Annotated in this window: 54 protein-coding genes, 1 other RNA gene and 1 riboswitch (1 of these 56 running past the window's edge); of the genes, 23 read left to right on the plus strand and 32 right to left on the minus strand. The window is 64.2% G+C overall.

Going from position 1 to position 57,201, the window contains the following annotated elements; translation table 11 throughout:
* Positions 1-979, plus strand: a 979-nt coding sequence (locus tag ACR65J_RS12920) for a PLP-dependent cysteine synthase family protein (protein ID WP_440169455.1), incomplete at its 5' end; no start/stop codon positions are given.
* Here the strand turns inward: ACR65J_RS12920 and ACR65J_RS12925 are convergent.
* Positions 976-1,632 carry an MBL fold metallo-hydrolase gene (locus ACR65J_RS12925; protein WP_440169457.1) on the minus strand — a complete coding sequence of 219 codons (657 nt, stop codon included), beginning with the start codon at positions 1,630-1,632 and terminating at the stop codon, positions 976-978. The genes ACR65J_RS12920 and ACR65J_RS12925 overlap by 4 nt on opposite strands.
* Before the next feature lie 91 nt (positions 1,633-1,723).
* Here ACR65J_RS12925 and ACR65J_RS12930 point away from each other — a divergent pair, with 91 nt between their 5' ends.
* A complete protein-coding gene (locus ACR65J_RS12930; protein ID WP_440169610.1) occupies positions 1,724-2,185 on the plus strand; it encodes a Fur family transcriptional regulator in 462 nt (153 codons plus the stop codon).
* On the opposite strand, the gene ACR65J_RS12935 is transcribed toward ACR65J_RS12930, so the two are convergent.
* From ACR65J_RS12935 to ACR65J_RS12955, 5 genes are all read right to left on the minus strand, one after another.
* Positions 2,163-3,047: a metal ABC transporter permease gene (locus tag ACR65J_RS12935; RefSeq protein WP_440169463.1), complete on the minus strand. Its 885-nt coding sequence runs from the start codon at positions 3,045-3,047 to the stop codon at positions 2,163-2,165. The two genes, ACR65J_RS12930 and ACR65J_RS12935, sit on opposite strands and share 23 nt — an antisense overlap.
* Positions 3,047-3,862 carry a metal ABC transporter ATP-binding protein gene (locus tag ACR65J_RS12940; protein ID WP_440169466.1) on the minus strand — a complete coding sequence of 272 codons (816 nt, stop codon included), beginning with the start codon at positions 3,860-3,862 and terminating at the stop codon, positions 3,047-3,049. The genes ACR65J_RS12935 and ACR65J_RS12940 overlap by 1 nt, the downstream gene beginning before the upstream one ends.
* On the minus strand, positions 3,859-4,845 hold the full coding sequence (locus ACR65J_RS12945; protein ID WP_440169469.1) for a metal ABC transporter solute-binding protein, Zn/Mn family: 987 nt from the start codon (positions 4,843-4,845) through the stop codon (positions 3,859-3,861). Before ACR65J_RS12945 ends, ACR65J_RS12940 begins: the two co-directional genes overlap by 4 nt.
* A 145-nt stretch (positions 4,846-4,990) precedes the next feature.
* Positions 4,991-6,061, minus strand: a complete 1,071-nt coding sequence (locus tag ACR65J_RS12950) for a hemolysin family protein (protein WP_440169471.1) — start codon at positions 6,059-6,061, stop codon at positions 4,991-4,993.
* Positions 6,058-7,392: a hemolysin family protein gene (locus ACR65J_RS12955; RefSeq protein WP_440169474.1), complete on the minus strand. Its 1,335-nt coding sequence runs from the start codon at positions 7,390-7,392 to the stop codon at positions 6,058-6,060. The genes ACR65J_RS12950 and ACR65J_RS12955 overlap by 4 nt, the downstream gene beginning before the upstream one ends.
* A 542-nt stretch (positions 7,393-7,934) precedes the next feature.
* Between ACR65J_RS12955 and ACR65J_RS12960 the strand changes: the two genes are divergently transcribed.
* The 5 genes from ACR65J_RS12960 to ACR65J_RS12980 all read left to right on the plus strand — a co-directional run bounded on the left by ACR65J_RS12960 (position 7,935) and on the right by ACR65J_RS12980 (position 14,229).
* Entirely contained in the window at positions 7,935-11,747 is a 3,813-nt protein-coding gene (locus ACR65J_RS12960) for a multifunctional oxoglutarate decarboxylase/oxoglutarate dehydrogenase thiamine pyrophosphate-binding subunit/dihydrolipoyllysine-residue succinyltransferase subunit (protein ID WP_440169477.1), read from the plus strand.
* Positions 11,748-11,903: 156 nt separating this feature from the next.
* Positions 11,904-12,503, plus strand: coding sequence for a GDSL-type esterase/lipase family protein (locus ACR65J_RS12965; RefSeq protein WP_141160025.1), 600 nt, complete (start codon positions 11,904-11,906; stop codon positions 12,501-12,503).
* 86 nt (positions 12,504-12,589) lie between these two features.
* Positions 12,590-13,423, plus strand: coding sequence for a DUF4097 family beta strand repeat-containing protein (locus ACR65J_RS12970; protein WP_440169479.1), 834 nt, complete (start codon positions 12,590-12,592; stop codon positions 13,421-13,423).
* Positions 13,423-14,037, plus strand: a complete 615-nt coding sequence (locus tag ACR65J_RS12975; protein ID WP_440169482.1) for a PadR family transcriptional regulator — start codon at positions 13,423-13,425, stop codon at positions 14,035-14,037. Before ACR65J_RS12970 ends, ACR65J_RS12975 begins: the two co-directional genes overlap by 1 nt.
* Positions 14,038-14,154: 117 nt before the next feature.
* Entirely contained in the window at positions 14,155-14,229 is a 75-nt protein-coding gene (locus ACR65J_RS12980) for a 50S ribosomal protein bL37 (protein ID WP_369299106.1), read from the plus strand.
* A gap of 105 nt (positions 14,230-14,334) precedes the next feature.
* Here ACR65J_RS12980 and rsrA read toward each other — a convergent pair whose 3' ends face one another.
* Together rsrA and ACR65J_RS12990 are read right to left on the minus strand one after the other, a co-directional pair.
* Positions 14,335-14,595: a mycothiol system anti-sigma-R factor gene (gene rsrA, locus ACR65J_RS12985; protein WP_056334975.1), complete on the minus strand. Its 261-nt coding sequence runs from the start codon at positions 14,593-14,595 to the stop codon at positions 14,335-14,337.
* Positions 14,592-15,401, minus strand: a complete 810-nt coding sequence (locus tag ACR65J_RS12990; RefSeq protein WP_440169613.1) for a sigma-70 family RNA polymerase sigma factor — start codon at positions 15,399-15,401, stop codon at positions 14,592-14,594. Before ACR65J_RS12990 ends, rsrA begins: the two co-directional genes overlap by 4 nt.
* 237 nt (positions 15,402-15,638) lie before the next feature.
* Between ACR65J_RS12990 and ACR65J_RS12995 the strand changes: the two genes are divergently transcribed.
* From ACR65J_RS12995 to ACR65J_RS13030, 8 genes are all read left to right on the plus strand, one after another.
* A complete protein-coding gene (locus ACR65J_RS12995) occupies positions 15,639-16,187 on the plus strand; it encodes a DoxX family protein (protein WP_440169484.1) in 549 nt (182 codons plus the stop codon).
* A gap of 6 nt (positions 16,188-16,193) precedes the next feature.
* Entirely contained in the window at positions 16,194-17,579 is a 1,386-nt protein-coding gene (gene aroA / locus ACR65J_RS13000; protein WP_440169487.1) for a 3-phosphoshikimate 1-carboxyvinyltransferase, read from the plus strand.
* Positions 17,563-18,678, plus strand: coding sequence for a ribosome small subunit-dependent GTPase A (rsgA, locus tag ACR65J_RS13005; protein ID WP_440169490.1), 1,116 nt, complete (start codon positions 17,563-17,565; stop codon positions 18,676-18,678). Before aroA ends, rsgA begins: the two co-directional genes overlap by 17 nt.
* Positions 18,679-18,722: 44 nt before the next feature.
* Positions 18,723-19,535 (plus strand): histidinol-phosphatase, encoded by an 813-nt coding sequence (hisN, locus tag ACR65J_RS13010; protein WP_188571124.1) that lies wholly within the window; start codon positions 18,723-18,725, stop codon positions 19,533-19,535.
* Positions 19,536-19,687: 152 nt separating this feature from the next.
* Positions 19,688-19,801: riboswitch (SAM riboswitch) on the plus strand.
* A 35-nt stretch (positions 19,802-19,836) separates the two neighbouring features.
* Positions 19,837-21,255, plus strand: coding sequence for an aminotransferase class V-fold PLP-dependent enzyme (locus tag ACR65J_RS13015; RefSeq protein WP_440169495.1), 1,419 nt, complete (start codon positions 19,837-19,839; stop codon positions 21,253-21,255).
* Between the two features lie 87 nt (positions 21,256-21,342).
* Entirely contained in the window at positions 21,343-22,101 is a 759-nt protein-coding gene (locus ACR65J_RS13020) for a class I SAM-dependent methyltransferase (protein ID WP_440169498.1), read from the plus strand.
* 73 nt (positions 22,102-22,174) lie between these two features.
* Positions 22,175-22,885, plus strand: a complete 711-nt coding sequence (locus ACR65J_RS13025) for a metal-dependent transcriptional regulator (RefSeq protein WP_440169500.1) — start codon at positions 22,175-22,177, stop codon at positions 22,883-22,885.
* Positions 22,886-22,933: 48 nt separating this feature from the next.
* On the plus strand, positions 22,934-23,311 hold the full coding sequence (locus ACR65J_RS13030) for a hypothetical protein (protein ID WP_440169502.1): 378 nt from the start codon (positions 22,934-22,936) through the stop codon (positions 23,309-23,311).
* Between the two features lie 56 nt (positions 23,312-23,367).
* Here the strand turns inward: ACR65J_RS13030 and ACR65J_RS13035 are convergent, their stop codons facing one another.
* A complete protein-coding gene (locus tag ACR65J_RS13035; protein ID WP_440169504.1) occupies positions 23,368-24,351 on the minus strand; it encodes a S1C family serine protease in 984 nt (327 codons plus the stop codon).
* Between the two features lie 154 nt (positions 24,352-24,505).
* Here ACR65J_RS13035 and ACR65J_RS13040 point away from each other — a divergent pair, with 154 nt between their 5' ends.
* Positions 24,506-24,970 carry a pyridoxamine 5'-phosphate oxidase family protein gene (locus tag ACR65J_RS13040; RefSeq protein WP_440169506.1) on the plus strand — a complete coding sequence of 155 codons (465 nt, stop codon included), beginning with the start codon at positions 24,506-24,508 and terminating at the stop codon, positions 24,968-24,970.
* 33 nt (positions 24,971-25,003) lie between these two features.
* Here the strand turns inward: ACR65J_RS13040 and ACR65J_RS13045 are convergent, their stop codons facing one another.
* Both ACR65J_RS13045 and ACR65J_RS13050 read right to left on the minus strand, forming a co-directional pair.
* Positions 25,004-26,059, minus strand: coding sequence for a zinc-dependent alcohol dehydrogenase family protein (locus tag ACR65J_RS13045; protein WP_440169508.1), 1,056 nt, complete (start codon positions 26,057-26,059; stop codon positions 25,004-25,006).
* Positions 26,060-26,069: 10 nt separating this feature from the next.
* On the minus strand, positions 26,070-26,927 hold the full coding sequence (locus ACR65J_RS13050; protein WP_440169510.1) for a hypothetical protein: 858 nt from the start codon (positions 26,925-26,927) through the stop codon (positions 26,070-26,072).
* Positions 26,928-27,073: 146 nt separating this feature from the next.
* Here ACR65J_RS13050 and ACR65J_RS13055 point away from each other — a divergent pair, with 146 nt between their 5' ends.
* Together ACR65J_RS13055 and ACR65J_RS13060 are read left to right on the plus strand one after the other, a co-directional pair.
* Complete coding sequence (locus ACR65J_RS13055) at positions 27,074-27,544, plus strand: pyridoxamine 5'-phosphate oxidase family protein (protein ID WP_440169512.1); 471 nt, start codon at positions 27,074-27,076, stop codon at positions 27,542-27,544.
* A 36-nt stretch (positions 27,545-27,580) separates the two neighbouring features.
* Positions 27,581-28,600 (plus strand): zinc-dependent alcohol dehydrogenase family protein, encoded by a 1,020-nt coding sequence (locus ACR65J_RS13060; RefSeq protein WP_440169515.1) that lies wholly within the window; start codon positions 27,581-27,583, stop codon positions 28,598-28,600.
* Positions 28,601-28,659: 59 nt separating this feature from the next.
* On the opposite strand, the gene ACR65J_RS13065 is transcribed toward ACR65J_RS13060, so the two are convergent.
* From ACR65J_RS13065 to ACR65J_RS13140, 16 genes are all read right to left on the minus strand, one after another.
* Positions 28,660-29,685, minus strand: a complete 1,026-nt coding sequence (locus ACR65J_RS13065; protein ID WP_440169518.1) for an ATP-dependent 6-phosphofructokinase — start codon at positions 29,683-29,685, stop codon at positions 28,660-28,662.
* Positions 29,682-32,867, minus strand: coding sequence for an HAD-IA family hydrolase (locus ACR65J_RS13070; RefSeq protein ID WP_440169521.1), 3,186 nt, complete (start codon positions 32,865-32,867; stop codon positions 29,682-29,684). Before ACR65J_RS13070 ends, ACR65J_RS13065 begins: the two co-directional genes overlap by 4 nt.
* A 57-nt stretch (positions 32,868-32,924) precedes the next feature.
* On the minus strand, positions 32,925-33,389 hold the full coding sequence (locus ACR65J_RS13075; protein ID WP_440169523.1) for a pyridoxamine 5'-phosphate oxidase family protein: 465 nt from the start codon (positions 33,387-33,389) through the stop codon (positions 32,925-32,927).
* A gap of 143 nt (positions 33,390-33,532) precedes the next feature.
* Positions 33,533-33,901: a transfer-messenger RNA gene (ssrA, locus tag ACR65J_RS13080) on the minus strand.
* A 73-nt stretch (positions 33,902-33,974) separates the two neighbouring features.
* The gene (smpB, locus tag ACR65J_RS13085; protein WP_043453530.1) at positions 33,975-34,448 is read right to left on the minus strand and encodes an SsrA-binding protein SmpB; all 474 of its coding nucleotides are present in this window, start codon (positions 34,446-34,448) and stop codon (positions 33,975-33,977) included.
* A gap of 81 nt (positions 34,449-34,529) precedes the next feature.
* The gene (locus tag ACR65J_RS13090) at positions 34,530-35,960 is read right to left on the minus strand and encodes a peptidoglycan DD-metalloendopeptidase family protein (RefSeq protein WP_440169526.1); all 1,431 of its coding nucleotides are present in this window, start codon (positions 35,958-35,960) and stop codon (positions 34,530-34,532) included.
* A 27-nt stretch (positions 35,961-35,987) separates the two neighbouring features.
* Positions 35,988-36,902: a permease-like cell division protein FtsX gene (ftsX, locus tag ACR65J_RS13095; RefSeq protein WP_224026502.1), complete on the minus strand. Its 915-nt coding sequence runs from the start codon at positions 36,900-36,902 to the stop codon at positions 35,988-35,990.
* Entirely contained in the window at positions 36,899-37,687 is a 789-nt protein-coding gene (gene ftsE / locus ACR65J_RS13100; RefSeq protein ID WP_440169529.1) for a cell division ATP-binding protein FtsE, read from the minus strand. The genes ftsX and ftsE overlap by 4 nt, the downstream gene beginning before the upstream one ends.
* A 188-nt stretch (positions 37,688-37,875) precedes the next feature.
* Complete coding sequence (prfB, locus tag ACR65J_RS13105; RefSeq protein WP_440169531.1) at positions 37,876-38,991, minus strand: peptide chain release factor 2; 1,116 nt, start codon at positions 38,989-38,991, stop codon at positions 37,876-37,878.
* Between the two features lie 47 nt (positions 38,992-39,038).
* The gene (locus ACR65J_RS13110) at positions 39,039-39,485 is read right to left on the minus strand and encodes a pilus assembly protein TadG-related protein (RefSeq protein WP_440169535.1); all 447 of its coding nucleotides are present in this window, start codon (positions 39,483-39,485) and stop codon (positions 39,039-39,041) included.
* Complete coding sequence (locus ACR65J_RS13115) at positions 39,482-39,892, minus strand: hypothetical protein (RefSeq protein WP_440169538.1); 411 nt, start codon at positions 39,890-39,892, stop codon at positions 39,482-39,484. Before ACR65J_RS13115 ends, ACR65J_RS13110 begins: the two co-directional genes overlap by 4 nt.
* 214 nt (positions 39,893-40,106) lie before the next feature.
* Positions 40,107-40,523, minus strand: coding sequence for a TadE family protein (locus ACR65J_RS13120; protein ID WP_440169540.1), 417 nt, complete (start codon positions 40,521-40,523; stop codon positions 40,107-40,109).
* A 3-nt stretch (positions 40,524-40,526) separates the two neighbouring features.
* On the minus strand, positions 40,527-40,823 hold the full coding sequence (locus ACR65J_RS13125; protein WP_440169616.1) for a hypothetical protein: 297 nt from the start codon (positions 40,821-40,823) through the stop codon (positions 40,527-40,529).
* A 76-nt stretch (positions 40,824-40,899) separates the two neighbouring features.
* Positions 40,900-41,838 (minus strand): type II secretion system F family protein, encoded by a 939-nt coding sequence (locus ACR65J_RS13130; RefSeq protein ID WP_440169546.1) that lies wholly within the window; start codon positions 41,836-41,838, stop codon positions 40,900-40,902.
* The gene (locus ACR65J_RS13135; RefSeq protein WP_440169549.1) at positions 41,838-42,695 is read right to left on the minus strand and encodes a type II secretion system F family protein; all 858 of its coding nucleotides are present in this window, start codon (positions 42,693-42,695) and stop codon (positions 41,838-41,840) included. Before ACR65J_RS13135 ends, ACR65J_RS13130 begins: the two co-directional genes overlap by 1 nt.
* Positions 42,692-43,915 carry a TadA family conjugal transfer-associated ATPase gene (locus tag ACR65J_RS13140; RefSeq protein WP_440169552.1) on the minus strand — a complete coding sequence of 408 codons (1,224 nt, stop codon included), beginning with the start codon at positions 43,913-43,915 and terminating at the stop codon, positions 42,692-42,694. The genes ACR65J_RS13135 and ACR65J_RS13140 overlap by 4 nt, the downstream gene beginning before the upstream one ends.
* 623 nt (positions 43,916-44,538) lie before the next feature.
* Between ACR65J_RS13140 and ACR65J_RS13145 the strand changes: the two genes are divergently transcribed.
* Positions 44,539-46,833, plus strand: a complete 2,295-nt coding sequence (locus ACR65J_RS13145; protein WP_440169554.1) for an FG-GAP-like repeat-containing protein — start codon at positions 44,539-44,541, stop codon at positions 46,831-46,833.
* Between the two features lie 798 nt (positions 46,834-47,631).
* On the opposite strand, the gene ACR65J_RS13150 is transcribed toward ACR65J_RS13145, so the two are convergent.
* Positions 47,632-48,078 carry a GtrA family protein gene (locus tag ACR65J_RS13150; protein WP_440169556.1) on the minus strand — a complete coding sequence of 149 codons (447 nt, stop codon included), beginning with the start codon at positions 48,076-48,078 and terminating at the stop codon, positions 47,632-47,634.
* A gap of 297 nt (positions 48,079-48,375) precedes the next feature.
* Here ACR65J_RS13150 and ACR65J_RS13155 point away from each other — a divergent pair, with 297 nt between their 5' ends.
* Together ACR65J_RS13155 and ACR65J_RS13160 are read left to right on the plus strand one after the other, a co-directional pair.
* Complete coding sequence (locus tag ACR65J_RS13155) at positions 48,376-50,304, plus strand: DUF7657 domain-containing protein (protein ID WP_440169619.1); 1,929 nt, start codon at positions 48,376-48,378, stop codon at positions 50,302-50,304.
* 177 nt (positions 50,305-50,481) lie between these two features.
* A complete protein-coding gene (locus ACR65J_RS13160) occupies positions 50,482-51,738 on the plus strand; it encodes a hypothetical protein (RefSeq protein WP_440169559.1) in 1,257 nt (418 codons plus the stop codon).
* Between the two features lie 50 nt (positions 51,739-51,788).
* Here ACR65J_RS13160 and ACR65J_RS13165 read toward each other — a convergent pair whose 3' ends face one another.
* The 4 genes from ACR65J_RS13165 to ACR65J_RS13180 are packed head-to-tail and all read right to left on the minus strand — an operon-like array spanning position 51,789 to position 55,995.
* Positions 51,789-52,778 (minus strand): glycosyltransferase, encoded by a 990-nt coding sequence (locus ACR65J_RS13165; protein WP_440169561.1) that lies wholly within the window; start codon positions 52,776-52,778, stop codon positions 51,789-51,791.
* 10 nt (positions 52,779-52,788) lie between these two features.
* A complete protein-coding gene (locus tag ACR65J_RS13170) occupies positions 52,789-54,210 on the minus strand; it encodes a sugar nucleotide-binding protein (protein WP_440169563.1) in 1,422 nt (473 codons plus the stop codon).
* A gap of 3 nt (positions 54,211-54,213) precedes the next feature.
* Positions 54,214-55,212 carry a dTDP-glucose 4,6-dehydratase gene (gene rfbB / locus ACR65J_RS13175; protein ID WP_440169566.1) on the minus strand — a complete coding sequence of 333 codons (999 nt, stop codon included), beginning with the start codon at positions 55,210-55,212 and terminating at the stop codon, positions 54,214-54,216.
* 21 nt (positions 55,213-55,233) lie between these two features.
* Positions 55,234-55,995 (minus strand): glycosyltransferase, encoded by a 762-nt coding sequence (locus ACR65J_RS13180; RefSeq protein ID WP_498794977.1) that lies wholly within the window; start codon positions 55,993-55,995, stop codon positions 55,234-55,236.
* 255 nt (positions 55,996-56,250) lie between these two features.
* Here ACR65J_RS13180 and ACR65J_RS13185 point away from each other — a divergent pair, with 255 nt between their 5' ends.
* Complete coding sequence (locus ACR65J_RS13185) at positions 56,251-57,003, plus strand: glycosyltransferase family 2 protein (protein WP_440169571.1); 753 nt, start codon at positions 56,251-56,253, stop codon at positions 57,001-57,003.
* Positions 57,003-57,201, plus strand: partial view of a DUF2304 domain-containing protein gene (locus tag ACR65J_RS13190; protein WP_440169622.1) — the 5' portion only. The gene runs 191 nt beyond the window's last position; 199 of the gene's 390 nt are visible here — the first part of the coding sequence; its start codon is at positions 57,003-57,005; its stop codon lies beyond the right edge, outside the window. The genes ACR65J_RS13185 and ACR65J_RS13190 overlap by 1 nt, the downstream gene beginning before the upstream one ends.

Here is a 57,201-nt window from a genome sequence, read left to right on the forward strand (position 1 = left end):
CCTGCCGGAGCATTGGGGCATCCAGCTGTACCTCAAGGACGAGTCCACCCACCGGTCCGGCAGCCTCAAGCACCGGCTGGCCAGGTCGCTGTTCCTGTTCGGCTTGGTGAACGGCTGGATCCGGGAGGACACCACCATCGTCGAGGCCTCCAGCGGAAGCACGGCAGTTTCGGAGGCGTACTTCGCCCAGCTGCTGGGGCTGCCCTTCGTCGCCGTCATGGCACGCACCACTAGTCCGGAGAAGATAGCGCTGATCGAACAGTTCGGCGGCTCCTGCCTGCTGGTGGAAAACGCCTCTGACGTCTACGCGGCGGCAGAAGAGGTCGCTGCCACCTGCAACGGGCATTACATGGACCAGTTCACCTTTGCTGAGCGGGCCACGGACTGGCGGGGCAACAACAACATCGCCGAATCGATCTTCGGCCAGCTCAGACTGGAGCCGCACCCGGTGCCGGACTGGATCGTGGTGGGCGCCGGCACCGGCGGAACCAGCGCCACGATTGGCCGGTACCTGCGGTATCACAGCCATCCCACCAGGCTGCTGGTGGTGGACCCGGAAAACTCCGCGTTCTACCCCGGCTGGCTGGGGGAATCAGCCGGCCAGCCCACCGGCCTGCCCTCGCGGATCGAAGGCATTGGCCGGGCGCGGATGGAGCCAAGTTTCATTCCCACGGTGATCGACAGGATGGTCCAGGTACCGGACGCGGCGTCCATTGCCGCGATGCGGCACCTGAACTCCTTCGCGGGCCTGCACGCAGGCCCGTCCACCGGCACCAACCTGTGGGGCGTCTGGCAGACAATTGCCGGCATGCTGGCGGAGGGCCGCCGTGGCAGCGTCGTGTCCTTGATGTGCGACGGCGGCGAGCGCTATGCGGGCAACTACTGGAACCAGGACTGGCTGGCCGGCCAGGGACTGGACCCGGCGCCGTACGAAGCGGTGATTGCGCGCTTCCTGGACACTGGGGATTGGACCGGCTAGACCTCCACCGACTCGCGCGGTGCCAGGTGCCGGTATTCAGTGCCGTACTTGGCCCCAATCCGCTTGACGTGCCCTTCAACGATGCCCAGGCCGTTGTCGTTGAGCAGCCCGTCGTGTATCTGGAACGCACGCGGCGCCCGCACCCCGATCACAAAGTCCACCACCTCGGCGGACTTGCTCCACGGGGCGTGCAGCGGAACCAGGAGTGTCCGGACCGTGATGCCGTCCGGGATGATGAACGAGTCTCCCGGGTGGTACACGTTCTGGTCCACCAGGTAGCCGATGTTGGCCACCACGGGAATCTGGGGGTGGATCAGGGCATGCTGGCCGCCGAAGCTGCGGATGTCGAAGCCGGCCGCCTGGAAGGAGGACCCAGGGTCCACGGTGTGGATGCGGTCCGCGGCACCGGGAGCATCCTGGCGCAGCTGCTGTGCCACGCCCGCGGGAGCGTGGAGTTCAAGGTGCTGGTTCCCGTGGAGGGCGTCCACCACGGCCTTGGTGTCCAGGTGGTCTGCGTGTTCGTGCGTCACCAGTACGGCCTGGGCCCCTGACAGCGCCTCCGCCGATTCGGAAAAGTTGCCGGGGTCGAGGACCAGGACCCCGCCCTCCTTCTCGAGCCGGACACAGGCGTGGGTGTATTTGGTCAGCTTCATAACGGCCAGCCTAGGGTCCGTTCCGGAACGCTGTCCACGAAGATCCGGCTGGTAATCTTGATGTTTGCCCCCCACGGAAGCGAGTTCGTCCATGCCGATCGGCGTCAAGGCTGATTCCGCCGCCCCGTCCCCGGCAGGAGGCGGCAAGGAACAGCGCGTTACCAAGCAGCGCAAAGCCGTCAGCGCTGCCCTGGACCGCCTGGACGACTTCGTCAGCACACAGGAGCTCTACCGGATCCTGCAGAACCAGGGCGTATCCGTTTCGCTTGCCACCGCTTACCGGATCCTGCAGTCGCTGGCCGATGAGGGCCTGGTTGACGTGCTCCGCAACGGCGACGGCGAGGCGGTGTACCGGCGCTGCGCGGTGACCTCCCACCACCACCACCTGCTGTGCCGGAACTGCGGCAAGGCCGTTGAGGTGGAAGCCCCTGCCGTGGAGACGTGGGCCGTGCGCACGGCCGCGGAGCATGGGTTCACGGAAGTGGACCACACGGTGGAAATTTTCGGGCTGTGCCCGGACTGCACGGCCCTTAAGGCTGCCGGGAAGCTGTAAGGACCCGCCCGTTGAGGCCACGGGCCTCCCGTACCGAGCCGATGGTACGGCACACCACGTAGATCAGGAACGACAACGTGGTGACATAGGGACTGATGGGGATCCGCCCGCCCAGGGCCAGCAGGATTCCGCCCACCGTGGCCGTCACGGCGAAGACCACGCTGAGGACCACCGCCGCCACCGGCGAGGAGGTAACCCGCAGCGCCGCGGCCGCAGGAGTGATGAGCAGGGCAAGGACCAGCAGGGCGCCCACCACCTGGATGGACAGGGCCACGCTGACCCCCAGGACAATCATGAACACGATGCCCAGGCTGCGGACAGGTACTCCCCGCGCCTCGGCGAGTTCGGGGTCGACGCTGGCGAAGTTGAGCGGCCGCCAGACGGCCAGCAGCACGAGCATCACGACGACGGCAGTCCCGGCCAGTGCCTGGAGCTGGACCGTGTCCACGGAAACGATCTGCCCGGTCAGCAGCCCGAACTTGTTCGCGGCGCGGCCTTGGTAGAGCGACAGGAACAGGATGCCGAGTCCCAGCCCGAACGGCATGATGACCCCGATAATCGAGTTCTTGTCCCGTGCGCGCACCCCCATCAGGCCCAGCAGCAGTGCGGCCGCCACCGATCCAACCAGCGAGCCGAAGACCACATCCGTCCCGACCAGCAGCGCAAAAGCGGCCCCTGCAAACGACAGCTCGGAAATGCCGTGCACAGCGAAGGCAAGGTCGCGCTTCATGACGAAAGTGCCCACCAGGCCGCCGAGGAGCCCCAGGATAGCGCCGGCCCAGATGGAGTTCTGGACCAGGACCAGCAGTTCGCCGTAGTTGTCGAAATTGAAAATGGCACCCAGGATGCTGTCCGCGTCCATTACGCCACCTCCCCTGCCATCGTGTCCGCCACGGTGTGATGGTGCGTGGTGGCGTCGGGCAGGCCGACCACCACGAGCCGGCCATTGGCGCGGATCACCTCCACATGGCTGCCGTATAGGTCGGACAGCACTTCGGTGGTCATGACCTCGTCCGGTGCCCCGACCCGGAAACGTCCCCCGGCCAGGTAGAGGACACGGTCCACGTACTCGATGATCGGATTGATCTCATGGGTCACAAAGACGACGGCACTGTTGTGCTCACGGCTTTGCTTGCTGATCAGGGCGCTCACTGCCTGCTGGTGGTGCAAATCCAGCGACAACAGCGGTTCGTCACAGAGCAGGACCTGCGGATCAGTCGCCAGGGCCTGTGCCACCCGCAGCCGCTGCTGCTCGCCGCCGGAGAGCTGCCCAACCGGGACGTTGGCGTAATCGGAGGCACCAACCAGCTCCAGGAGCTGGTCCACCTTCCGGTTTGTCCTGGCCGGCGAGAGCCGGATTCCCCAGCGGTGGCCGTCCACTCCAAGTCCCACCAGGTCGCGGGCCCGCATGGGGGTATCCGGCGCAAAGGATTTCTGCTGGGGGATGTAGCCGATCAGGCTGCTGCCGCGTTCCACGGGCCGTCCGCCAATGGAGGCTTCTCCCGCCTCCAGCTTCTGCAGGCCCAGCAGCACTTTCAGGAAGCTGGTCTTGCCACTGCCGTTGGGACCCAGCACGGCAAAGAACTCGCCGGGCCTGATGTCCAGGTCAAGGCCCTCCCAGAGCGTGCGCTGGCCGAACCTGAGGCACGCCCCGTTGAGGCTAACGACGGATTTCACCTGTTTGTCTCCAGAACCTTGCTGATGTTGTTCACATTGTCCGTCATCCACTGCAGGTAGGTCTTGCCTTCGGGCAGGGTCTCGGTGAAGTCCACCACGGGCACTCCGGCGCTCTCAGCCGCCTTCTTCAGCGCTTCGGTCTGGGGACCCTCTGTCTGGGCGTTGTAGGCGAGCAGGCGGACGGCTTTGGACCCGACCAGGTCCGTGGCCTCCTTCAGGACGGCGGGTGGAACGTCAGTGCCCTCTTCGATGGCCGCGGTGTACTGCTCAGGCGTCGCATTGGTGAGTCCGGCATCTTCGAGCATGTACAGGGGCACGGGCTCCGTTACGGCCACGCGGCCACCGCCCCCGGAGGCTCTCATGGCGTCCAGCTGGCCGTGCAGGGATGACAGGGAGGACTTGAAGGACTGGGCATTTGCGGAGAACGTGGGGGCAGAGCCGGGGTCCAGGGCGGCAAGCTTGTCCGCTATGCCGTCAGCCATCCGCTCCATGGCGGGCAGGCTGTACCAGACGTGTTCGTTGAGCCCGCCGTGGTCGTGGCCGGCGTGCCCGTCTGTCGTCTCCGGTGTGGTCGATGGCCCGGCGGAGGCAGTTTCTTCCGGATGGGCAAGGCCGGAAACTTCGACGGCAGTCAGCACGGACGCGCTGTCGAGCTTGCTGCTCTCCACCAGGGTGTGGAGGAAGTCGTCGTATCCGCCACCGTTCTCGATGACGAGCCGGGCCTTGGATACCGCCAGCCGGTCCTGGGCTGTGGCCTCGTAGGAGTGCGGATCCTGCCCGGCGCTGTTGATGATGGCAGTCACCTTGACCTTGTCCCCGCCGATCGTGCGGGCGATGTCACCGTAGACGTTTGTGGAGGCTACGACGTTGATCCCCTGCGCCTGCTCCGAGGTTTGCGACGGCTGGGGGCTGCAGGCACTGAGCAGGAGGCCGAGCCCCGCGAGGGCGGCAAGGAAAGAGCTGGCAGCGGCTGGACGGCGCACGGAAAACCTCAGTTCACACAGGATGGGGAGGACAACAGTGCCCAGCCTATACCTAAATGCGAATGATTCCTATTTAGGTGGGTGAGCTGCTTCGTCAGGCCCATCCCTGGCGCGCCCCTGCGCAGAGGCAGGGGCGTCCGGGGTCTCAGCTGCCGTTCGGCTGGCCCAGCCGGCGGATTCCGGTGGCCTGCGTTGCGTCCCTGATTTCCCCGACGAGCTGTTCGATGACGTCCTCCAGGAAGAGCACCCCCCGCGTATTGCCGTCCGGGCCAATCACGCGCGCAAGGTGGGACCCGGTGCGCTGCATGACGGACATGGCCTTTTCGATCTCGTCACCCAGCGCCAGGTTTGCCAGCGACCGGACCCGGCTTTCGGCGATGGGCAGCTCATAAGCGGACTCCGGTATGGACAGCACGTCCTTTACATGGAGGTAGCCGTAGAGCATGTCCTCGTCGTCGAGCATGGGGAACCGGGAGAAGCCAGTACGGCTGACGGCTTTCTCGAACTCCACGGGCGTGGTGGATGCCCCCAGCATGACCAGGTTTCCGAGCGGGACCATGATGTCCTCCGCCGTGTGCTCCGAGAACTCAAGCGCTCCGGTGATGAGCCCGGCGTCGTCATCCACCAGCCCGTGGCGGGTGGACTCCTGGACGATCGACTGCACCTCTTCCAAGGTGAAGGAGGACGTCACCTCGTCCTTGGGCTCGATCCGCATCAGCTTGAGGATGTGGTTGGCCGACCAGTTGAGGACGGAGATCACGGGATGGACCAGCCGCGAGATGAACAGCAGCGGCGGGGCCAGGAACAGTGCCGCCTTGTCAGCCACGGACACCGAAATGTTCTTGGGCACCATCTCGCCGAACGTCACGTGCAGGAAGGTCACCAGCATCAGGGCCACAGCGAAGGCTGCCACGTCGGCCACTTCCGCCGGCAGGCCCACCGTCTCGATGGGGACCGCGAGCAGGTGGTGGATTGCCGGCTCCGCCACCAGCAGGATCAACAGCGAACAGACCGTGATGCCCAACTGTGCGCACGCCAGCATCAGGGAGACGTTTTCCATGGCACGAAGGGTGGTCTGCGCGCGCTTTGAACCGGCGTCGGCCAGGGGTTCAATCTGGCTTCGGCGCGCGGACATGATGGCGAACTCAGCGGCCACAAAGAAGGCGTTGCCCAGCAGGAGGACACCCAGCCACGCTATTCCGGCCCAGTCACTCATGGCTTGCTCCTGTGATTGGTGTCCTGCGCAGCCGGTTCCGCCGCGGGGTGGAAGCAGATCCGGTCGATCCTGCGGCCATCCATCCTGGTGACACTGAGGGTGCCGCCATTTACCGGCACCCTGTCCCCCACGGCGGCGATCCTGCCCAGCTTGCTCATGACGTAGCCGCCCACGGTTTCGTAGGCTGCTTCGTCCGGAACGCTCAGGCCAGGGATTTGCTCGGACAACTCATCGGGCCGGAGCAGACCCGGGAAATACCAGTCGCCGGAGGCACTTTGCAGGAGTCCCGGACGGACCTTGTCATGCTCGTCCGCCACCTCGCCGACAATTTCCTCCACCAGGTCTTCCAGGGTGGCGATGCCGGCGGTCCCACCGTATTCATCCAGCACGACGGCCAGCTGCAGGTTTCCCTCGCGGAGCTCGGCCAGGAGGGCATCCAGGTGGATGGTCTCGGGCACGCGCAGAACTTCGGTCATGATGGCACCCGCTTCGAGGTTCTGCCGGCGTTCCCACGGAACGGCAACGGCCTTTTTAACGTGCACCAGGCCGCGGATGTCATCGGCTGAATCGCCGATGACAGGGAAGCGGGAGTAGCCGGTCCTGCGCGCCGCATCCACGACGTCGGAGACCGGCTGGTCGGCGTCGATCGTCTCCAGCCGGATGCGGGGCGTCATGACGTCGGCCGCTGTCCGCGTGGAGAAGTTGAGGGTGCGGGCGATGAAGTTGGCGGTCCCGGCGTCAAGCGTTCCCATCGCAGCGGACCTCCGGACCAGCGAGGCAAGCTCCGCCGGCGTCCGCGCCCCGGAAATCTCCTCCTTGGCTTCCAGCCCGAAAACGTGCAGGACCTTGTTGGAGAACCCGTTGAGGACCAGGATTGCCGGTTTGAAGATGGTGGTGAAGACGAGCTGCGGCCCGGCCAGCGCCCGGCCCACGGGAAACGCCAGCGCGATGGCCATGTTTTTGGGCACCAACTCACCCAGGAGCATGGACAGCAGTGTTGCCACCACCATCGCCAGGATCAGGGAAACAGACTCCACCGCCACGTCGGGAAGGCCGACGGCGCCCAGCGGCGCCTTGAGCAGGCGGCCCACCGAGGGTTCCATGACATAACCAGTGAGCAAAGTGGTCAAGGTGATGCCGAGCTGGCAGCTGGACAGCTGGGTTGACAGTGACTTGAGGCAGGTGAGCAAAGGCACCGCCCCGGTGTCGCCGTCGTCGATGGCGCGCTGGACTGTTGCCTGGTCCAGGGCGATGAGGGAGAACTCGACGGCCACGAAGAAACCTGTGCCGGCGATGAGCAGCAAGCCTGCTGCAAGAAGGAGCCACTCCATTCAGCATCCCGCCTGGCGTGCGAACTTTTCCGCAATCATGAAAAGCGGCGGAGTGGAAAAGCTGTTTCGTCCCGGCGGAGGATGATCGGCGGATACCGCCTGGTCCGTGCGGGTTGCGGCAAGCTGGGCCGTTGGCTGGTGATGGGCGCGTTGTCGGGGTTTGCCGGCTCTGGGGGCGGACTGCGCGGCGCTGCTCTTCGAGCTCCGCTGACAGCGCCCAGGCCGGCACCTAGATTTACTGTCCATAAGAATTTCAGTCTACAGGAGCAGCCCTGTCCCGGACGCTCGGGAGGGCGGCCACAGGCAGCCCGTTTGCCTTCCGGCGGGCCGCCTGCGCGGTGGGTCCCCAGGCCCCGGCGGCCGCCATATTCAGGCGATGGTTCGTCACTTCATGATTTGAGTCACCCTTATTGGCAGTTAACACAGGATGCTCACTAGACTTGCAAAGGTCCGGGTTCAGCGGACAGAGACTGGTTCGAACGTAGTGCTGAAGCACCGGGGGGCCAAAGAGAAATCAAACTCATGGAAGAGGCGTATTTCAAGTGCCAGAGCAGCCAAGCCACCGTCTACCAGAGGAATTTGGCGGAAACGAGTGGCTCGTTGACGAACTGTACGAGCAGTACCAGCAGGACAAGAACGCCGTGGACGCCAAGTGGTGGCCCCTGTTCGAATCCTTCGACTCGGGCAACGGTTCTTCTTCCAATGGAAATTCCGCGCATGCCGCCAACCCACCCACGCGGGAACTTCCCGTTGTAAAGCAGGCTCCCGCCGCACCGGCACCGTCGCCGGCTGCTGCCCCCGCTGCCCCCGCTGCACCGGCAGCCGCTGCCCCGGCCGCACCCGCAGCCCCTGCACCCGTCAAGAAGGCCCCTGCCACCGAAGCGCGCGACGGCGGCAAGAAGACCGAGGCCGGCACCGGTTCGCAGCCCATCCCGGCCCAGCTGCCCAAGAACGTCAAGGCGCCCACTGCACCCGAGGAAGACGTCGTCTCCGTCCTCCGCGGACCGGCAAAAGCCATCGCCACCAATATGGTCACCAGCCTCCAGGTGCCCACCGCCACCAGCGTCCGTGCCATTCCGGCCAAGCTGCTCATCGACAACCGCGTGGTCATCAACTCAAACCTGGCCCGCGCGCGCGGCGGCAAGGTTTCCTTCACGCACCTCATCGGCTACGCCGTGATCCGCGCTCTCTCCCAGTTCCCGTCCATGAACGTGTACTACGACGAGGTGGACGGCAAGCCTGTTGCGGTCCAGCCGGCGCACGTCAACTTCGGCATCGCCATCGACATGCCCAAGCCCGACGGCACCCGCCTGCTCATGGTCCCGAACATCAAGAAGGCGGAGACCCTCAACTTTGCCGAGTTCTGGCACACCTACGAGGACCTGATCAAGCGGGCCCGCAACGGCAAGCTCACCGCCGAAGACCACCAGGGCACCACAGTGTCCCTGACCAACCCCGGCGGCATCGGCACCGTGCACTCGGTACCGCGCCTCTCCAAGGGCCAGGCGGCCATCATCGGCGTCGGCGCCCTTGACTACCCCGCAGAGTTCCAGGGCGCCAGCGAAAAGATCATCGCCCAGAACGCCATCAGCAAGGTCCTGACCCTCACCTCGACGTACGACCACCGCGTCATCCAGGGTGCCGGCAGCGGCGAATTCCTGAAGCTGGTGCACCAGCTGCTGCTTGGCGCGCAGAATTTCTACGACGAGATCTTCGAAGCCCTGCGCATTCCGTACGAGCCCGTCCGCTGGAGCCCCGACCTGCAGGTTGATCCGGCCGACGAGATCAACAAGGTGGCCCGGATCCAGCAGCTGATCCACTCCTTCCGCGTGCGCGGCCACCTCATGGCGGACACCGATCCGCTGGAATACGTCCAGCGCAAGCACCCGGACCTGGACGTCCTCACCTATGGTCTGACCCTCTGGGACCTGGACCGCGAATGGCCCACCGGCGGGTTCGGCGGCAAGCCGATGCTGAAGTTCCGCGACATCCTGGGCGTCCTGCGCGATGCCTACTGCCGCACCACGGGCATCGAGTACATGCACATCCAGGAGCCTGCCGAGCGTAAGTGGTTCCAGGACCAGCTGGAGCACGCCTACTCCAAGCCCAGCCGCGAGGAACAGCTGCGGATCGTCTCCAAGCTGAACGCAGCCGAGGCCTTCGAGACCTTCCTGCAGACCAAGTTCGTGGGCCAGAAGCGCTTCTCCCTGGAAGGCGGCGAGTCCCTGATCCCGCTGCTGGACGCCATCATGTCCGATGCCGCGGACGACGGCCTGGACGAGGTCGCCATCGGGATGGCCCACCGCGGCCGCCTCAACGTCCTGACGAACATCGCCGGCAAGACCTACGCCCAGGTGTTCCGCGAATTCGAGGGAACCCAGGATCCGCGCTCCGTGCAGGGTTCCGGCGACGTCAAGTACCACCTGGGCACCGAAGGCACCTTCACCTCGGACAACGGCAAGGAGACCAAGGTCTACCTCGCTGCGAACCCGTCGCACCTGGAAGCCGTGGACTCCGTCCTCGAAGGCATCGTCCGGGCCAAGCAGGACCGGCTGGACCAGGGCGAATCGTTCCCCGTCCTGCCCATCATGGTCCACGGCGACGCCGCCTTCGCGGGCCAGGGCGTTGTGGCTGAAACGCTCAACCTGTCCCAGCTCCGGGGCTACCGCACGGGTGGAACCATCCACATCGTGGTCAACAACCAGGTGGGGTTCACCACCGCCCCGTCCTCGTCGCGGTCGTCCACGTACTCCACGGACGTTGCCAAGATGATCCAGGCGCCGGTGTTCCACGTGAACGGTGACGACCCGGAGGCTGTTGTCCGCATCGGCCAGCTCGCCTACGAATTCCGGCAGCGCTTCCACAAGGACGTCGTCATCGACATGGTGTGCTACCGCCGCCGGGGCCACAACGAGGGCGACGACCCCTCGATGACCCAGCCGCTGATGTACAACCTGATCGAAGCCAAGCGGTCCGTCCGCAAGCTGTACACCGAGTCCCTCATCGGCCGCGGCGACATCACCGAGGAAGAAGCCGAGCAGCTGCTCCGCGACTACCAGGAACGGCTGGAGCGGGTCTTCGCCGAGACGCACGCCGCCCAGACCTCGCCTATTCCGATCGTGACCGCTGATTCAGCAGCCGTCTCCGACATCGAACGGCCCAAGGCCCAGCAGTCCGATTCCAGCGTCAGCGCACCGGCTTCCACGGCCATCAGTGCCGAGACCCTGGCCCGGATCGGCAAGGCGCACGTCGAGATCCCCGACGGCTTCACGGTCCACCCCAAGCTGAAGCAGCTGCTTGAAAAGCGCGAGCAGATGTCCCGCGAAGGCGGCATCGACTGGGGCTTCGGCGAGATCGCGGCCTTCGGCTCCCTGATCATGGAAGGCGTCCCCGTGCGCCTTGCCGGCCAGGACTCGCGCCGTGGCACCTTCGTGCAGCGCCACGCGGTCTTCCACGACCGTGCCAACGGCAAGGAATGGCTGCCCCTGGGCAACCTTTCGGATGACCAGGCCAAGCTGTGGATCTACGACTCGCTGCTGTCCGAATACGCCGCCATGGGCTTCGAGTACGGCTACTCCGTGGAACGCCCGGACGCCCTGGTCCTGTGGGAAGCCCAGTTCGGTGACTTCGTCAACGGTGCGCAGACCATCATCGACGAGTTCATTTCGTCCGCGGAGCAGAAGTGGGGCCAGCGCTCCTCCCTGGTCCTGATGCTCCCGCACGGTTACGAGGGACAGGGCCCGGACCACTCCTCCGCGAGGATCGAGCGGTTCCTGCAGCTGTGTGCAGAGGACAACATGATCGTGGCCAACCCCACCACGGCAGCCTCGCATTTCCACCTGTTGCGCCGCCAGGCGTACAGCCGCCCGCGAAAGCCGCTGATCATCTTCACGCCCAAGCAGCTCCTGCGCCTGAAGGCAGCCGCGTCGTCCGTCGAGGACTTCACCAACGGCACCTTCCGCCCTGTCATCGGTGACCACGAGCAGCTGCCGGCCACCGCCGTCGAGCGCGTGCTCCTGGTCTCCGGCCGCCTGTACTACGATCTCCTGTCCACCCGGCAGAAGACCGGCGACAAGACCACAGCGATCATCCGCGTGGAGCAGCTCTACCCGCTGCCGCATGCGGAGATCGAAGCGGAGCTTGCCAAGTACCCCAACGCCGACGTGGTCTGGGCCCAGGACGAGCCTGCCAACCAGGGGCCCTGGCCGTTCATCGGCCTGCACCTCCCGGAGGCCCTTGACCGCCGGGTCCGCCTGGTGTCCCGGCCGGCATCGGCCTCCACGGCGGCCGGTTCCATGAAGCGGCACGCCGCGGAACAGGATGTCCTCCTGAAGCAGGCATTTGCACGGAAGTAAGCAGTAAGGCTGCCCGGCCGGAGTCGAAATACCAGACTCCGGCCGGGCAGTTCTGTTTAATGGATGGACAGCGCCTCCCCTAGCCTCCGCAGCCGCGGCGGCAACGATGGCAGCGGCCGTACCGAAGTAAACCCGTACCGAAGTAAAGAGGAACGCGTGGAAGACAGGAAGCTGCGGATCGCGGCTGTAGGAGATGAACTGCTGGCCGGACTGGGCGACCCCCGGGCGCTGGGCTGGCTGGGCCGCGTGCTGGCCCGCACTCCCCAGGATGGCATGCTGCTGGAAAGCTATGCCCTCCCCTGCCCGCAGGAAGGTACCGAAGGTTTGGCTGCGCGCTGGCTGGATGAGGCCGGCAGGCGCTTCAGCCCCCAGGCAGAGAACCGGCTGGTCATCGGACTCTCGGGGCGTGACATCGAGTTCGGCCTGTCCACCGCAAGGAGCCGGCTGAACCTGGCCAACATCCTGGACTCAGCTTCCCAAAACCGGATCGAGGTGTTCGTCGTGGGGCCACCCCCCACGCTTGACCCGGCCCAGAACCGCCGGCTGGACGAACTGAACACTGCCTTCGCGGATGTGACCACCCGGCGCAAGCACCTCTACGTCGACACCTTCTCTCCCCTGCTCAACCACGAACAGTGGCGCCAGGACCTTGCCGCGAACGGGGGAACTCCCGGCCAGGCAGGCTACGGCCTCATGGCTTGGCTGGTGCTGCACCGCGGCTGGTTCCAGTGGCTGGGCATGGACGCTCCCCAGTAGCCCCTTCACGCGATATATCTTGACCCCTGCCACCCGGCAGCGATACTTTGGGGAGCACACGCGATATATCGTCTTTTGGAGGGATCATGACCGGAGAACACTGGACTGTCGCAAGCGCGCAAACGATCGACGTCGACGCCGTGACGTCCGTGAAGCTGGGCATGGTCAGGGGCACGTTCCACATCATCGAGCACGACGAACCCGTGGTGCGGCTGGAGTTCTCCGAGGTGCTTGGGGACCCCGTGGCAGTGTCCCTGAACACCGGCAGGCTGGAAGTCCGGCACCAACTGCACGGCGCCCAGGGCTGGTTCAAGAACCTCATGGAAACCGTTAATCACAACAGCGACAATTCCGCCGTCATCACTGTCGCTGTTCCCCGTGGAGTCGGGGTGGAAGCGGGCACTGTGAGCGGCGACGGCCTCGTTTCGGGCATCTCCGCCCACGTGCGGCTCAACACCGTGTCGGGTTCCGTCACGGCGGACAGCACCGCCGGTGAACTGCAGGTCAATACGGTCAGCGGCAGAGTTGCTGTCAGGAACCACAGGGGCGTCCTCACCGCCAAAAGCATCTCCGGGGAGGTCACGGCTTCCGGCCACTTCACCCATGTGCGCACCAATACGGTCAGCGGGCACCTCAGCTTCGACCTGTTCGATTACACGCAGGATTTTGGCTCCAACTCCGTGTCGGGAGACCTCACCATCAGCCTGCCAGCGGACGTGGGCGTTGACATCGTGGCCAAGTCCGCGGGCGGAGCGGTGATCCTGGATGGCAGGCAATGCCTCCTCACCAACGGCAAAGTGGAGACTATCGCAGGCCCTGATGGACAATTGATGCTTGTCCGGGCCAACTCGGTGTCCGGCAAAACCTCCATCTTCCATGCTCCTGCAGCCGTAGACTCCCATGGGGAAGCGGCACGCTGATGCCTCCCGTCTTCGCACACGGTGCGCTGCGGCTCTATCTCCTTTCCCTGCTGGAAAGCGGCCCCAAGCACGGTTACGAGCTCATCAAGGCGCTCAAGGACCGGTTCGGCGGGACCTATTCGCCGAGCGCCGGAACCATCTACCCGCGCCTGGGCAAGCTCGAAGAGGACGGCCTGGTGGCTACCGAACCGGCGGGACGCCGGACCAACTACCGCATCACCGCCGCCGGCCTTGCTGAACTGAACCGCCGCCGGGAGGATCTGGCAGGCGTTGAGCATGACATCGCAGCATCTGTCCAGCGGCTTTCGGGCACCCTCAGGGAGGACATCCGCAACAGCATGCGGGGTCTCCGCAGCGACCTTGCTGCAGCAGCGGAGGCTGCCCGCGCCGCGGCTGCGCCGGGCACCGCCCTGCCGGGAAGCAGCCAGCCGCAACAGCGAAGAGGCCAGGCGCTCAAGGACGCGGAGCTGTTGCTGCAGGATTTCCGCGACGAGCTTCGCGCCGATCTGCGGCGCCAGGCCATGCACCAGCCCATCAGTCCCATGCTGCTGGAGACCGTCAGGACAGCCCTGGACCAGGCCCGTGCCACCATCCGCAGTACGCTCCGGCCGTAGCATCCCGCCCAGGCAGCCCCGCCGCAGGTCATCCGCCGTTTCCGGTTCGCGGGGCGCCGGATCATGTGGGAGACTGGAGGGCAGCTCTTTTGAGTACCAACAGTAAGGAGGCCAGCTATGAGCAAGCGTGCACGCAAGCGTCGTGACCGTAAGCGTGGCGGCGCGAACCACGGGAAGCGCCCCAACACCTAGGCAAATGCCAGGGACTACGGTTCAAGCGAAGGACCCCGCACGCCAATCGGCTTGCGGGGTCCTTTGCTGTCTGTGGCCCCGAGGGGTCGCACGAGCGGCCTGTGCCTACGCCTCCACGGGACGGATCGCGTGGATCCGGTCCAGGATCGCGTTCTTCAGGTTGTCCGGCGCAGACTCCGTGCAGGAGCGTTTGACCATGTTGCGGATGACGCATTCCAAGTCATATTGCTCCGTGCATTCGGGGCAGTCATCAAGGTGGTTCTTGATTTCGGTAATGTCCTCGCGGGTCAGTGCCCCGTCAAGGTACTCGTAGATGCGTTGCATCCGGGTATCGTCGCAGTCGCCCAATCCCTGGCAGTCGCTCATTTCCTGTTCTCCTGTGCTTTGCTTCCTGCCGCATCCGACGCATCCGCGGCCGTTTTGAATCCCCGCTCGGCGGCGTATTCCGCGAGCATGTCCCGCAACATACGCCGGCCGCGGTGGAGCCGGGACATCACCGTGCCGATGGGCGTGTTCATGATGTCTGAGATTTCCTTGTAGGCGAAGCCCTCCACGTCCGCGAAGTAGACCGCCAGGCGGAACTCTTCCGGAATATCCTGGAGCGCCCGCTTGACGTCGGAATCCGGAAGGTGGTCAAGGGCTTCTGCCTCCGCCGACCGCAGTCCGCTCGACGTGTGCGACTCGGCCCGGGCCAACTGCCAATCCTCGATGCTGTCCGAATTGGACTGCAGCGGCTCCCGCTGCCGCTTGCGGTACAGGTTGATGTACGTGTTGGTCAGGATCCGGTAGAGCCACGCTTTGAGGTTTGTCCCCGGCTTGTACTGGTGGAAGGCCGAAAAAGCCTTGGTGTAGGCCTCCTGGACCAGGTCCTCCGCGTCCGACGGGTTCCGTGCCATGCGCATCGCCGCGGAGTACAGCTGGTCGACATACTGCATGGCGTCCCGCTCGAACCGCTGGCGGCGTTGCTCCGCGCTCTCGGTGGCCACGTCCAGGGCGCTGTCCTCAGTGTCCGCTGCCGGGGCCAACGAACCGGCAGCAGCCTGTCCCGCGGGCAGGGGTGCGCCTGCCCTGCCGTTTACTTCGCCGGCGGAAGCCTCATACATGGCCGCAACGGCCGGATCCAGGGTGCTCATTGCCTTCAAGTCTACTGTCAGGCTCCCGGTCGGGGGCATGCCGTACTCCGGCGGCACGGCGGCCAGCTTGTCCACTGCCACCGGTCCCGCCGGCCTGGTTCCGTCCAACACCTTCCGCAAGGCCCAACTCCGCTCTGTATCGGGTGAATGATCGCCGGGCCCCTTCTCGCGGACCCGACAGCCATAACCGCCTCCCGCGGGCAAATATTCCCTAAAAGTGCAAGACTAGGACCGACTCCGCCGCTCGCCGCGGCTCGTCCATCCAGGAGGAAATCCATGTCCTTTGTCCGCACGCTCGCCAGGCCCATGCTCGCCTCCAGTTTCATTCTTGCCGGACTGGATAAGCTCAAGAATTCCGACGACACCGCACAGCAGCTCTCCCCCCTGCTGCGCAAGGCTGCGGCATCGCTTCCTTTCCAGACGAATGAGAAGACCCTGGCCCGTGTCATCGGCGGGACCCAGGTGGGCGCCGGCGTCCTGTTCGGGCTTGGCAAGTTTTCCAGGCTGTCTGCCGGCCTGCTCACCGTGGTTTCCCTCCTGAACACCTTCGTTGAGTGGCGCAGCGCGGACATCAGCAGCAAGGAAGGGCGCGAAAGCCGCAGGAACCAGCTGCTCAAGAACCTCTCCCTGAGTGGCGGCGCCCTGCTCGCATCCGTGGACACCGCAGGCAAGCCCGGCCTGGCATGGCGCGCCGAACACCTCGCCGCCGACGCGCGCCGGAACGCTTCGCACCTGGCCGCCGACGCCCGCCGGACCACCACGAAGAAGTTGAACAAGGCGGACAAGGCCGTGCGCCGCGCCGTCGAACACGCCGCGGGAGCCTAAGCACGAATGACCGCAGCAGCTGCCACCCGGGACGCATCCGGAACACCCGTCCAGCACTGGGCCGCACCTTTTGCGTCCCGGCCCGTCGACGCCACCGTGACGGTGCCCGGATCGAAGTCCCTGACCAACAGGTACCTGGTCCTCGCGGCCCTCGCCGACGGCCCGTCCCGGCTCCGGGCTCCCCTGCACTCCAGGGACTCCGCACTCATGGTCGAAGCGCTCAGGCAGCTCGGCGCCACCATCACCGAAGTGCCGGGAGACGGCGCCTTCGGGCCTGACCTGGAGGTCGTTCCACTCCCCTCGGCAGCGGCGCCGTCCGCCACCAGGATCGACTGCGGACTCGCCGGCACCGTGATGCGGTTCGTCCCGCCCCTCGCGGCGCTCCGCAGCGGAGCCAGCGTGTTCGACGGCGACCCGCACGCCAGGAAGCGTCCCATGGGGACCATCATCGAGGCCCTCAAAGCCTTGGGCGTCGCCGTTTCCGCTGAGGACGGCAGCGCGCCGTCGTCGCTCCCGTTCGTAGTGGAAGGCACCGGCGCGGTCCGGGGCGGCCACCTGGTCATCGACGCCAGCGCCTCTTCGCAGTTCGTCTCCGCCCTCCTGCTGGTGGGAGCGAGGTTCGACGAGGGCCTGCACCTTGAGCACGTGGGAAAGCCGGTGCCGAGCCTGGACCACATCAATATGACGGTGTCGGTCCTGCGTGGTGCCGGTGTATCCGTGGACGACTCCGTTCCCAACCACTGGGTGGTGGCACCGGGACCCATCCGCGCCTTCGACCAAAGGATTGAACAGGACCTCTCCAACGCCGGGCCCTTCCTGGCGGCGGCCCTGGCGTCACGGGGAACGGTCCGCATCCCCAACTGGCCCACGGAAACGCAGCAGGTGGGGGACCTCTGGCGCGGCATCCTGGCCCGGATGGGAGCCACCGTCACCCTGGCTGACGGCGTCCTGACCGTCACCGGCGGCCCGGAAATCACGGGCGGCGACTTCGCTGACACCAGTGAGCTGGCTCCTACCGTCGCGGCCCTGTGCGCCCTTGCCACTGGACCTTCCCGACTCACGGGGATTGCCCACCTCAGGGGACATGAGACCGACCGGCTGGCGGCCCTGGTCGCGGAAATCAACCGGCTCGGCGGCGACGCCGAGGAAACCAGCGACGGCCTGGTGATCCGGCCCGCCAGGCTGCACGCCGGCGTCGTCCACAGCTACGCCGACCACCGCATGGCCACTGCCGGGGCAATCCTGGGCCTCGCGGTGGACGGCGTCCAGGTGGAGGACATCGCCACCACCGCCAAGACCATGCCCGACTTTCCGCAGCTGTGGGCAAACATGCTGGCCCAGGATGCCGGCGTGGCGGCGCAGGAAAGGCGCGGCAGTGGCGCGGAGCACTGACTCCTGGGACGAATCAGACGTCCGGATCCGCCCCAGCAAGAAGGGCTCCCGGCCCCGTACCAAGGACAGGCCCAGCCATGATGACGCCGTCACCGGACGGATCATCACGGTGGACCGCGGCCGGTACACGGCAGTGGTGGGCGAAGACTCGGACAACGAGCGCGTTGTCATCGCAGCGCGGGCCCGCGAACTGCGCCGCTCGCCGGTGGTTGCCGGCGACTTCGTCTCGCTCGTGGGGGACGTGTCCGGGGAGCCGGACACGCTTGCCCGACTGGTAAAGATCCAGGACCGCCACACCCTGCTGCGCCGCAGCGCCGACGACACCGACCCAGTCGAGCGGGCCGTGGTGGCCAACGCCGACCAACTCGTGATTGTGGTGGCAGCCGCCAACCCGGAGCCGCGCACCGGATTCATTGACCGCGCCCTGGTGGCTGCCTACGACGCCGGGATCGAGCCGATCCTGCTGGTCACCAAGGCCGACGTCAAGGACCCGGCGGAATTGCTGTCCAACTACACCCACCTGGACTTCCCGGTGATCATCAGCCGGACCGCCGATGCAAAGGCGTCCGGGATCGATGCACGGTCCGACGACGGCCTCTCGGCGCGGCTGGACAGCGCGGCGGTGGCCGACCTCCGCGCCCACCTCGACGGCAAGGTCACCGTGATGCTGGGCCACTCGGGCGTGGGCAAGTCCACCATGGTGAACGCGCTGACCGGCGCCGAGCGGGCCACGGGTGGAGTGAACGCGGTCACCGGGCGTGGCCGCCACACCTCGTCGTCGGCCCTGGCCCTGCGCCTGGCGGACGCCCCGGCGGGCAGCTGGATCATTGATACCCCCGGCATCCGTTCCTTTGGCCTGGCGCACGTGGACCCGGACCGGATCCTGCGCTCCTTCCCGGACCTCTCCCCCGGCATCGAAAACTGTGAGCGGGGCTGCAAGCACACTGCAACGGCAGTGGACTGCGGCCTCGATGACTGGGTGGCTGGCGGACACGCGGGTCCCACCGGAGCGGCACGGCTGGCGTCCCTGAGGCGGCTGCTCGGCACGGACCCACGCATGGAGGCACAGGAAACCAAGGAGCTCGGCACCGTCAACTGACGCGTTCTCCCGGCAGAAGCGTCCGCAGACGGTAGTTTGGAACCATGATCCAACCCGCTTCGAGCTACAACGATGACCTGCGCCTGGCCCATGTCCTGGCCGACTCCGTGGATGACCAGACCATGAGCCGCTTCAAGGCCCTGGACCTCCACGTTGAGACCAAGCCGGACCTGACGCCCGTCACCGACGCCGACAAGGCAGCCGAGGAAGCCATCCGCGGCCAGCTCTCCCGCTCCCGGCCCCGCGATGCCGTCCTGGGCGAGGAATTCGGCAGCACCGGCCACGGCTCGCGGCGCTGGATCATCGATCCCATCGACGGGACCAAGAACTTTGTCCGCGGCGTCCCGGTCTGGGCCACGCTGATTGCCCTGGTGGATGAAGGCGAGCCCGTGGTGGGCGTGGTCAGCGCCCCGGCCCTCGGCAAGCGCTGGTGGGCAGCGAAGGGCATGGGTGCGTACATGGGCAGGTCCCTCGCAGCCGCCACCAGGCTCCGCGTCTCCAATGTGTCCAGCCTCTCCGACGCCTCCCTGTCCTACTCCAGCTTGGGAGGCTGGAAGGAACGCGGGAACCTTGACGAGTTCCTCGGCCTGACCGAGGACGTCTGGCGGACGCGGGCCTACGGTGATTTTTGGTCGTACTGCATGGTCGCCGAGGGCTCCGTGGACATCGCCTGCGAACCGGAGCTCAACCTCTACGATATGGCTGCACTGGTGCCGATCGTGGTGGAGGCAGGCGGCCGGTTCACCTCCCTCGAAGGCGAGGACGGACCCTTCGGCGGAAACGCGCTGGCCACGAACTCGATCCTGCACTCAGAGGTGCTGCACCGCCTCAACCCGTATTTGGACGATCTGCTGTAACTGCCACAGTTTCCCCACTTCAGCGAACATTGCGACGCCGGACACCTCCAGGAGGGGGTGTCCGGCGTCGTTTATTCGATGCAGCGTAACAAAGGCCTTAACAATTGCCGCGGCTTTAGTCCTGGCCGCCCCATGTCCTACGCTTTTAGGCAGGTCACGAGTGCCAGCGCAAAACCCCGGTTTGCTGGCCGGCAACCCTCCATTCGCGGCGGGGTGCCCCGGGTGACGACCAGGCCGGTCCGGAGTGGATGCGGCAAGCGCGGATTCCCTATGCGGGGTCCTGTATTCAAGTGAGGTCTCTGTGACAACTGCCACCGTCTCCCCCCAGCCTGCCATTGCCGACGCCGGTATCACCGAAGAACGCCACCGCATTGCCGGCCGCCCCCTTGCTGCCGTCACCGGCGCCGAGATCCAGGCACCGCTGATCTCCGGCGGCCATGTGCGGTACGCGAACCTTGACTATGGCGCTTCCGCTCCGGCCCTCTCCGTGGTTTCCGCCTACCTGAACGAGATCCTGCCCTACTACGCGAGCGTCCACCGTGGGGCCGGCTACGCATCCCAGATCAGCACCTCCGTATACGAAAATGCACGCAGCATTGTCCGGGACTTCGTGGGCGGACGCCCCGACGATTCGGTCATCTTCACCCGCAACACCACGGATTCCCTGAACCTCCTGGCCGGCTGCCTGCCCGCCACCGACGGCCGGCACGACGGCGACGTCCTCTACCTGGACATCGAACACCACGCCAACCTGCTGCCATGGCAGGGCGTTCCGCACCGCAGCATCGTTGCGGCCGACACCATTACCGGCACCCTGGACGCCGTTCGCGCCGAACTGGAGCAGGGCGGAGTCAGCCTGCTGGCGGTCACTGGCGCCTCCAACGTCACCGGCGAAATTCTCCCGATCCGGGCGCTGGCCGCGCTGGCCCATCAGCACGGTGCACGGATCGTGGTGGACGCGGCCCAGCTTGCGCCGCACCGCCGGGTGGACATCAGCGCGGACGACGTCGACTACCTCGCCTTTTCCGGCCACAAGCTGTATGCGCCGTTCGGCGCGGGCGTGCTGGTGGGACGGCCCGACTGGCTGGACACCGGTGTCCCGCACCTCGCCGGTGGCGGGGCGGTCAAGGAGGCAAGGCTCGACGGCGTCAGTTGGGCCACCGGTCCGGCCCGCCACGAGGGGGGCTCGCCGAACGTCCTCGGCGCCGCCACCCTGGCCCGCGCCACCCAGGTCATCGCCGAACTCGACCAGGACCGGTGGCACGCCCACGAATCCGCCATCCGTTCCTTCCTGGTGGAGGGGCTGCAGCGCATCGACGGCGTCACCGTCCACCAGATCTTCAAGGACACCAACCCGGAAACGGACACCATCGGCGTGGTCAACTTCTCTGTGGAGGGCTACGACGCAGGGCTGGTAGCCGCCTACCTCTCCGCAGAGCACGGGGTGGGCCTGCGCGACGGACGGTTCTGCGCCCACCCCCTGCTGAAGCGCCTGGGCCTGCCGTCCGGCTCCCTCCGCGCAAGTTTCGGCGTGGGCTCACGGCTGGAGGACGCCGAACGCCTCCTCGCCGGCATCCAGACGCTGCGCAGCAGCGGACTGGGCTGGGACTACGTGGTGGACGCGGGCCGCTGGGTGCCCGCCAACGACTTCCGCACCTACCCCCACTGGGCACCCAACACCCCCGGAACTGCCGGCGCAGCCCCCTGCACGGACGACTAGGCCCGGACACACGCCCACCCTGCTGATCCCTTCCGTGCGGTAGATTCGAAAGACATCCACATCGGCAGCATCAGAAGGAGGCCACGCGTGGTTCGGGGTGGCCCCAGGCTTGATCACGGCCGGCGCAGGGAACTCGGGCAGAGCTTCCAGGACGGCGGCCGGCACTACCAGCGGGTCCGCCCCGACTACCCTGCGGAGTCCGCCAGGTGGCTGGTGCCCGCCGGAGCCCGTGACGCCCTGGACGTGGGTGCCGGTACGGGAAAGTTCACCGCGTTGCTGCTGGCGCTGGGACTGGACGTCACCGCCGTCGATCCTTCTGCCGACATGCTCGCCCAGCTGAAGGACCATTGCCCCGCCGCCACGGCTGTGCCGGGGACTGCCGAGGCGACAGGCCTTCCCGGCTCGGCCTTCGACGTCGTCACCGTTGCACAGGCGTGGCACTGGTGCGACCCCCACGCCGCAAGCACCGAGCTGGCCCGCGTCCTGCGCCCGCACGGAACTCTCGGCCTTGTCTGGAACCAGCTGGACACCTCCGTCCCCTGGGTGCACCGGCTCTCCCGGATCATGCACGCCGGCGATGTGTACCGGCCAGGCCATAAGCCCGTCGTCGGAGCCGAATTCCACGTGCTTGAAGGGCATGTCACCCACTGGCAGGACAGGGTGACCACCGGGGATCTGATGGAGCTCACCAAGTCGCGGAGCTATTATTTGCGGGCCGGCGAGGCGACGCGGGCGAAAGTCCTGGCCAACCTGGACTGGTACCTGCATGAACACCTGGCCTATGCCCCGGACCAGGAGCTTGACCTTCCCTACCTCACCTTGGCCTGGCGCGCCGTCAAGGCATGACACCTGCCGTCTCCGACTGTGTGAAGGAAGGAACGCGCGCTGCCTCACCGGCCTAACCGGTAGGCTTGAACATGTGAAGACCAGCGCGCCCTCCTCCTCAATCGAGGACTACGTCAAGGTCATCTATTCATTCACCGAATGGCAGGACAAGCCCATCACGTCCTCCCAGCTGGCACAGCGGCTGGGAGTGGCCAATTCTTCAGTGTCGGAAATGGTCCGCAAGCTGAAGGACCAGGGCCTGGTGGACCACAAGCCCTACAGCGCCGTCACGCTGACCGAGGCCGGCCTGCGCCTGGCCCTGTCAATGGTCCGGCGGCACCGGCTCATCGAGACCTACCTCGTCCAGCGGCTCGGCTACAGCTGGGACGAGGTCCACGATGAAGCTGAACAGCTGGAGCACGCCGTGTCGGATACGTTCATCGAACGCGTTGCCGCCAAGCTCGGGGACCCCAAGCGGGACCCGCACGGCGACCCCATCCCTACCGCGGACGGCCAGGTCCTGATGCCGCGCGCCCACCTGCTCGCCGCGCTGGACCAGGGACACAGCGGCAAAATCACCCGGATCAGTGACGACAATCCTGAGCTCCTGCGGTACCTCGCCGCCCAGGACATCGACCTCGACGCGGACGTCGAGGTGCTGGGACGGAGGCCGTTTGGTGGTGCCCTGATGGTGCGGATTGCCGGTTCCGGCGGCACCCGAGACTACGACCTGGCAGATGAAATCGCCTCAGCGTTGTGGGTCTCCAGCGACACCCCGCACCGGGGCTGCGTCCTGGAGAGCTAAGCCAGGTCCCGGCCGCCGATTTGGCCGCCTCCCGTATGGTGGAAGGTGATGATCAGCAGACGCGACGCAGCAATTACCCTTGATGTTCCCCTGGAGATGGCACAGCGCCACGGCCTGCCGAAGTGGATGTCCGAGGCCGACCTCCGCAGCATCCTGGACAATCCCCCGCCCTGGCTGGTCCAGTCGCGTGCCAACCGGACCGGCAAGCGGCCCGTCTGGGTACACCTTGAGTGCGCCGTCTGCGGGTATGAGGACGCGGCCCGGCCCAAGAAGTGGTGGCCGGACTTCACCTACGTGGTGTGCGGGCACCACGCCCCTTCCGACGTTCCCGCCGTGCGTCCCGGCTTCGTCCGCAGCGAGTACGACGGCGTGGGGACGCGTTTCGTGGGCATCGCTGACGTGGAAGCGCCTCCGGCCAGCCCGTAGCCCTCCCATACTTCGCCTTCGGTACGTGCCGGCCCCGGTGCGGCCGCCGTCGAACGTCAGCCAGTGCCGTTGGCCGTCATTTCCTCGGGAACGGCCGTCAGGTGGAGCTCGGCGCCGTCGCGCAGCACGGCCAGGTCGAGGGGCTGGCCGATGGCATCGGCGAACAGCAGGCGCTGCAGGCTTTCGGCGTTGCTGACGGGACGGCTGCCGGCGGTGACGATGACGTCCCCTGCCGCCAGGCCCGCCTTGTCCGCCGGAGAACCTGGCAGCACCTCTACGACACGGAGCCCTTCGCGCAGCCCTGTACGGATCACAGCGCTCGAACCGAGCTGCATCGGAGTGCTCACCAGGCCAAGGTAGGCGCGGCGCACCCTTCCATCCGACAGCAGCGCCGAGATGATCCTCCGGGTGGTCGCGTTGATGGGGATGGCCAGCCCCAGTCCGGCACCGGCCACTGCGGTATTGATGCCCACGATCCTGGCGTGGGTGTCCGCCAGCGCACCGCCGGAGTTTCCGGGGTTCAGGGCAGCGTCTGTCTGGATCACGTCCTCGATGACCCGCCGGTTGCCGCCGGACCAAACCGGAATGGCCCTGCCCAGGCCGCTGACCACCCCTGCGGTCACGGAGCCGGCCAGTCCCAGCGGGTTTCCGACTGCGATCACCAGTTGGCCCACCCGGAGGGATTCCGCCGCGCCGAACTCCGCGGGGCGGACCCTGGGCCGCGAACCTTTCACCACTGCAAGGTCGGACAAGGGGTCCGCGCCCACCAGTTCCAGCTCCATCCTGCTGCCGTCGCCGAAGACCGCGAAGCCTTGCCGGGTGCCGGCCACCACGTGGGAGTTTGTGAGCAGGTAGCCGTCCTCCGTGAAGAGGACTGCGGAGCCTGCGCCCACCCTGACCCGTCCATTGCGCCGCTGCGCCGTCATTTCAATGGCTGCCACGTGGGGTGTGACTGCCGCCGCTACCCGCATCACCGTCTGCGAGTACGAGTCCAGGACGTCGTCTGTGTCCGCTGGCATGGGTTCCTGCGCCTGTTCCATGGCGCACCTCCGGATGTAGTTCCGCTCTCGGGTGCCCTCAGGGGGCCTTACGGAAGTCAACGATGAAGGGCCGGAATCCAGTCCCGCGCCGGCTACGCCTTGGGTGAACGCGGCACCCGTGCGTGGCTGTTGTCCAGGCTTTAGGATCGGTAGCATGACTGATTCCCCCGCCGGTTCCCAAACCGAACTGTTGAATCCTGACGAATGCTGGCGGTATCTTCGGTCCTCCTACATCGGCCGGCTGGCGGTCATCAATGGTGACGTTCCCGAGATTTTCCCCGTGAATTTCTCCGTTGCCGGGGAAACGCTGGTGTTTCGCACCGCGCCGGGCACCAAGCTGCGCGCCCTGCTCAGCGGCGCAGTTGCGGCGCTTGAGGTTGATGGGCTCAACCCGTACGCCACTGAGGTTTGGAGCGTGGTGGCCAAGGGCAGGCCGGAACCGTTCGATGAAACCCGGATGGCCCTTCCGGAGGGCGATGCCGACCGGGAGCCCTGGGAGCCGGGTATCAAGGACCATTTGGTCGTCATCGCCCCCACGGACATCACCGGACGCCGTTTCGCCGTCAGGTCACGCACGCGGTGGTGGCCGCCGGTCGATTTCTCCGCGGACTGGCTGTAGGTCCTGGCGGCCCTCCGCTGTTCCAGCCAGGCGTCACGACGTGAGGATCACCTTGAGCGCCTTGGTCTCGGCGGCCCGGGAGAAGGTGTCGTAGGCGTCGAGGAACTGATCAAAGCCGAAGTGGTGCGTGGCGAATTTCTCTGCCCTGATCTTTCCCTGGGCCACGAGCTTGAGCAGCATGGGCGTCGTGTTGGTGTTCACCAGGCCCATGCTGATGTTAATGTTCTGGATCCAAAGATCTTCCAGGTGCAGTTCCACTGGTTTTCCATGCACCCCCACGTTGGCCACGGATCCGCCGGGCCGCACGATCTCCGTGCACATGGCGAACGTGGCGGGGACGCCCACTGCCTCGATGGCGACGTCGACGCCGCGGCCGCCGGTCAAGGCCAGGACCTGTTCCTTCCAGTCGCCGCTGCCCGAGAGGACAGTGTCCGTGGCGCCGAACTCCTTTGCCTTCTGGAGGCGGTTGGCGTCCAGGTCGATGGCAACCACCGTCGCCGCACCGTAGAGCCCGGCGGTGGTGATCGCGGCCAGTCCCACGGGCCCGGCGCCCACCACCGCCACGCTGTCACCTGGCTTCACCCGGCCGTACTGGACGCCGATTTCAAACCCGGTGGGAAGGATATCGGACAGCATCACCGCTTGTTCATCGCTGACACCCGCGGGCAGCAGGTGCAGCGAGTTCTCGGCGTAGGGAACGCGGACGTACTCCGCTTGGGTCCCGTCGATCAGATGGCCAAAGATCCATCCGGTGCCTTCCTGCCCCTCCCCGCCCAGGCAGTGTGAGTAGAGCCCGGTCCTGCAGTTCGCGCAGTGGCCGCAGGACTTGATGCAGGAGATGATGACCCGGTCATTGACCTTCAGGCCAGTGACGGATGGGCCGGTTTCGACGACGGTGCCCACGCCTTCGTGGCCCAGTATGCGCCCCTTTTCGACGGCGGGAACGTCACCTTTGAGGATGTGCAGGTCCGTGCCGCAGATGGTGGTGGTGTCGACTTTGACAATGGCGTCGCCGGGTTGCTGGATCCGGGGGTCCGGGACGTCGGTCCAGGACTTCTCCCCGGGTCCGCCATAGACGAGTGCTTTCATGGGATTCTCCTTAGGATGAAGGCCGGTTTGGCGTGAACCTGGGATAGGGCGAAGGTGCAGCAGTTGGGCTTTCCGGTGCTGGCCGTTCTGTCCGAAGTTGGGCCAGATGCAGGATCAAAAGCACAAGGAAGAGCCCCGAAAGTGCCAGGGCCGGGAGGAGGGCTGCCTGGCTGGGCACGGTGCCGAAAAGGGGTTTGACCAGTTCACCCACCGCCAGCGAGAAGATGAGGGTGAAGCCCAGGACGTACAAGGCCGGCAGGAGCAACAAGCCTGTGCGGTGGTTCCGGTACGTCAGGAAGGACAGCATCAAGAACCCGGGCATGATGAAGCAAAGGTCCAGGATAAAGATTGAGTAGAGGGAATCGATTTGCTCGCCGGTCCGCATCAGGGGCAGGAGCATCACGATCCAGAGTGGATAGAAGATCAGTGGCTGCAGGACCGCCCCGGACGCCGACGCAATCCGCATCGCCCGGGGCAGTGACACCGTTCGGAGCGCGGGATCAAGGGTGGATCCAGCCGTAACCATTGCCCAAAAGGACAGGGCAAAGACCGCCATGTACAGCAGGTACAGGCCGTTGTATGTCCGCTCAATGACGTAGATCCCGTACGCGTAAAACAGGTAGCCAAGGAGTCCAAGGGCGACGATCTGGTATTTGGGCCTGTCGGGTCTTGCAGCGTATGACAGGTACAGCAATCCAAGCCCGGCCGCCACCGAAAGCAGGTCCTGGGAGTAAGCGCCCGGGATAAGTTCGCTGCTGACCACTGCATCATAGATTCCCGGCCGCAAAACTCCGGTCCCAGCTGCTGACAGCGCCAGCAGTCCTGTAACAGCCCAGAGCAGGCGGTTGAGGAACAGATGCTTCAGCATGGCCACCTTCCCACAAGCGATCAGTATTCCGGGTCTCCTCCACACAGTCCCATTGCGCCTGCAGGGCCCCCAGTGCCATAGGTCCTTCCCTCCGCCGGGCCTTTATGCCCTTTCCGGGCGCCGGAGAGTTGCCTACGCTGTGGCCTATGACTGACAACACGAACATACCTGTGCCGGAAATCCTCGATGCGGAAGAGTGCTGGACGCTCCTCGGCCAGACCGGGGTGGGGCGGCTGGCCGTCATCGCCGATGGCCATCCCGATGTCTTTCCCGTCAACTACAAGGTGGACGGCCAAACGCTGGTTTTTCGAACCGGTGCCGGCACCAAGCAGCAGGCCATCCAGTCGGACGCCACCGTGGCGCTGGAAGCAGATGCTGTCAGCGCACAATTCGGCCTTGCATGGAGCGTCGTGGTCAAGGGCAAGGCTGCCGAGACGGTGCCCACAGGGCCTGACCTGGACAACATCCGGCGTGCCTTGTTTCCCTGGCAGGGCGTGGGGCAGGAGCACTTCATCCGCATTACGCCGGAATCGGTAACGGGAAGGCGCTTCACCATGGGCGCCCCCCTTCTGTGGCAGACGCCCTTGGACGACGCTACCCGCGCCGGCTTCGAATAAACGGGAAGCCAGAAGGGGACAAGTCAGCAGAACCCGGTGGTAGCTCCAGTGCGCGCATGGTGGGTGAACGAGCCCGGCCTCATACCAACCCGGCCACTGGTACTGGGGCGCCGTACCGCCCCCAGGCCGGCGGCCCGCGAAATCCTCGTGGAAGTAACCGTCTGCGGCGTTTGCCGGACGGACCTCCACCTCGCGGAAGGGGACCTGCCACCGCGGCACCCGCAGGTGGTGCCCGGGCACGAGGCAGTCGGCGTCGTCATCGAAACGGGTGCGGACTGTTCCCGGTTCAAGGCAGGCGACAGGGTCGGCGTGGCATGGCTCGGCGGTGTCTGCGGCAGCTGTGACTATTGCCGCCGGGGCGACGAGAACCTGTGCGTGTCGCCGGTGTTTACCGGCTGGGACAGGGACGGCGGCTACGCCGAGCAATTGACTGTCGCAGAGGATTTTGCCTACCCGATCCCGTCCGCCTTCACCGACGAACAGGCCGCTCCGCTGCTGTGTTCGGGAATCATCGGATACCGGGCCCTGAAGCGTGCCGCCCTGCCCGTCGGTGGGCGCCTGGGCATCTACGGCTTTGGCAGTTCCGCGCACATCACAGCCCAGCTTGCGCTCAGACAGGGCGCCACTGTGTTCGTGATGACGCGTTCTGAGAGTGCCCGGGCACTCGCGCTGGAGTTGGGAGCCGCGTTTGCGGGGGACGCCTACGACGACCCACCGGTACCGCTCGATTCCGCCATCCTCTTTGCTCCGGTGGGCGGCCTGGTTCCGGTCGCGCTGCGTGCCCTGGACCGTGGTGGGACCTTGGCCATCGCGGGAATCCACCTGAGTACCATTCCTGCCCTGGATTACGGCCGGGAGCTCTTCCTCGAACGCCAAGTGCGCTCCGTGACAGCCAATACCCGGGCCGACGGGCGCGAGTTCCTGACCCTCGCCGCCAGGCTTTCCCTGGCCCTCACCACCACGGCCTACCCGTTCGAGGCTGCGGACAAGGCGTTGGAAGACCTGGCCGCCGACAGGATTACGGGATCGGCCATCCTGCGGGTCCGGCCGGAATAGTCCTTCCAGCAGCGACTCCTCCGGCAGCCACTCCCGGAGCGATGGTCAGCCGAAGACGATCAGCCGAACAGGACCGCGGCTTCCTGGTAGCGTGCCTCCGGCACCACCTTCAGTGCTCCCAGCGCTTCCTCCAGGCCTACGGTCACGATGTCGGTGCCACGGAGCGACACCATCGTGCCCCAGCGTCCTGCCGCCGCGGACTCGACAGCAGCCATGCCCAGCCTGGTGGCAAGGACCCGGTCGAAGGCTGTGGGTTCGCCGCCTCGCTGGATGTGGCCCAGCACTGTGGCCCGGGTTTCGATGCCGGTCCTTATCTGCAGTTCTCCTTCAAGCAGCAGTCCGATGCCTCCCAGGCGCGGCCGTCCGAAAGTATCCAGGCCGCGGGGAGCGTAAGGGGCTGGGTGGCCCTCGGGGGCGAAGGCTTCGGCCACCACCACGAGGGGTGCCCTGCCGCGGTCACGGGCTGAAACCACCCATGAGCAAACTTGGTCCAGGGAGACGGGATGTTCGGGTACCAGGATGGCATGTGCGCCGGAGGCCATTCCTGCATGCAGTGCTATCCAGCCCGCGTTGCGGCCCATGACTTCGGCGACCATGCACCGGTGGTGCGATTCACCTGTGGTCCGCAGGCGGTCGATGGCCTCGGTGGCAGTCTGGACAGCTGAATCAAAGCCAAATGTATAGTCGGTGGCGCCGAGGTCATTGTCGATGGTTTTGGGAACCCCTACGACATTGATGCCCTGTCCGCACAGTTCGCGGGCTGCCGCAAGGGTACCCTCTCCCCCGATGGCGATCAGTCCGTCAAGCCCGTTGCGCTGGAAGCTGTCGCGTACGCCGTCGATCCCCTTCCCCACCAGCGGGTTGGTCCTGGACGTACCCAGGATGGTGCCGCCCAGGCGCGAGATGCCCCGCACACTTGCCCTTGGTAACGGAACAACGTCCTGTTCCAGGACGCCGCGCCACCCGTCCCGGAAACCCAGGAATTCGTACCCGTGCGCAACGTCCCCGGCGAGCACCGCTCCGCGGATGACCGCGTTGACCCCAGGACAGTCGCCTCCGCTGGTGAGGATCCCCAAGCGCTTCACGATGCCGCCACCCCCGGTTCACGTACGGGCAGCGGGAACTGCCGGGTCCGGCCGGGCGGAAGGACCACGTCATTGCCGTACACGCGCACCGTGATGGGGCCGGCGTCACCGGGTGCGGAAGCGATGCTCATGTGCCCGTCCTTGAGGTTGACCCGGAGGCGGTGGCCCCGGTACAGAACCTCAAAGGCGACGGCCCGGAGGCCCGTCGGGAGGTTGGGAGCGAACAGGATGGTCTCCCCGCTGAACCGCAGCCCGGCAAAGCTGCGCTGTACCACGTCGATGGTCCCGCCCATTGCGCCCAGATGGATACCCGTGCGCGTGGTGCCGTGCTGGGTATCGTCGAGGTCGGCGTCGAGTGCTTCCCTGAAGCTGTCCCATGCCCGGTCCGCGTCCAGGCCTGCCAGTACAGATGCGTGCGCCACCCGGCTCAGGGTGGAGCCGTGGGCGGTCCTGGCGAGGTAGTACTCGATGGTCTGGTTGAGCCGGTCCTGGGTGAAACCGTATTGCAGTCTCTGAAGAATGGCGATCAGCCCCTCGTGCCCCAGGAGGTACGGGAGCATCAGGACATCCGCCTGCTTGGCCAGTTTGTAACAGTTGGTTGCATCATCCTCGGCTTCGAGGATGAGGTCCAACCGTTCGATATCGCCGTACCTGTCCCGATAGTGTTCCCAGTCGAGTTCCTTCAACTCCCCGTAGCCTTCGAACTGGCTCATGACGCCGTCGCTGTGAAAAGGGACGTACATTGCGGTCCCCATGTGTGTCCATCGGGCTGTTTCCTCGTCGGTGACGCCAAGGCGTTCCATGAGTCCGGCGCGCTCACTGCCATGCAGGAAGGACATGATGCCTGCCGCCTGGGAGCAGACCCACGCCGCCATGACGTTGGTGTAGGCGTTGTCGTCCAGCCCGGGCTTGTCGCGGCCGGGGTAGCCCGTGTGGTACTCATCCGGTCCCACCACGTTCCGCAGGTGGTACCTGCCGCCCTGTTCGTCGTAGTCGGCCAGGGAGCTGAAGAACCGTGCAACCTCGATCACCAGCTCCGCGCCCTTCTGAAGGAGCCAGATCTTGTTTCCGGTGGCCTGGAAGTACTGCCAGGCATTAAAGGCGACGGCCAGGCCGGAGTGGACCTGCAGGTGCGAGTGGTCCCTGACCCACCTGCCGGACCTTTCGTTGTACAACCATTTGGGTGTCTCCTCGGTGCCGTCACTGCCGCTTTGCCAGGGGAACTTGGCCCCTTCCAGTCCCTCTGCAGCTGCGGCGTGACGGGCCGCGGGCAGCCGCCGCCACCGGTAATCGATGACCGCGCGGGCTATATCGGGAGTCCTTGAGGTGAGTACCGGGAGGACGAACAGCTCATCCCAGAAGACATGGCCGCGGTAGCCCTCACCGTGCAGTCCCCGGGCCGTGACGCCTGCATCGAGTTCGGCCGTATGGTGTGTCAGTGTCTGCAGGAGATGGAAGATATGCAGGTTGAGGACCAGGCGCACCTGGACCGGCGCGTCAATCTCCACCAGGAACGGACGGAGCTCGCGCCGCCATGCCTCCTCATGCGCTGCCAACAGCGCATGGAAGTCCCCGCCGGTACGCTCAAGCACCGCACGGGCACCCGTTTCCGGCGAGGAGATGGCACGGTCGCGGGAGGTCACCACCGCCACTGTCTTGGTGATCCGCACTGCGGTACCGGCATCAAGGGAAAGCCGGAGGGTCCGGAAATGGAAAGCCCCTTTCCTGCCTGACTCGGTTCCCGCCGGCTCGAGGGACGCATTGATCCGGTACGCAGCGGCGATGCGGATGCGGCTTTGGGTTGTTTCCACTTCCACCACGGACGTCGCGTCAGGGGCCGGGTTTTGGTCCGGGCGCTGGGAGGTTGTCCTGTCCGCCAGGTGGACATCGGACCCTTGGGCGCGTTCGGGCAGGTTGGCATTGCGCACACCGGCGTTGATCCCGCTGCGGACTTCCACCGTTCCGCTCCAGCCCAGTGCGGTGATCACCGTCTGAAGGGCCAGCAGGTGGGGTTCGGCCATGGACGCAAAGCGGGTCTGCACCACTTCCAGGCGCTGCCGGTCCGGGTCCTCCAAGATCAGCCTTCGTTCCAGCACCGCCCTTTTGAGGTCCAGGACCCTGCGCTCGCGTACTACTGCCATTCCGCTCTCCGACCACCATTGCCGGCCCTCCAGGCGCAGGTCAAGGGGAAGGCAGTCGGGTGCGTTGACCATGTGTTCTTCCAACAGCATCTCGTCGGCGGACCTGGCCCTGACCCTGTTGTAGACACCGGCCAGGTACATGCCGGCGTAGCTGGACGGACCGCCCTCGGGAGCCGCTCCACGGACGCCCATGTAGCCGTTGCCAAGGGTAGTCAGGGCTTCCCGGTGGCCCTCGTGTGCGGCGTCGAATCCTTCAAACACGAGGTGCCAGGCATTGCCGATGACCTGGCCCAGGTCCAGCTCCCCCACGTCATTGAGGACTGTCCCGGCGCCCGCGGCTTCGAGCTGCCTGCGGTTGCCGGTGCGGTCGATTCCCACCACGAGGCCAAAGCCGCCCCGCCGCCCTGCCTCAACACCGGCAGCGGAGTCCTCGATTACCACGGCATGTGACGGCGCGGCTCCCAGCCTCGTTGCGGCCGCCAAAAAGGCATCGGGGGCCGGCTTTCCCTGCAGCCCAAGGCGCGCCGCAGTGGTTCCATCCAAAACCACGGTGAACAGGCCCTGAATGCCCGCCGCTTCCAGGACCGATGCTGCGTTCCGGCTTGACGTGACCACGGCCGTGGGCACTCCCGCGCCTGCAAGCCTCTGCAGCAGTTGCAGCGTCCCGGGGTAGCTTTGGACCCCGTCCCGCTGGAGGTGTTCCAGGAACAGTGCGTTCTTCCACCGGCCCAGGCCGAATCCGGTCCAGGCTCCGGCCTCATCTGTCTCGTGCCCCTTCTCCAGGTGCACTCCCCTGCTTGCAAGGAAGCGCACCACCCCTTCCTCCCGCGGCATCCCGTCGATAAAGCTGAGATAGTCTGCCCTGCTGAGCGGGGCACGGTTGGTACCCGGCGGGATCCTCGGGTCCTTCAGGATCCGGTCGAACGCGTCCTTCCACGCGGCCTGGTGGACCAATGCGGTGTTGGTGACCACCCCGTCGAGGTCGAAAATGACGGCGTCAAACGGAGGCCTGGCAGCGGCGGCGGTGGGAGACGCGATCATAGGTCAGTGGTACCAGCAAGGACGCGTTCAGCAAAGGGGCGATGGGCCTGCCGCCGGCTACGCAGTGTTCCTGCCCGCGGATTGGCCCACATGGTTCCACCACGTCAGCGGGGAGGTGATGGTGAAGCGCCTTCCGCTGACGGAGGTGGGGACGATCCGGACGAAGTGGTCTTTTTCTCCGGCCTGCCAGGGAAACAGCGTGAGGCCGGGGCCCGCCAGGAGTTCCGCTGAGGGCTCCAGGATGACGGCTTTGCCTTTGACCAGCACGCTCCATGCCTGGGCGTCGTCATGGCCGTCGGCTTCAAGCGCGACGGCGAGTGGTCCCCCGGCTGCCCGAAGCTTGGTTCCTTCCCCCGTGCGGAAGATCACCGACTGTTGATCCACTCTGTAGTTGACCGGGAAGACTTCCGGATATCCGTCCACCAGCACGGCCAGATGGCCGACGGACACACCGTGCAGGAGGTCCCAGCACGTGCCGGCCTCCAATACTTCAGTGGGCGGTTGCGGCGGGTCGTTGTGCATAGAGTGGACGGTACCGGCCTGCCGGGCCGCCCCGCTAGAGCATTTGGGCCCGGGCGTGGATCACCGCAAAGAAAAACACCCCGGTCCGAAGACCGGGGTGTTTTACGGAGCGGGCCGGCATCCTGTGGATGTCCGGCCCGCCAGGGTGGAGATGGGGGGAATTGAACCCCCGTCCGATGTCGTGTTGTCAGGGCTTCTCCGGGCGCAGTTTGCGTCGGATTTTCTCGGCCCCAGCCATGCTGCAAACAGCTGGCTGATCCGGGCCCAGTCACCTAAAAGTCCCGTTTACTCCGATGACGGGAGCAAACAGCAGTGGCTATCTAAATGACGCCAGGATCCGGGGCGATAGCAACCCCGGGCTGACGGACTGTCTTACTGCTTAGGCAGCAAGAGCGAAGTCAGTGCGCTTAGATTCGGCACTTATTGGTTTGCAGAAAGCGTTTACGAGATAATTCTGCATCCTCGGCCCGCTTCACCTGTCGCGACTAACACCGTCGAAACCGATCATCCCCGTATTTTGTTACCAAACCGGCTGGCAAGCCTGCCGGACTATCCATACTAACGCACGCCCTGCCGAAATAATTCCTACCGGCGGCGGTTGCGCTCGCGCATCTCGCGCTGGGCCTCACGGTTGTCCTGCTGTTCCCGCAACGTCTGCCGCTTGTCATACTCACGCTTACCGCGGGCAACGGCGATTTCCACCTTTGCCCGGCCGTCCACGAAGTACAGCTGGAGCGGCACGATGGTGTAACCGGCTTCCTGGACCTTGCGGGAAATCTTGATGAGCTCCTCGCGGTGCAACAGCAGCTTACGGCGGCGGCGCGCAGCGTGGTTGGTCCAGCTGCCCTGGTTGTACTCGGGAATGTGGATGGCTTCCATCCACAGTTCGTCGTTGTAGAACGTGCAGAATCCGTCCACCATCGAGGCGTGGCCCTCGCGCAGGGACTTCACCTCGGTGCCCATCAGTGCGATGCCGGCCTCGTAAGTGTCCAGCACGTGATAGTCGTGCCGGGCCTTGCGGTTGGTGGCCACCACCTTACGGCCACTTTCTTTCGGCACGGAAAAACTCCTCAGGTTCAGGTCGGGTTCCTCCGGGCCTTCGGCACGGAGCTATACCAGTCTACGGCAGGGGTTTCTGCCCTACAGCAGCCCCATCGGGTCCACAGCCCTGCCGTTGAGCCAGGTTTCGAAGTGGGCGTGGCAGCCCGTGGAGTTGCCGGTGCTGCCCGAGTAGGCAATCAGCTGGCCCTGCGAGACCCTTTGGCCGTTCGAGACCACGATGCTCGAGTTGTGGTAGTAGATAGTGGTCAGGGTGTTGCCCTGCATCACGCCGTGGTCGATCTTGACGCGCCACCCGCCACCGTCGGCGGAGTTCCACCCCGAGCTGAAGACCTCCCCGGCAGCCGCCGCATACACGGGGGTACCGCAGGCGGCACCGAAGTCGATGCCGGTGTGCATGTAGCCGCCGGTGCCGTAGAAGTCGATCGTTCCCGGCGGAGTGGTGCGGTAGCCAAAGCCCGAGGTGATGGGGATGCTGCCGTCGAAGGGATGGCGGAGGCCAAAGGCCGACGGCGAACCGGCCACCGGGGGTACGTACGGCTGGACGGGCGGGGCGGGGCGGTTCGCTGCCGCGGCTGCCGCGGCAGCAGCTGCAGCTGCCGCTTCAGCCTGCCGGCGCTGCTCGGCTTCCCACGCCTCGCGGGCCTTGCGGTCACGTTCGGCAATTTCGTTGGCTACTTGGTTCTGGTTGGCCTGCACGCCAGCGAGCTGGGCCTGGATCCCGGGCTTGGCCGCCTGGAGCTCATTGTCGAGGCGGGTGGTGTCGGCAATCAGCTGGTCAACCTGGGCCTTTTTGGCGGCCGCTTCATCGCGGGCTGCCTTCTCCCGCTCCAGGGCGGCATCGGCTTTGGCCTTGAGGTCCTTAATCTCCGCTTCCACGGCCTGGAGTCGGGCTTCGGAGTTGACGTTGGTGGCGTTCTGCTGGCTGAGCTTGTCCATGGCCGCGTTCTGGCTGCGCATGGCCTGGTCGGCGAGGTCCATGGTCTCGGTGAGGCTGCTGCCGCTGTTGGATCCAAAGAAAAGCGACAGGTTGGAAGGGACACCGCCGGACTTGTAGGCCTGGGTGGCGATCTGGCCAATCAGTTTCTTGGTGTCCGCGATCTTCTGCTTGTCCGTTTCCAGCTGCTGGGTGATCTTGGCCTTGTTCTGCTGGGCCATGTCCACGCGGGCCGAAAGGGCTTCGACTTCCTTGACGGCACCCGCCACCCGGCCTTGGGCTTCAAGCAGGGCCTGCTGGGCGCCCGGCAGCTGGCCCTGGTAGATCACCAGGTCGCTGGCTGCCTTGGCGATCCGGGAATCGACGAACTCCAGGGACGCCTGGACGCGCGCGGCTTCGGCCTCGAGCGCGGCTTTGCGGTCTTCGAGGTCGTCCGCGAAGGCGATGGGTGTGGCAACGGCAAGGCCGGCGGAAAGGATGACGGTGAGCACGCCGCTGACGAAGCCCAACCGGCGCGCAGCGGACCGCCCGCGGCTGCGCCGGGGACGGGACAAGGCTGGATCAGTTAAATTCATGGGCATTCCTTGGTCGGTGTGCACAGCCTAAACGCGCAAATATCTACGTAAGGTCAAGAGAGACGAAATTCCTGCCAAGGATCCGCCAAGGACCAGCAGCGCCGGTGCGAGGATCAGGGTCTGGCCGGACGAGATGAAAGCGGTGTCCGGGTACTGGCGGGACATGTAGTCGCCCAGGAAGAACTGAGCTACTGCCCACAGCGTGCCGGAGGCCAGGGCTGCGCCGATGACCGCCGCGATGACGCCTTCGAGGATGAACGGCAGCTGGATGACGGTCTTGGAGGCGCCGACCAGCCGCATGATTCCGGTCTCCCGGCGCCTGCTGAATGCGGAGAGCCTGATGGTGGTGGCAATCAGCAGGATCGCGCAAACGATCATGACGCCTGCGATGCCCACCGCCACCAGGGAGGCTCCGTTCATCACCGAGAAGAGGCGTTCAAGCAGCTGGCGCTGGTCGATGACCGTTTCCACGCCGGGCTGGGACGAGAACGTTTCGCTGATGATCTGGTACTTCTCCGGGTCCTTCATGTTGATCCGGAACGATGCCGGCAGCTGGTCCGGCGTCACGGAATCAACGATGGGCGAGTTGGAGAACTGGTCCTTGAAGTGCTTGTAGGCCTCATCCTTGGACTCGAACTGGAAGTCGTTGATGTACTGGGCCACGGCGGGCGATTCCAGGAGCGCGTTCAGGCCCTGTTGCTGCTCGGGGGTGACGGGCCCGGACGCGCAACCGGGCGCCGTCGAACCTTCACTGCAGAGGAAAATGGCCACCTGGACCTTGTCGTACCAGTAGCCCTTCATCTGGTTGATCTGCATCTGCAGCATGCCTGCCGCGCCCACGAACGTGAGGGACACGAACGTGACCAGGATGACTGAGACCACCATGGAAAGGTTGCGGCGCAGGCCGCTGCCGATCTCGGAAAGAATGAATGCAAGCCTCACCGCTGGGCCTCGCCTTCGGCACCGTTGCGCGGCAGGCCGGCGTCGGGCGTTTCCCTGCCGCTGGCGTCCTTCAGGCGCCGGGACTGGCCGACGACGGGGATCATCGAGGTGTACAGGGCCCTGGCTTCGTCGCGGATCACCACGCCGTTCTTCAGCTCCACCACCCGCTTGCGCATCTCGTTGACGATGTCATCGTCGTGCGTGGCCATCACCACGGTGGTTCCGTTCTGGTTGATCTTGTCCAGCACGCCCATGATTCCCATGGAGGTGGTGGGGTCCAGGTTTCCTGTCGGTTCATCCGCGAGGAGGATCCCGGGCCGGTTGACCACGGCGCGGGCGATGGCAACGCGCTGCTGCTCGCCGCCGGAAAGCTCGTGCGGCATGCGGTGTTCCTTGCCTTCGAGCCCTACTGTCTTGAGGACCTCGGGGACGGTGTCGCGGATTACGCTGCGGCTCTTGCCGATGACCTGCATGGCGAAGGCGACGTTGGCGAACACGTTCTTCTGGGGCAGGAGGCGGAAGTCCTGGAAGACGACGCCGATGCCGCGGCGGAGGCGGGGAACGCGCCAGCTGGAAATTTTGGCGACGTTCTGGCCGGCGACGTAGACAGCCCCGGAGGTGGCGCGGTCTTCCTTCAGCACCAGCCGGAGGAACGTGGACTTCCCGGAACCGGACGCGCCGACGAGGAAGGCGAATTCCCCGCGGTCGATCTCAAGATTGACGGAATCCAGTGCCGGACGGGCTTTCTGGTCGTAAACCTTGGTGACATTTTCGAATCGAATCATGGCCCTAAGTACCCTGCAGGGCACGGCTGATCCTTCATTTGATGCAGCCCAGTTCTGCAGCCGGTGCACGGGTTTTCGTTTGGGGAAGGTAGGGCCCCGGCCCCTCGACTATACGCAGCATGCCCGGTGGTTGGGCGGGCTTTCCGGGGCGTGTCGCCGGATCAGCCGGCGGGCGGGCGGAGGACTGCCTACTTTTCGGCGTTGCGGTTGTCAGTACGCCAGCGGATGCCCGCGTCGATGAAATCGTCGATCTCGCCGTCGAACACTGCGGACGTGTTGCCCACTTCGTGTTCGGTGCGCAGGTCCTTCACCATCTGGTAGGGGTTCAGGACATAGGAGCGCATTTGGTCACCCCAGGAGGCCTTTACGTCGCCGGCCAGCGCCTTCTTTTCCGCATCCTCCTGTTCCTTTTTCAGCAGCAGGAGCCGGGACTGCAGCACGCGCATGGCAGCCGCGCGGTTCTGCAGCTGGGATTTCTCGTTCTGCATTGAAACCACGGTGCCGGTGGGGATGTGGGTGAGGCGGACCGCGGAGTCCGTGGTGTTGACCGACTGCCCGCCCGGGCCGGATGAACGGAATACGTCCACCCTGATTTCGTTGTCCGGGATCTCGATCGAGTCTGTCTGCTCGATCAGCGGGATGACTTCAACTGCCGCGAAGGAGGTTTGGCGGCGGCCCTGGTTGTCGAACGGGCTGATCCTGACGAGGCGGTGGGTGCCGGCTTCCACACTGAGGGTGCCGAATGCATAGGGTGCCTTCACCTCGAAGGTGGCTGATTTCAGCCCGGCTTCCTCCGCGTATGAGGTGTCCATGACCGTGGTGGGATACCCGTGCCGCTCAGCCCAGCGCAGGTACATGCGCAGCAGCATTTCGGCGAAGTCCGCGGCATCCACGCCGCCCGCACCGGCCCTGATGGAAACCACAGCTTCGCGTTCGTCGTATTCGCCGGACAGCAGGGTGACCACTTCCAGGTCCTTGAGTGCCTTCTTGATGGATTCGAGTTCGGCCGCGGCCTCCCCCATCGAATCGGCGTCGTCCTCGTCCTGCCCGAGTTCCACCAGGACCTCAAGGTCGTCGATCCGGGCCTCGAGGCTGGTGAGGCGTTCCAGTTCGGACTGGCGGTGCGAGAGCCGGGAGGTGACTTTCTGCGCGGCCGCGGGGTCGTCCCAAAGGTTCGGCTCCCCCGCCCGCTCGCTGAGTTCGGCGATGTCTTCCTTGAGCGCCTCCACGTCGGTAACGCGTTCGATGGACTCGTAGGTGGCGCGAAGCGCGCGGATCTCAGCGGAAAAATCAATATTGGCCATGGTGGTTTAAGCCTACGCTATTGCCGAATCCTGGCCGCCCCGGCGTCCTACCGGGTCAACCGCGAGCGCGCGGTGGACGTCGCCTCAATGGGGATGCCGTGTGGAATGAGGAAGTTCACCACAGGTGGGTGGACGGCGGCCGTAAGGACCACGACGGCGGTGGAACCGTCCGGCGTGCCCGTCGCCCCGGCGACCGCAAGGCCGGAGAAACGCTGCGAGGCCGGGCTCCTTGCGACGAAGTCGGCTGCGACGTTCCGGACGCGGGCAGGGTTGAGGACCGCCGAGGGGCTGCCGCCCTGTGTTGAGACTTCGCCCAGGGTGTAGCTGTCGGCGGCAGCAAGCGATGCCCCGTCCGCCAGGGAGAGCAGGCGTTTGTGCTCCAGGTAAACGGCGGAAATGCCGATGACCACCGTAGCCACCAGGAGCGCCAGGACAACGTAGCCGAGGATCATGACCATCAACTGGCCGTTCTCGTCCGGTTCCCTGCTCTTCATCGGTACCGGCCTACCAGTTGGGAGGAGGATGCTTGAACCTCTGTGGCGGACAACCCTTCGGCGAAGGGCATAAACGGCAGGGGAACGCTCAGGCTGACCGTTACCGTTACCGTACTGCCCGCCGCCTGGCAGTCAGCGGGACTGCAGGCGGTGCTCATGCTGGCCCGATCTGCCTGATGACCGAAGTCGGAGAGGGCAAGTGCCACCGCCTGCTCGGCCGCGGCCTGGGCGGTCGAAGCATCAGGCTGGGCCACGTAGACCTTCGCTGCCTGGTCCGCCGCGCCCACCACGGCGAAGGAGCCTCCCTGGATCTGTCCGACAGTGATCACGAAGTACACCAGCGGAACCATGAGCAGGAGTGCCAGGAACGTAAATTCGACCACTGCGCTGCCCCGTTCACGATCCATGCCCGGCTGTTTCCCGTCCTCCCTTTGGACTGGTGCGGAGTTTTGGAATTTGTCCGCCGGGTCACCGTCCCCGGTCCGCTCCCGGCAGAGTGCATCAGCCAGGCGGGTACGGAAGCGTGCGTGTGCCGTGGAGCCCAGCAGCGGATTGGGGCGGGGGCCTGTTTTGCAGCCGGGCATAGTTTTCGAGCCGGTCATTGGTTTGAAGCTGGCTGGGTCAGGGCTGAACAGCAGCATGTCCTTTCACCTCCAGCTGGTTCCGCGGTCCAATGAGACCAATGACAGGCAGTGGAGAGCGGACTGTAACTTCCAGGGTCCGCATGCCTTGGACACTGACCTCCTGGGTACTGACCTGTTCGGCGAAGCCCGGGTTAAGGGCCATGCTTATGAGGCTGCGGGTCCTTTCTTCGGCGTCCGAGGCGTTGCGGTCAGCAAGGGTTCCATAACGCGCCCCGGACGCAGCAGCATCGATGAGGGTGTTCCTGACGTGCAGGACCAGGGTCAGCTGGATTATTGCCAGGAAGAACATGGTCAGCAGCCCGCCAACCAGGACGAAGTCCACAACGGCCGAACCCCGCTCGCCTGCCGGGCAGAGCCCCGGCTGCTCCAGCGGCCGGGGCGCGGACCTCCCCATGGTTCAGTTCCCCACCTTGTCCATTGCCTGGTTGAACATGGTTTCCAGTGCGGGGCCTGCCAGTGCCAGCAGGGCTGCGACAAGGACTGCAGACATCAAGGTGATCATCACCCAGCCCGGTACGTCGCCGCGCTCCGGATTATCGCTTTCGGTTGCCGGGGTCTGCTGTCCGTGATCGGGCCCGTCCTCGCGCTGTGCGGCCTGACGCGGGTGAGGGCGAACCGCCCGGACCATCTGAAGCTGCAGCAAAGCCGCAAGGGCAAGAAGCAGCATCGCCCAGCGGATTCCCATGGTTTTCATCATTGCGTCCTGTTCCTGTTTCTCTGAGGGGACTTGCAGGTGTTGCTGCAGTACGGGCTTCGGGTTTTGCTCTTCATCAGAAGCCCAGGTTGATTGCCGCGAGACCGGGGAAGACCGCGAATACCACGGTCAGGGGAAGCACTCCGAACACCAGCGGCACCATCATTGCGATTTCCTTTTTCCCCGCAGCTTCCATGAGGTCGCGTTTCGCTGAATCGCGTACATCCTGCGCCTGGGCGCGGAGCACGTCTGCGAGGGGCGTTCCTCTTTCCACCGCTACGATGATCCCGTCGACGAACCTGACCAGCGGCGCAAGGTCGGTGCGCGCGGAGAACTCCTGCAAGGCCATGACGAGGGGCTTGCCCGCCCTGGTCTCTGCAAGTATTTTCGAGAATTCCTTGGACAGTTCGCCCTTCGCGCTCCGGCAGACCCGGTCCAGGGCGCCTGTCGCGCTCTCCCCCGCACCCACCGCCAGCGCCATCAGTTCGGCAAGGCTGGGGAATTCTGCCATCATCCGGCCTTCGCGCCGCCGGACCTGGGCGCCGAGCCAGTAGTCCCGCAGGACAAAGCCCGCTGCAGCGCTGCCAATGATCACCGCGGCCGCGAGGAAAGGGCTGAACCTGCCCGCTGCGGCGCCAATCAGGATGACGGTCAGCGAGACAACGAAGCAGGCCGTGGCCCACAGCAGCTGCTCCGCGCGAAAGTCGATCGGTGACTTGTTGATCCCTGCCTGCGCCAGGCGCCGCGCGGTCGCGCCAGGTGAGGGGCTAAGTTTCCCCAGGACGGAGAGCCAATCCCGGAAGACGGGACGGAGGATCCGTTCAAGGGGCCCAAACGGTGTCAGGTTCTGCTCGCCGGCGCGCAGGAGTCGCGACTCCAGGTTCTGCGACTTCAGCTGGGGCTCGATCCGGTCCGACAATGTCATGGCGCGCATCGGCGGAGACCGGAAAATCACGAGCCACAATCCGACGCCAAGACCGATTCCGCAAACCAACGCCGAAGGGGAAGGGAACATTATCGAAGCACCCTTTCGTCCTGCGGCAGGGCCCCGATCTTCAGCATGACCGTGTAGCACACCAACGAGACCACCAGGCCCCCGAGCAGTACTGCCGCACCCATGGGCGTGTTGTAGGCCTGGATTGCTTCCGTCCTGGTCGCGAGGAGGATCATCACGATCCATGGCGCCGCAACGGCGAGCCGGGCAGCATTGATAGTCCACGACTGCCGCGCCTCGAGCTCGCTGCGGGTCCTGGCGTTTTCCCGCAGGAATTCGGCCAGTGTGCCCAGGAGCTTCCCCAGGTCGGAGCCGCCAACTTCCCGCGTCAGCCGTAGTGCCTCGATGATCCGGTCAGCCACGGGGTCTGCAAGCCGCTGCTTCAGCTTGTTCAGGGAACCGTCGAATTGCCCACCTGCGCGGTAATCAGCGCCGAACTCGCGGAAGACGGGCCGCAGTTCCTCGGGCCCCTTGTCGCCAAGCTGGATCAGGGCCTCAGGCAGGGGCAGGCCCGCCCGGATCGCAGACCGGAGGTGATCTACGACATCGGGCCAAAGTTGGCGTAGCATCGCCGTCCTTTTCCTGGCCCGCCAGCGGAGGATGGTGATCGGCAGCCAGGTGCCGAAGAGGCCAAAGCAGCCGGCAATAGGCCAGGAACGGCTCAGCGCGTAGAAGAGGAGTGCCACGAAGATCCCAAGCCCAAGGCATGTCGCGAGCAGGCCGCGCACCGAGACTTTGTCGACTCCGGCGGCCGCCAGGAGGTCAGCCACGCGGCTTGGCTTGCGCGCCCGGCTTCCGAGGTCAGGTGTTTCCCAACAGGACCACCAAATGAGGAAGAGGCCAACCCCCGCCACGGCTCCCACCAGCGCGGAGATCATCGCGGATCCAGCAGGGCGGCGACGTCATACCCGGCCCGTGAAAATTTTTCCGCCGAAGGCATGGCGTTGGCACGTGGATGCAGGACGCCGTTCTCCAGGCCAAAAACCAATGACGATTCGATGATGCCGTTCTCCACGCGGCGGCCCAGCGACAGGACTTGGGTGACTTGCCGCCGCCCGTCAGCGTGCCTGCTGCAGTGCACTACGAGATCAATACAGGATGCGACCGTGGGAACGACGAAAGCGCTGGAGATGTTCTCCCCCGCCAGCAGTGGGAGCGTGCAGATTTTGGTGACTGCATCATGTGCCGAGTTCGCGTGGACGGTGCACATTCCGGGAAGCCCCGAATTCAAGGCGATGAGCATGTCCAGGCTCTCGGCTTCGCGTACTTCCCCCACCACCAGCCGGTCCGGACGCATCCGAAGCGCTTCCTTCACCAGGCGGCGGAGCGGAATTTCCCCCTCACCCTCGAGGTTCGGTTGACGGCACTGAAGACCGACAACGTCCCGGAGTGGAAATTGGAGTTCAAAAATTTCCTCGACGGTGATGACACGTTCCCGGCTTCCGATGCTGGCGGCCAGGCAGTTCAGCATGGTGGTCTTACCGGCCTGGGTTGCCCCGGACACAAGGATGTTGAGGCCGCTGGACACAGCCGCACCGAGAAAGCGTGCGGCTTGTGGCGTCAGCGTTCCCAACTCCACCAGGTGTTCCAGTCGGCTGGCCTTCACCACAAACTTGCGGATGTTCACTGCCCAGTGGCGGCGGGTTACATCTGGAATCACCACGTGCAGCCTCGAGCCGTCAGGCAGTGCGGCATCGACGAACGGCGACGACATGTCCAGTCTCCGGCCAGAGCTTTTGAGCATGCGCTCCACGAGATCGCGTACCTGCTGTTCGGTAAGGCTCAGCGACGTCAGCTCTGACTCGCCATTGCGGGCCACGTAGATTTCGTTGGGTGCGTTGAGCCAGATTTCCTCGATTGACGGGTCATCAAGGAGCGGTTGAAGTACACCGAAACCTGCGACGGCGTCGAAGAGGAACCGGCGGGCTGCTTCAAGGGGACCAAGGGGTGGCAGGGGTCCCATCAAGGCGCGTTCGTCATAATCGGTCACCGCCGCTTCGACCAACCGCCGGACCTCGCCCGACTGCCTGAGCGGGTCCAGCCCGCGGCGGCGGATGAGCTCGCGGACTTCATCCTCGACAATCCCCAGCGCGTCCATATGTTCCCCCATACAACTGGCCCCCCGACGGAGGCAGTGCGACTGGGCTACAGCCTAGGGAGCTTGCCCCACCGCAACAAGCCCTCATCTCCTCGTGTGGATAAACCAGCAACCTCAAGATTGGCTCCAGCGGGCCTCAGGATTCGATACGGGTAAGCACAGGATTCACATAAGTAACATCAGGATCACTGGTTGCGCCAGTAACACGGATGCTATGGTGAGCGCGTTATTTATCGAAATAGCACTATCAGGTGCCTTCCTGGGGGAAGTCACCTGAGCAGTATCCAAAGAGGCGCTCGGGGGAGCGCCCCATTGTCTCCGGAGCACATATGAAGCGGAACCTGTCTCAGTCCCGTCGCCCAGTCATGAAGTCCTTGGGGACCGCCCTGCTGGCCATCTCTCTGCTCGCGGGGCCGGGCCTAGCCGAAGTCGCCGCTGCCGCGGAAGTCAGCCCGTCACCGGCTCCCCCGACTCCTTCCGCTCCGACCCCGGGCGTGACGGCCACAGCGACGCCGACACCGCCGGCCTCTTCACCGGCACCTGCCCCGCTGGCTACACCGTCACCGAGCCCCACTCCTTCACCACAAACCATGGCCGAGGCCGTGGGTCCAGGTGGAGCTGAGATGGGCCAGCGCTCGGCACGCGTCACCGCGTCGACCACCCCCGACGGAGCAAAGAAGCTCAGCGCCGAGTCGCTTTCCACGCAAGGCACCTGGACACCAACTTTTGGGATTCAGGGGCTGGATGTCAGCGCCCACCAGCCATCGGTTGACTGGCAGCAGCAATGGAACATGGGTGCTCGATTTGCCTACGTAAAAGCCTCTGAGGGCAACTATTACACCAATGAGCTATTTAGTTCCCAGTACCAAGGCTCACGGGCGGTCGGCATGATCCGCGGCGCCTACCACTTCGCCATTCCTAATTGGTCCTCCGGCGCGGACCAGGCGCGCTACTTCGTACAGAACGGGGGCGGCTGGTCCGCAGACGGTTACACGATGCCACCGGTCCTGGACTTCGAGTTCAATCCGTATGCTGGCAGGACAATCAACGGCTTCTACTTCGGTGACACCTGCTATGGCATGAATGGGTCACAGCTAGCGTCATGGGTCAGGGACTTCGGCAACACCATGCTGTCGCTGACGGGACGGCTACCAGCCATTTACACCAACACGAGCTGGTGGAACCAATGTTTGGGCAACCAGCCCGACTTCGGTGACTACCCCTTGTGGGTGGCCGCTTACCCGAGTTCACCAAGCAACGATGCCGGCTATGTACCGGCCGGCTGGGGTACCTACAGCATTTGGCAATACAGCAGCACCGGTCCCCTTGCAGGTGACTCCAATGTATGGAACGGCGATTATGCCGGGCTCAAAGCTTTCGCCTCGGCGTCTCCTTCGTCGTCATTCCAGGTGACAAACGTAGGCGATCTGGATGGTGATGGGCGGCCGGATTTAGTCACCCGGCGTACGGATGGTTCGTTGTGGTTGAACAGCGGAACAGGCTCCGGTGGCTACCAAGCTGGCCGACTCATCGGCAACGGATGGAACATATATGACGCCGTCGTTGGCACCGGCGACTCAAATCGTGACGGAAAAGCCGACCTCATTGCCCGCAGGCCTGATGGCACACTCTGGTTCTACGCAGGAAACGGCGCAGGAAACTTCCAGCCAGCTCGACAAATAGGTACCGGCTGGCAAATCTTCGACACCATCCAAGGCGCTGGAGACACTAACGGTGATGGAGTGACCGACATTCTGGCCCGGCAGCCAGACGGGTCACTCTGGTCCTACGCCGGTGACGGCAGCGGCGGCTACCGGACCGGGCAAAAGATCGGCAGCGGCTGGGAGATCTACAACCAGCTGATCAACACCGGTGACTTCAACCGGGACGGCAAACCCGACCTCATGGCCCGGCGGGCCGACGGCACGCTCTGGTTTTACGCAGGAAACGGAACCAACAGCTACCAAAACGCCCGACAGATCGGAACCGGATGGGAAGTCTACGACCAGATCCTAGGCGCCGGCGACAACAACAACGACGGCAAATCCGACATCCTGGGTCGCCGCTCCGACGGCAGCCTCTGGTTCTACGCCGGTGACGGAATGACCAGCCCAACCGACGGATACACCCAAGCACAGCCCCTGGGGTTGAGCGCGGACAGCCAAGGCCGCCTGACAAACGTAGGCGATCTGGATGGTGATGGGCGGCCGGATTTAGTCACCCGGCGTACGGATGGTTCGTTGTGGTTGAACAGCGGAACAGGCTCCGGTGGCTACCAAGCTGGCCGACTCATCGGCAACGGATGGAACATATATGACGCCGTCGTTGGCACCGGCGACTCAAATCGTGACGGAAAAGCCGACCTCATTGCCCGCAGGCCTGATGGCACACTCTGGTTCTACGCAGGAAACGGCGCAGGAAACTTCCAGCCAGCTCGACAAATAGGTACCGGCTGGCAAATCTTCGACACCATCCAAGGCGCTGGAGACACTAACGGTGATGGAGTGACCGACATTCTGGCCCGGCAGCCAGACGGGTCACTCTGGTCCTACGCCGGTGACGGCAGCGGCGGCTACCGGACCGGGCAAAAGATCGGCAGCGGCTGGGAGATCTACAACCAGCTGATCAACACCGGTGACTTCAACCGGGACGGCAAACCCGACCTCATGGCCCGGCGGGCCGACGGCACGCTCTGGTTTTACGCAGGAAACGGAACCAACAGCTACCAAAACGCCCGACAGATCGGAACCGGATGGGAAGTCTACGACCAGATCCTAGGCGCCGGCGACAACAACAACGACGGCAAATCCGACATCCTGGGTCGCCGCTCCGACGGCAGCCTCTGGTTCTACGCCGGTGACGGAATGACCAGAACAACCGACGGATACACCCAAGCCGCGATTGTTGGCAGCCTCTAGCACGCTGGTGCAGTACTGGAGGCTGCGGCGCGGCACTTGGAACGGCGCGAAGGGCCGCTGAAAAAGTTTGATTTTGCAGGGCTCGGAGCCAGGAGCGTCTGCCGGGGCTCACGACCCCGCAAGCGTCCTATGGGCTGGTACTGCGAAGAACCGGCTTGTGAGCGGCTCTCGTTCCTCGAATCCACGCCTCAGGTCCTGCGTCCCCGGTCCACGAGCCGGCGCCGGCGCCGGGACCAGCTCGTGGACGCCGTGTTCCAGTCCGGAGGGCGGTGTCAGTGACTGCCGCCAGCTTCGCCGTGTCCTGGTGGATGGTCCGTGCCGCTGTCACCGAAGCGTGCTTGCTGTGGCTGCCCGACGTGGACCAACCCAGTCCGCGGGTGCTCGGCATTGACGAACACTGGTTCTGGTCCGTGCGCTACATCCGGGACCCACCAACGAGAGCGAGGACGCGGTCCGAGCCACGGATGACGACAATCATTAACTTGGACACCGCCAAGTCCTGGGGTCCGATTGCAGGGGCCGCAAGGCTGTCGGTGGTCAAGGGCCGACGCGGCAGGGCCGTCGACAAGGCCTGGCCAACCGGATGCTGCTCCTGCTCGGCGGCGACACGCTCAGCTGCAGGGCAGCCCGCAGTGCCTCCAACCACAAATCGATTCTTCTCTTGAGAAGCGCGGCCGGAGCGGCGGCATGACACTCATGTGGGCTCTTTCCCCACGAACCGCGAAGAACTCCACAACAGCCTGCTGGCATTCGCAGCCGCCCCGTTCGAGCCTCCGTCAGCAGGCAGGCCATCGAACGTCAGAGTGGCGGTGCAGGGATGTTGTCGACGGCCACTGTCTTGTCCGGCGCTCCGGACTTGAATATCCAGTGCTTGTACAGAAGAAAGTTCCAAGCGGTCGTCAAGATCGTCGCGATGACTTTTCCTATCTGGTAACCGGCACCCAGCCAGTCAACAAAATTGACGATGACGTCCACGGCAACAGTATTAAAGGCCACCAGGAGGCAATACTTTATAAAGCTCACGCTTTTGCCGTTTTCGGCGCGAAACGTGAAAACACGCTGAAGGGCGTAATTGAAGGCGAGGCTGATGAGGAAAGCGACAGGAGTGGCTATCAGCAAATCCACCAGGAATACTTCATGCAGCAGCATGAGCAGACCGAGATCAATCACAAAGGATATGCCGCCAACAATGATGAAACGCGCCAGCTCGCTGTTTAGTACAATTTTCGAATGCCTTCTCAGCACTTATCCTCTTAATTTCTGATCTGGCGGCATCGACGGGCCACGAACGGCGGCAATAATCACTCGCGGTAAGAGTGAGCCTGGGCGCCGGGTAGACTACATTTGCTGGAATTCCAACAGTCATTCGAGTGCAACGGCCGTGCAGGCGCCCTGCGGACTAGCTTGTAGCCTACCATAGCGGCATTCGGCAGGGCTCATTTCTGCCGATCAGGAAGCTCCAATGAAGCAAGAGTCATAACGACGCCAGCCCGACCCAAGGACGCACGTTTGAGTTCAGTAGTAGCACCGCCAGCTGAAAAGTTGGGGAAGAGAGTAACGCTCCTTGCTTACGCGGGAAGGAGTGACAACCCTCTTCGCATAGCGGTCATCCTCCTTTACGTGATCGTTGTGGTCATGGGGGCTACAACGTCATCGATTGGCATGCCGACCCTCCGCCAGGACCCGGCGCATCCTTTGGGTCTTCAAATCGGGGATGCGTCTCCGATCAGGTCGGATGAGTACAACGCGTTCTCCCCCATCGTTCTATCGATCATGGCCACCGGCGGAGCGCCTACGACGAGCGTCCTTGCTGCACCCGCGGATATAGCCCACCGCTATCCTTCCGGCGGCTTTTTTGAGACTTTGGTTTTCTTCGATTCCACATTGTTGCGGAGTGCGGCATTCCTGCCCGACGCCATGGTCTTCGCAGCGCATTGGTGGCTTCCCGCGCTGCTCCTCTTCCTGTTCCTGCCAACGTGGTTTTCCCAGCTCGGGGCGGCCCGCCGCTGGGGCTGGCTTGCAGCGTTCCTGATCGCGCTGTCGCCGGCTGCCTCTTGGTGGACAATGATGCCCATTCAGCTGATTGCCTACACAATCGCCGGTTCAAGCCTGCTCCTGTCTGCCTACAGAAGATTTGCGCTGGGACAACGTCTGATCCCGGCCCTGCAATCCCTGCTGTCAGGCATATTGCTCGCCGGCTTGCCGAGTTTTTACATTCCCTGGTCGCTCGTCCTCGGCCTTCCCGTACTCACAGCCACAGCGGTGTGGATCATGGCGTCAAGGGAAACATGGAAGCCGAAGCTTCTTGCGCTGGGGTCCGCGGGGCTTGTTTCGATGGTCTTTGCAGCGGGGGTCCTTTGGGAGAACCGAGCCGGATTGTCCGCGCTCCTCAATACCGTTTACCCGGGTTCCCGGAGGTCCGCGGGCGCAGCCCAGTCCTTTGCCATGCTTTTCGGCGCACCCGCGCTCGGAGCAATGCAGGATGTGGCACCCGTAGGGATAAACCAAAGCGAGCTTTCGACTGCATTTACCATAGCCTTTGTCTGGGCCGCCCTGCTTATCGTGTTCATTAAGAACCTGGGGAAATTCCGCGACAACACGGTAATTCTCGTCCTGGGAGCCTTCGCTCTCATATGGCTCGCATGGTGCACCATCAATTTTGGTGAGCGGGGATCCTCAATCCCGCTCCTAAACTACGTCCAACCGGCACGGGCCGCCCAGGTCTGTGGAATTTTGGCCTCATTACTGGTTTGCTTCCTGCTCGACCGCCTCCCGTCCCGGGTGGGATGGCGAGGCCCAGCCGTCGCAGCAGCCAGCTGTGCTCTTGTAACCGGGTACGCAGCCTCGTCCCTGCAGTTGTCGTACCTGCCCACAATGCCGCGCTCGCTGATTCTGGGCACTTCCTTGGCCGTAGGAGCCTGCGTATTCATCACTACCAAATTCCCGGCAAAGGTTTGGCCGCTCGTTTTGACGTCGGCACTTGCTGCTGTTCCTGTTATCGGCGCCAATCCACTTCTTTTTGGCCTGGGCGACTTGCGCGAATCCGAGACTGCCACTTATCTCCGTGCGGAGGGCAGACAGGCAGCGGCGTCAGGCGGCGTCTGGGCATCTGACTTCAGCCCGTTCGACACTGTGATGACAGCAAACGGCGTACCCTCTTTGAGCGGTCTGCAACGGTCGGGACCGAACACGGAGGCATGGGAGAAGCTGGATCCGCAATCCCGCCACGCGGACGCATGGAATCGCGGCGGTGGTTTCGTCTTCTTCGAGTGGACAGTGGGACAACCTATTGATTTTGGAACGGTTGCAACAGACACCACCCTGGTGCGAGTGGATCCTTGTGACCTTAAGAATCGGTGGCCGAGCCTCCAAGGCATCGCGTCGTCCCACAAGCTGGAGGCTCCCTGCCTGGTTCCTGAACGCACCCTCACGTGGTCCGGCAAGGAATTCTCCGTCTACAAGTTCAAATAGCGGGTCCCCTTCGGATTCGCATTGTTGTTCGTCGCGCCTCGAGCAAGGGACGTCAATGTGAGCCACGGGGGGCTCCCGGGACGGCCACCACAGGGCGCTCCCGCAGTGGAAGACCACGGACGACACCGAAAACGTCTGCCAAGGGAAAGCACATTTCCAGATCGGAGGAAGTTACATTTGGTTTCTGCAGCCGCCCCTGCTTTGATTCGCCGCTTTGGCGGTTTCGCGGCCTCCCTCGTATTTTCGACCGCAGTTAATTTGCTGGCCATTCCGTTTGTCATCTCCACCTTGGGCAAAGAAGTGTGGGGTGAACTGGCTCTGGCACAAGCGACTGCTGCCATCTTTGGGATCGTCGTCGCCTTCGGATGGGGAACCGTGGGAGCTGCCCTCGTAGCATCGCTTCCCGTCGAGAAACGCCCTCAGATGTATGTCGAATCCCTTGTCAGCCGCGGCTACCTCTTGCTGTTTACGGCCCCGGTGATGTTCGCTGTGATGCTGCTGATCACTAAAGCTGACCCATTTGTAGCTGCATTGGCGTCCGTGGCTTACGTGTTTCCTTTCGTGGGCGCCTCTTGGTTCTTTATTGGCCAGGCGAAGCCCTGGCGACTGTTTCTGTTCGACGTACTCCCACAGGGAATCGGTACCATCGCTGGCCTCGTACTGATTCAATTCATCCCGAATCCAATCGTATTTGTCATCTCGCTACTGGTCTTCAACCTGCTGGCGGTTGTCTCTGGGGCAGTCGGCGTTCTTGCCCAAGCGGGACGCCGACTGGAAACCGATCTGCGGATCGGCCCGGCTATGAAGCGTTTGAAGGACCAGAAGCATGGCGTGATTGCTGCGGGTACTGGCAGCCTGAACAGTAACCTGCCCATGCTCGTCGTAAACCAGGTAGTGAACGGAGCACTCCCCCAGTACGCCTTGGCGGACAAACTCTTCCGCTTTGCCGTCGCGGGTTTTGGCCCCATCCTCCAGGTGATCCAGGGGTGGATTCCGGAGGCCGGACCTGCGAAGAGTCTGCACAGGATAGGAACAGTCGCAAAACTTGCCCCGGCAACCGGGCTCATGGCCGGCGGACTCCTTGCCGCGCTGACTCCGTGGGCCAGCACGCTCTTCTCGGGCGGGGCAATCGCCATCAGCTTCAGCCTCAGCATCCCCTTTGGCATTATCCTGGCCGGCGTGCTGGTCGCCCAGATCGTAGGGCTTGCGTGCCTCATTCCCTTGGGACAAGGAGCCGCCCTGGCTACTTCCACAGCGGTAGGGGCCGCCCTGAACGTTCCCCTGATGCTGGTACTCGGTCTGCTGCTGGGCGCGCCCGGGGTCGCGTGGGCAGTAGGTCTCGCTGAACTTGTGGTAGCGGGTTACCAGCTCATGGTCGTGCGCAAATGTCTGCATAACCGCACGGAATTCGAGACCGCACACGCGCAGGACTGAAGTCCTTCCGGCCCTCACGGCCAGGCGGGATGTTTCGGAACCCGAAGCCGCTAAGACCTGGAGCCCTTGGCAAAAAGCTCGACAGGAACGCCAGCCATGAATTCCAGGAAGCATGGAAGCGCGATCTCGCCCCTTCTCAGCCCCGCAACCAGCGTCCTGGAAGTACTCCTCCAGCCATGCCCAGTCTCATAAGCCGCCAGCGCATCATCTACGCCATCGGTTATGCCCAGGCGCTTCCGCAAGGCATCGGCCATTACCCTTCGCCAGCCGAAGCTCAGGTCGTTGGCAGTCTTGAGCATGGCGGCGGGGCTACCGCTGCCCTGGTATTTTCTTGACATGGCCCTGAGGTGATCCAGGGACTGTGCCGGACTCTTTCGTCCAGCCACCTCACCCAGGACGTTTCCTCCATGCTGCACATAGTCCTGAACGACGTCGCTGACCAGCCGTACGCCACCCGTCGCCTTGGCGCAGACCGCGAGCCAGTGGTCGTGAACCTGCGTTATGGTCTCAAGCCTCGGGAAAGGGAGCGCAAGGTCAAGAAGGTCCCGGCGGAACACGCACAGGCTTCCTGTCACCTGGTTCTGGGCGAGCAAGGACCCAAGTCCAACATTGCTGCGCTGAGTTGACTCGGCTACGACCTGGTTGCCGGGGAGCCGTACCACTCTTGCCTGCCCGGCAACCAAGCTCACACTGCCCAGATGGGGCAGTAGCGTTTCGATCTTGGTGGGATACCACGAATCATCCTGGTCCGAGAGTGCCACCCAATCCGCATGACTGGGAACTTGCCGCAGCACCCGCTCGAAATTGCCGTAAAAGCCCAGCCGGTCGGGAAAACCAAGAACCTTGAAGCGGTCATCGCCGCTTAACTCACGTGCGACAAAGTCCTCAATCTCCGCGTCTCCCCCATCCGCGGATATGAGGCACAGGAAGTTTTTGTATGTCTGGGCCTGGATGGACAACAACTGGGTGCGGAACAGGTCCCAGTCTGGCTGGTAGGCCGCAAGGGCGATGATGCCAAACGAGTGGGAGTCAAAAGGCATGGTGAACCCGCTATGCCCGCGTCGTCTGCTGGGCGAGGTAGTCTTCCAGGACTTCCCGGGCAGGCCTGGGGATAAAGCCGGACGCCTTGATCTTCGCGAGGTCGAGCACGCTGTTCAAAGGGCGCGGAGCCGCTTCCTTGCCCCGGAAGTACTCCGCAGTGCTGACTCCGGTGACAGCATCGCGCGACGCCCCCGACAACTCAAAAACGTCAGAGGCGATTTCGGCCCAGGACTGAGGTTCGCCGTCGTTTGTCAGGTTGTACGTCCCGTAGTCTCCTGCCGCAAGGAGGTGCTGGATGCCTGCGGCGATGTCGTCGGTAAATGTAAGCCGGCCCACCTGGTCATTCACCACGGAGGGCTCCACCCCACGTGCGGCAAGGGAAGCCATGGTGCGGACGAAGTTGTTGCCATCGCCGATAACCCAGCTCGTGCGGATGATCAAGTGCCGCGGTACGACGCGCACGAGAGCATCACCTGCAGCCTTTGTCTGGCCGTAGACACCCAGCGGTGAGAAGGGCTCATCCTCGGTATGGATGGCATGTGAACCATCAAAGACGTAGTCGGACGAGACGTGCACGAGAGTGAGGTCGTGTTCGACGGCGGTCCTGGCCAGGAGCGCGACAGCAGTCACATTGTTGGCCCAGGCGGCTGTGCGGCCTTCCGGAGTCTCCGCGGCATCCACGGCGGTGTACGCCGCTGCGTTGATGACCGTCGAGTAGTTCTTCCAGTTACGGGCCGCGAAGCTCGCAGCATCACTGAGATCGAACTCACTGCGACCAGCGAACTCTACCGACGGGTCGCCGTCGTAAAGCCTTCGCAGCGCCCGGCCAAGCTGGCCGTCCGCCCCCACCACCAGAATCTTCTTCGGCGGCATGGGGACGACGTCAGCCAGCCGGGGGTGGGCCTTGTCCTTGTCCGACAGTTCTGCCTGGTCCAGGGAGATGGGCCACTGGATTGCGGCTGACTCATCAGCAAGATTCAGGAAGGTGTATTGCCCTTGGGCGTCCGCGGACCAGTGGTCGTTGACCAGATAGGTGTAGGCGGTATTGTCTTCCAAAGTCTGGAAGGCGTTGCCAACACCCCTCGGAATAAAAATTGCCCGGCTCGGGTCCAGCTCGGCCGTGAACACAGCACCGAACGTGGGTCCCTCCCGAAGGTCTACCCATGCCCCGAAAATCTTTCCCGTGGCAACGGAAATGAACTTGTCCCAAGGCTCTGCGTGGATACCGCGGGTAGTGCCCGCTTTCTCGTTGAACGAGATGTTGTTCTGGACGGGGCGGAAATCGGGCAGGCCCAGGGAAACCATCTTCTCCCGCTGCCAGTTTTCCTTGAACCAGCCCCGGTTATCCCCATGTACGGGGAGGTCGTAAAGAACGACGCCGGGAATTGGGGTTTCGTGGGCAGCAAGCTTTTTCGAAAATATGGTCGGCATCTTCTACTGGCCCTGCTCCTTGTACTTTGCCTCCGTCAGGGCTTTCTGGGGCCGCCACCAGTCTTCGTTCTCCCGATACCACGCAATTGTGTCTTCGATGCCAGTGTCGAAGTTGGAAAACCTGGGCTCCCATCCCAGTTCCTCGCGGAGCTTAGTGGAATCAATCGCGTAGCGAAGGTCATGGCCCGGCCGGTCTACAACATGGTCATATGCATCGGGCGACTGTCCCATGTGCTTGAGAATCAATTCAACGACGTCCTTATTGTTTTTTTCGCCGTCGGCACCAATAAGGTAAGTCTCTCCGATCCTGCCCTTGGCAATGATCGCCAACACCGCAGACGAGTGATCGTTCGCGTGGATCCAGTCGCGTACGTTCTCGCCCTTGCCATAGAGCTTCGGGCGGATGCCGTCAATGATGTTGGTGATCTGGCGGGGAATGAACTTCTCGACGTGCTGGTACGGACCGTAGTTATTTGAGCAGTTGCTGATGGTTGCCTGCAGACCGAAGGACCGCACCCAGGCCCGAACCAGCAGGTCCGAGCCGGCCTTCGTTGAGGAATAGGGACTTGACGGGTTGTACGGCGTCTGCTCGGTGAACCGCTCCGGGTCATCCAGTTCAAGGTCGCCGTAGACCTCGTCAGTGGAAATATGATGGAACCGCTTGTTGTGCTTCCGCGCAGCCTCAATCAGGGTGTAGGTGCCGATGATGTTTGTATCCAGGAACGGGCGGGGGTCATGCAGGGAGTTGTCGTTGTGTGATTCTGCCGCATAGTGAACCGCTACATCAGTTTCGGCAACCAGTCGGTCCACCAGCCCAGCATCGGCAATGTCACCCTCAACAATCTCAAGGCGGTCTGCGGGCAGTCCCTTCAAAGATTCCAGGTTTCCGGCGTAAGTCAGCTTGTCCAGAACGGTGACACGGTCATCAGTGTTTTCAAGAACGTAGTGAACAAAATTGGAACCGATGAAGCCGGCACCGCCGGTGACAAGGAGATTCTGCATTAGGCCAGCTTAGCTGCTTGATCATCCCCCTTGCCGCCGTCGAAGTCTCCGCGACGCCTCCAGAAGTAACCGTCCAAGCATGACTCTGGCCGCAGCGATCCGCGGCAGGGAACGAAAGCCGCTGGGTGTCTCGTTCTGATCGTGCAGGCGGCGCAGCAGGCTGGGCGCTTCCAAGTGCGCAATAGATTGAGCCATGTTGCCGCATATCGCAAACCAAAGGTCGTGGGACTCGCGAACATACTCCGGAATGGGAGTAACAACAGGGATGAGCTCGCGTCGGAACGCCATGCCGCACCCGTAGTAAGCGCGGTAGCCGATCATAATTCCGAGCAGGTTCGCCAGGCGTCGGGAGTCCATCGTGGATTTCAGGGGAGGTATCCATGGGCGGGGTCCCCCGCCGAGCATCGCGAAATTCGTGGCAACCATCGCTGAAGTTTGCAGCCCTTCGAGCATCTGGTGGACCCGCCCGGAAATCCAGACGTCATCCTGGTCGGAGAGGAAGATGAACTCGCCCCTGCTGGCGAGAATCGCTTTTTCGAAGGTCCTGACGTAGCCCGAGTTACTTGCGTTCCGGATCAGCCGAACCCGGGGGTCTGTAATTTTGCTGATCACGTCAATGGTGTTATCTGGGGACGCGTCATCGACAATCACCAGCTCATCGTTCGGTCCCAGCTCCTGCAGGATGGACGAGATCTGTTCCTGTATGTAAAGGCCACCACGATAGCTGGCCATGCACACACTTATCCGGGGCGTAACCGGCAACAGGGGCTGTCCACTAGTCATGGCATACGAGACTAGCCGATTTCAAGAGGTCACCAGGGCTGGTGCGCGCGGCATGGCGGCACCTGGACTCGACGGGACTCCTCGCGCCGAGCCTGCAGCCGCCGGTTAGCGGGAGGCGCCTGCTAACGCGTAGGATTCAAGGCGCCGCCTCGTCTAACCTGCCATGTCAGGTCCGGAGTGCCTGCGCGGTAACGGCCGTGATCGTCATGGCCTGACGCCGTCTGCCGTCGCCCGCATTGGTATAGTTGGGATATTATGCGCACTTTGGAAAGCAATCGTGTCCTGGTCATCATGCCGGCATGGAATGAAGCCGCTTGCGTGGGGACGACAGTTGCCGAGGTACTCGCACTCGACGAGCCTTACGACGTGTTGGTCGTAAACGATGGGTCAACTGATCAGACAGCCTTCGAAGCGGCCGCGGCTGGTGCTGCGGTGATGAACCTTCCCTTCAATCTGGGAGTCGGCGGCGCCATGAGGGCGGGCTTCAAGTACGCCGACCGGCTTGGTTATGGCCAAGTTATCCAGGTCGATGCGGACGGCCAACATGATCCGCGCAACATCAGGGAAGTACTCAACGGATTAGCATCAGCTGACATCTCGATTGGGGCCAGGTTTGCCGACCGAGGCGACTACGCGGTCAGCGGGCCGCGGAAGTGGGCCATGAAGTTGCTGGCCTTTGTATTGTCGCGGTTGGCCAAGACGCCCCTGACGGACGTTACTTCGGGCTTCCGTGCAGCTAACCGCAGAGCGATCGCCCAGTATCTGGACCACTACCCTGCCGAATATCTGGGCGACACCATCGACTCCCTTGTGGTGGCGATCCGGTCAGGCTTGAAGGTCACGCAGGTACCTGTTGAAATGCGACCCCGCCAGGGTGGCACCCCCAGCCATCATCCCATCAAGGCGGCTGTATATCTCGGCCGCTCATTCTTTGCCCTTGCGTTTGCCCTCACCCGGAAGCGCTCCCACCTGTCTCTTTCCATCCCAGCTACAGCAGGACAAAAATGATGCCCAATGTCGCCGCGTTTGTGTTGGCACTCGCCATTGTGGGTCTCGTCGTTGAGATGTTGCGCCGCAAGAAACTCCGCGAAAAATACGCCATTTGGTGGCTCGTCGTCGGCATAGCGACTCTCATCCTGGCAGCGTTCCCCCAACTGCTGGACGTGGTCGCCCGGACCGTGGGAATACAGCTGCCATCAAACCTGC

The organism is Arthrobacter sp. SAFR-044 (assembly GCF_059414985.1).

Coding starts and splice junctions, on each gene's coding strand:
- ACR65J_RS13185 (WP_440169571.1), top strand. CDS start 56,251: ATGCGCACTTTGGAAAGCAATCGTGTCCTGGTCATCATGCCGGCATGG.
- ACR65J_RS13170 (WP_440169563.1), bottom strand. CDS start 54,210: ATGCCGACCATATTTTCGAAAAAGCTTGCTGCCCACGAAACCCCAATT.
- ACR65J_RS12950 (WP_440169471.1), bottom strand. CDS start 6,061: ATGAGTGACTGGGCCGGAATAGCGTGGCTGGGTGTCCTCCTGCTGGGC.
- ACR65J_RS12955 (WP_440169474.1), bottom strand. CDS start 7,392: ATGGAGTGGCTCCTTCTTGCAGCAGGCTTGCTGCTCATCGCCGGCACA.
- ACR65J_RS13110 (WP_440169535.1), bottom strand. CDS start 39,485: ATGAAGAGCAGGGAACCGGACGAGAACGGCCAGTTGATGGTCATGATC.
- ACR65J_RS13075 (WP_440169523.1), bottom strand. CDS start 33,389: ATGCACAACGACCCGCCGCAACCGCCCACTGAAGTATTGGAGGCCGGC.
- ACR65J_RS13140 (WP_440169552.1), bottom strand. CDS start 43,915: ATGGACGCGCTGGGGATTGTCGAGGATGAAGTCCGCGAGCTCATCCGC.
- ACR65J_RS13050 (WP_440169510.1), bottom strand. CDS start 26,927: ATGCTGAAGCATCTGTTCCTCAACCGCCTGCTCTGGGCTGTTACAGGA.
- ACR65J_RS12990 (WP_440169613.1), bottom strand. CDS start 15,401: ATGCCCCCGACCGGGAGCCTGACAGTAGACTTGAAGGCAATGAGCACC.
- ACR65J_RS13115 (WP_440169538.1), bottom strand. CDS start 39,892: ATGGATCGTGAACGGGGCAGCGCAGTGGTCGAATTTACGTTCCTGGCA.
- ACR65J_RS12970 (WP_440169479.1), top strand. CDS start 12,590: ATGACCGGAGAACACTGGACTGTCGCAAGCGCGCAAACGATCGACGTC.
- ACR65J_RS12995 (WP_440169484.1), top strand. CDS start 15,639: ATGTCCTTTGTCCGCACGCTCGCCAGGCCCATGCTCGCCTCCAGTTTC.
- ACR65J_RS13035 (WP_440169504.1), bottom strand. CDS start 24,351: ATGGAACAGGCGCAGGAACCCATGCCAGCGGACACAGACGACGTCCTG.
- ACR65J_RS12935 (WP_440169463.1), bottom strand. CDS start 3,047: ATGGACGCGGACAGCATCCTGGGTGCCATTTTCAATTTCGACAACTAC.
- ACR65J_RS13090 (WP_440169526.1), bottom strand. CDS start 35,960: ATGAATTTAACTGATCCAGCCTTGTCCCGTCCCCGGCGCAGCCGCGGG.
- hisN (WP_188571124.1), top strand. CDS start 18,723: ATGATCCAACCCGCTTCGAGCTACAACGATGACCTGCGCCTGGCCCAT.
- ACR65J_RS13180 (WP_498794977.1), bottom strand. CDS start 55,995: ATGACTAGTGGACAGCCCCTGTTGCCGGTTACGCCCCGGATAAGTGTG.
- ACR65J_RS13145 (WP_440169554.1), top strand. CDS start 44,539: ATGGGCCAGCGCTCGGCACGCGTCACCGCGTCGACCACCCCCGACGGA.
- ACR65J_RS13030 (WP_440169502.1), top strand. CDS start 22,934: ATGATCAGCAGACGCGACGCAGCAATTACCCTTGATGTTCCCCTGGAG.
- ACR65J_RS13040 (WP_440169506.1), top strand. CDS start 24,506: ATGACTGATTCCCCCGCCGGTTCCCAAACCGAACTGTTGAATCCTGAC.
- ACR65J_RS13055 (WP_440169512.1), top strand. CDS start 27,074: ATGACTGACAACACGAACATACCTGTGCCGGAAATCCTCGATGCGGAA.
- ftsE (WP_440169529.1), bottom strand. CDS start 37,687: ATGATTCGATTCGAAAATGTCACCAAGGTTTACGACCAGAAAGCCCGT.
- ACR65J_RS13045 (WP_440169508.1), bottom strand. CDS start 26,059: ATGAAAGCACTCGTCTATGGCGGACCCGGGGAGAAGTCCTGGACCGAC.
- rfbB (WP_440169566.1), bottom strand. CDS start 55,212: ATGCAGAATCTCCTTGTCACCGGCGGTGCCGGCTTCATCGGTTCCAAT.
- prfB (WP_440169531.1), bottom strand. CDS start 38,991: ATGGCCAATATTGATTTTTCCGCTGAGATCCGCGCGCTTCGCGCCACC.
- ACR65J_RS13070 (WP_440169521.1), bottom strand. CDS start 32,867: ATGATCGCGTCTCCCACCGCCGCCGCTGCCAGGCCTCCGTTTGACGCC.
- ACR65J_RS13120 (WP_440169540.1), bottom strand. CDS start 40,523: ATGGGGAGGTCCGCGCCCCGGCCGCTGGAGCAGCCGGGGCTCTGCCCG.
- ACR65J_RS12925 (WP_440169457.1), bottom strand. CDS start 1,632: ATGAAGCTGACCAAATACACCCACGCCTGTGTCCGGCTCGAGAAGGAG.
- rsrA (WP_056334975.1), bottom strand. CDS start 14,595: ATGAGCGACTGCCAGGGATTGGGCGACTGCGACGATACCCGGATGCAA.
- ACR65J_RS12975 (WP_440169482.1), top strand. CDS start 13,423: ATGCCTCCCGTCTTCGCACACGGTGCGCTGCGGCTCTATCTCCTTTCC.
- ACR65J_RS13125 (WP_440169616.1), bottom strand. CDS start 40,823: ATGAAAACCATGGGAATCCGCTGGGCGATGCTGCTTCTTGCCCTTGCG.
- ACR65J_RS13135 (WP_440169549.1), bottom strand. CDS start 42,695: ATGATCTCCGCGCTGGTGGGAGCCGTGGCGGGGGTTGGCCTCTTCCTC.
- ACR65J_RS13130 (WP_440169546.1), bottom strand. CDS start 41,838: ATGTTCCCTTCCCCTTCGGCGTTGGTTTGCGGAATCGGTCTTGGCGTC.
- aroA (WP_440169487.1), top strand. CDS start 16,194: ATGACCGCAGCAGCTGCCACCCGGGACGCATCCGGAACACCCGTCCAG.
- ACR65J_RS12930 (WP_440169610.1), top strand. CDS start 1,724: ATGCCGATCGGCGTCAAGGCTGATTCCGCCGCCCCGTCCCCGGCAGGA.
- ACR65J_RS13165 (WP_440169561.1), bottom strand. CDS start 52,778: ATGCCTTTTGACTCCCACTCGTTTGGCATCATCGCCCTTGCGGCCTAC.